Origin of the sequence: Rhodanobacter sp. C06 (assembly GCF_002001105.1) — a bacterium.
GTDB lineage: Bacteria > Pseudomonadota > Gammaproteobacteria > Xanthomonadales > Rhodanobacteraceae > Rhodanobacter_A.
In genome coordinates, this window is sequence record NZ_MUNP01000077.1 from 115344 (window position 1) to 172702 (window position 57359).

At 66.1% G+C, this 57359-nt stretch carries 49 protein-coding genes and 1 riboswitch (1 of these 50 only partly in view); of the genes, 30 read left to right on the forward strand and 19 right to left on the reverse strand.

Translation table 11 applies throughout. From position 1 onward, the window contains the following. From B0E52_RS17220 to B0E52_RS17265, 10 genes are all read left to right on the forward strand, one after another. Nucleotides 1-476, forward strand: partial view of an FtsX-like permease family protein gene (locus tag B0E52_RS17220; RefSeq protein ID WP_077485803.1) — the final stretch only. 760 nt of this gene lie to the left of the window's left edge; 476 of the gene's 1236 nt are visible here — the last part of the coding sequence; its start codon lies off the left edge, out of view; the stop codon is at nt 474-476. A gap of 168 nt (nt 477-644) precedes the next feature. After that, a complete protein-coding gene (locus B0E52_RS17225) occupies nt 645-1955 on the forward strand; it encodes an ABC transporter permease (RefSeq protein WP_077485801.1) in 1311 nt (436 codons plus the stop codon). Next, nucleotides 1952-3172 carry an FtsX-like permease family protein gene (locus B0E52_RS17230; protein ID WP_077485799.1) on the forward strand — a complete coding sequence of 407 codons (1221 nt, stop codon included), beginning with the start codon at nt 1952-1954 and terminating at the stop codon, nt 3170-3172. Before B0E52_RS17225 ends, B0E52_RS17230 begins: the two co-directional genes overlap by 4 nt. A gap of 88 nt (nt 3173-3260) precedes the next feature. Continuing rightward, a complete protein-coding gene (locus B0E52_RS17235; RefSeq protein WP_077485797.1) occupies nt 3261-4601 on the forward strand; it encodes a sigma-54 dependent transcriptional regulator in 1341 nt (446 codons plus the stop codon). A 75-nt stretch (nt 4602-4676) separates the two neighbouring features. After that, entirely contained in the window at nt 4677-4991 is a 315-nt protein-coding gene (locus B0E52_RS17240; RefSeq protein ID WP_077485795.1) for a hypothetical protein, read from the forward strand. Between the two features lie 31 nt (nt 4992-5022). Then, a complete protein-coding gene (locus B0E52_RS17245; protein WP_077485856.1) occupies nt 5023-6408 on the forward strand; it encodes an ATP-binding protein in 1386 nt (461 codons plus the stop codon). A gap of 146 nt (nt 6409-6554) precedes the next feature. Then, entirely contained in the window at nt 6555-7499 is a 945-nt protein-coding gene (locus B0E52_RS17250) for an SPFH domain-containing protein (RefSeq protein WP_077485854.1), read from the forward strand. Between the two features lie 125 nt (nt 7500-7624). After that, nucleotides 7625-8005 (forward strand): endonuclease domain-containing protein, encoded by a 381-nt coding sequence (locus B0E52_RS17255; protein ID WP_077485793.1) that lies wholly within the window; start codon nt 7625-7627, stop codon nt 8003-8005. A 12-nt stretch (nt 8006-8017) separates the two neighbouring features. Then, nucleotides 8018-8467 carry an NfeD family protein gene (locus B0E52_RS17260; protein WP_077485791.1) on the forward strand — a complete coding sequence of 150 codons (450 nt, stop codon included), beginning with the start codon at nt 8018-8020 and terminating at the stop codon, nt 8465-8467. A gap of 298 nt (nt 8468-8765) precedes the next feature. After that, entirely contained in the window at nt 8766-10010 is a 1245-nt protein-coding gene (locus B0E52_RS17265) for a threonine/serine exporter family protein (RefSeq protein ID WP_077485789.1), read from the forward strand. A 314-nt stretch (nt 10011-10324) separates the two neighbouring features. Here B0E52_RS17265 and B0E52_RS17270 read toward each other — a convergent pair whose 3' ends face one another. The 3 genes from B0E52_RS17270 to B0E52_RS17280 all read right to left on the reverse strand — a co-directional run bounded on the left by B0E52_RS17270 (nt 10325) and on the right by B0E52_RS17280 (nt 13177). After that, entirely contained in the window at nt 10325-10645 is a 321-nt protein-coding gene (locus B0E52_RS17270) for an H-NS histone family protein (RefSeq protein ID WP_077485787.1), read from the reverse strand. A gap of 249 nt (nt 10646-10894) precedes the next feature. Continuing rightward, entirely contained in the window at nt 10895-12592 is a 1698-nt protein-coding gene (locus tag B0E52_RS17275; protein WP_077485785.1) for a proline--tRNA ligase, read from the reverse strand. A 153-nt stretch (nt 12593-12745) separates the two neighbouring features. Beyond that, nucleotides 12746-13177 carry a DUF4124 domain-containing protein gene (locus tag B0E52_RS17280; RefSeq protein WP_077485783.1) on the reverse strand — a complete coding sequence of 144 codons (432 nt, stop codon included), beginning with the start codon at nt 13175-13177 and terminating at the stop codon, nt 12746-12748. Nucleotides 13178-13309: 132 nt separating this feature from the next. On the opposite strand from B0E52_RS17280, the gene B0E52_RS17285 reads away from it, so the two are divergent. The 3 genes from B0E52_RS17285 to rimI are packed head-to-tail and all read left to right on the forward strand — an operon-like array spanning nt 13310 to nt 15071. After that, the gene (locus B0E52_RS17285; protein ID WP_077485781.1) at nt 13310-14095 is read left to right on the forward strand and encodes a phosphatidylcholine/phosphatidylserine synthase; all 786 of its coding nucleotides are present in this window, start codon (nt 13310-13312) and stop codon (nt 14093-14095) included. Further along, the gene (locus tag B0E52_RS17290; protein WP_077485779.1) at nt 14092-14583 is read left to right on the forward strand and encodes a hypothetical protein; all 492 of its coding nucleotides are present in this window, start codon (nt 14092-14094) and stop codon (nt 14581-14583) included. Before B0E52_RS17285 ends, B0E52_RS17290 begins: the two co-directional genes overlap by 4 nt. 5 nt (nt 14584-14588) lie before the next feature. Continuing rightward, nucleotides 14589-15071 (forward strand): ribosomal protein S18-alanine N-acetyltransferase, encoded by a 483-nt coding sequence (gene rimI / locus B0E52_RS17295; RefSeq protein WP_077485777.1) that lies wholly within the window; start codon nt 14589-14591, stop codon nt 15069-15071. A gap of 80 nt (nt 15072-15151) precedes the next feature. Here rimI and B0E52_RS17300 read toward each other — a convergent pair whose 3' ends face one another. From B0E52_RS17300 to pyrF, 4 genes are all read right to left on the reverse strand, one after another. Then, the gene (locus B0E52_RS17300; protein WP_077485843.1) at nt 15152-17983 is read right to left on the reverse strand and encodes a valine--tRNA ligase; all 2832 of its coding nucleotides are present in this window, start codon (nt 17981-17983) and stop codon (nt 15152-15154) included. A 130-nt stretch (nt 17984-18113) separates the two neighbouring features. Further along, entirely contained in the window at nt 18114-18530 is a 417-nt protein-coding gene (locus tag B0E52_RS17305; protein ID WP_077485774.1) for a VOC family protein, read from the reverse strand. A 71-nt stretch (nt 18531-18601) separates the two neighbouring features. Beyond that, complete coding sequence (locus B0E52_RS17310; protein WP_077485772.1) at nt 18602-19114, reverse strand: TrmH family RNA methyltransferase; 513 nt, start codon at nt 19112-19114, stop codon at nt 18602-18604. 109 nt (nt 19115-19223) lie between these two features. Then, nucleotides 19224-20048, reverse strand: coding sequence for an orotidine-5'-phosphate decarboxylase (gene pyrF, locus B0E52_RS17315; RefSeq protein ID WP_077485770.1), 825 nt, complete (start codon nt 20046-20048; stop codon nt 19224-19226). Between the two features lie 215 nt (nt 20049-20263). Between pyrF and B0E52_RS17320 the strand changes: the two genes are divergently transcribed. From B0E52_RS17320 to B0E52_RS17330, 3 genes are all read left to right on the forward strand, one after another. Continuing rightward, the gene (locus tag B0E52_RS17320) at nt 20264-22513 is read left to right on the forward strand and encodes a glutaminase family protein (protein ID WP_077485768.1); all 2250 of its coding nucleotides are present in this window, start codon (nt 20264-20266) and stop codon (nt 22511-22513) included. Nucleotides 22514-23151: 638 nt separating this feature from the next. Continuing rightward, nucleotides 23152-26340, forward strand: a complete 3189-nt coding sequence (locus B0E52_RS17325) for a TonB-dependent receptor (RefSeq protein ID WP_077485766.1) — start codon at nt 23152-23154, stop codon at nt 26338-26340. A gap of 226 nt (nt 26341-26566) precedes the next feature. Next, complete coding sequence (locus B0E52_RS17330; RefSeq protein WP_254426855.1) at nt 26567-28864, forward strand: GH92 family glycosyl hydrolase; 2298 nt, start codon at nt 26567-26569, stop codon at nt 28862-28864. Between the two features lie 136 nt (nt 28865-29000). On the opposite strand, the gene ettA is transcribed toward B0E52_RS17330, so the two are convergent. Further along, nucleotides 29001-30662, reverse strand: coding sequence for an energy-dependent translational throttle protein EttA (ettA, locus tag B0E52_RS17335; RefSeq protein WP_077485762.1), 1662 nt, complete (start codon nt 30660-30662; stop codon nt 29001-29003). A 182-nt stretch (nt 30663-30844) separates the two neighbouring features. Here ettA and B0E52_RS17340 point away from each other — a divergent pair, with 182 nt between their 5' ends. Further along, nucleotides 30845-31702: a DUF817 domain-containing protein gene (locus tag B0E52_RS17340; protein WP_254426854.1), complete on the forward strand. Its 858-nt coding sequence runs from the start codon at nt 30845-30847 to the stop codon at nt 31700-31702. Between the two features lie 16 nt (nt 31703-31718). Here B0E52_RS17340 and B0E52_RS17345 read toward each other — a convergent pair whose 3' ends face one another. Continuing rightward, nucleotides 31719-32792, reverse strand: a complete 1074-nt coding sequence (locus B0E52_RS17345) for a hypothetical protein (protein WP_139351738.1) — start codon at nt 32790-32792, stop codon at nt 31719-31721. 133 nt (nt 32793-32925) lie between these two features. On the opposite strand from B0E52_RS17345, the gene glyA reads away from it, so the two are divergent. The 5 genes from glyA to B0E52_RS17370 all read left to right on the forward strand — a co-directional run bounded on the left by glyA (nt 32926) and on the right by B0E52_RS17370 (nt 37312). Beyond that, on the forward strand, nt 32926-34194 hold the full coding sequence (glyA, locus tag B0E52_RS17350) for a serine hydroxymethyltransferase (protein WP_077485756.1): 1269 nt from the start codon (nt 32926-32928) through the stop codon (nt 34192-34194). 95 nt (nt 34195-34289) lie between these two features. Then, the gene (gene nrdR, locus B0E52_RS17355) at nt 34290-34826 is read left to right on the forward strand and encodes a transcriptional regulator NrdR (protein WP_077485754.1); all 537 of its coding nucleotides are present in this window, start codon (nt 34290-34292) and stop codon (nt 34824-34826) included. 83 nt (nt 34827-34909) lie between these two features. Beyond that, nucleotides 34910-36088: a bifunctional diaminohydroxyphosphoribosylaminopyrimidine deaminase/5-amino-6-(5-phosphoribosylamino)uracil reductase RibD gene (gene ribD / locus B0E52_RS17360; RefSeq protein ID WP_254426853.1), complete on the forward strand. Its 1179-nt coding sequence runs from the start codon at nt 34910-34912 to the stop codon at nt 36086-36088. A 130-nt stretch (nt 36089-36218) separates the two neighbouring features. Further along, a complete protein-coding gene (locus B0E52_RS17365) occupies nt 36219-36614 on the forward strand; it encodes a MerR family transcriptional regulator (protein WP_168174222.1) in 396 nt (131 codons plus the stop codon). Beyond that, nucleotides 36596-37312, forward strand: a complete 717-nt coding sequence (locus tag B0E52_RS17370; protein WP_168174221.1) for an SDR family oxidoreductase — start codon at nt 36596-36598, stop codon at nt 37310-37312. The genes B0E52_RS17365 and B0E52_RS17370 overlap by 19 nt, the downstream gene beginning before the upstream one ends. A 77-nt stretch (nt 37313-37389) precedes the next feature. On the opposite strand, the gene B0E52_RS17375 is transcribed toward B0E52_RS17370, so the two are convergent. Next, on the reverse strand, nt 37390-38400 hold the full coding sequence (locus tag B0E52_RS17375; protein ID WP_077485748.1) for an NAD(P)-dependent alcohol dehydrogenase: 1011 nt from the start codon (nt 38398-38400) through the stop codon (nt 37390-37392). An 89-nt stretch (nt 38401-38489) separates the two neighbouring features. Between B0E52_RS17375 and B0E52_RS17380 the strand changes: the two genes are divergently transcribed. The 4 genes from B0E52_RS17380 to ldcA all read left to right on the forward strand — a co-directional run bounded on the left by B0E52_RS17380 (nt 38490) and on the right by ldcA (nt 42757). Further along, nucleotides 38490-39401, forward strand: coding sequence for a LysR family transcriptional regulator (locus B0E52_RS17380; protein ID WP_077485746.1), 912 nt, complete (start codon nt 38490-38492; stop codon nt 39399-39401). Nucleotides 39402-39448: 47 nt separating this feature from the next. Beyond that, nucleotides 39449-39623, forward strand: a riboswitch (FMN riboswitch). A 127-nt stretch (nt 39624-39750) separates the two neighbouring features. Further along, on the forward strand, nt 39751-40392 hold the full coding sequence (locus tag B0E52_RS17385; protein WP_077485744.1) for a riboflavin synthase: 642 nt from the start codon (nt 39751-39753) through the stop codon (nt 40390-40392). 195 nt (nt 40393-40587) lie between these two features. Next, the gene (ribB, locus tag B0E52_RS17390; protein ID WP_077485742.1) at nt 40588-41682 is read left to right on the forward strand and encodes a 3,4-dihydroxy-2-butanone-4-phosphate synthase; all 1095 of its coding nucleotides are present in this window, start codon (nt 40588-40590) and stop codon (nt 41680-41682) included. A 154-nt stretch (nt 41683-41836) separates the two neighbouring features. Then, nucleotides 41837-42757, forward strand: a complete 921-nt coding sequence (gene ldcA, locus B0E52_RS17395) for a muramoyltetrapeptide carboxypeptidase (protein WP_077485740.1) — start codon at nt 41837-41839, stop codon at nt 42755-42757. 138 nt (nt 42758-42895) lie between these two features. On the opposite strand, the gene coaE is transcribed toward ldcA, so the two are convergent. The 4 genes from coaE to pilB all read right to left on the reverse strand — a co-directional run bounded on the left by coaE (nt 42896) and on the right by pilB (nt 47640). Further along, the gene (gene coaE / locus B0E52_RS17400) at nt 42896-43504 is read right to left on the reverse strand and encodes a dephospho-CoA kinase (RefSeq protein WP_077485738.1); all 609 of its coding nucleotides are present in this window, start codon (nt 43502-43504) and stop codon (nt 42896-42898) included. Beyond that, nucleotides 43501-44358, reverse strand: a complete 858-nt coding sequence (locus B0E52_RS17405; RefSeq protein WP_077485736.1) for an A24 family peptidase — start codon at nt 44356-44358, stop codon at nt 43501-43503. The genes coaE and B0E52_RS17405 overlap by 4 nt, the downstream gene beginning before the upstream one ends. A 136-nt stretch (nt 44359-44494) precedes the next feature. After that, entirely contained in the window at nt 44495-45769 is a 1275-nt protein-coding gene (locus B0E52_RS17410) for a type II secretion system F family protein (protein WP_077485734.1), read from the reverse strand. Between the two features lie 149 nt (nt 45770-45918). Then, nucleotides 45919-47640 carry a type IV-A pilus assembly ATPase PilB gene (pilB, locus tag B0E52_RS17415; RefSeq protein ID WP_077485732.1) on the reverse strand — a complete coding sequence of 574 codons (1722 nt, stop codon included), beginning with the start codon at nt 47638-47640 and terminating at the stop codon, nt 45919-45921. Nucleotides 47641-47953: 313 nt separating this feature from the next. Here pilB and B0E52_RS17420 point away from each other — a divergent pair, with 313 nt between their 5' ends. From B0E52_RS17420 to B0E52_RS17435, 4 genes are all read left to right on the forward strand, one after another. Beyond that, a complete protein-coding gene (locus B0E52_RS17420; protein WP_077485730.1) occupies nt 47954-48808 on the forward strand; it encodes a glycosyltransferase family 2 protein in 855 nt (284 codons plus the stop codon). A 73-nt stretch (nt 48809-48881) separates the two neighbouring features. Next, on the forward strand, nt 48882-49727 hold the full coding sequence (locus B0E52_RS17425) for a glycosyltransferase (protein WP_168174220.1): 846 nt from the start codon (nt 48882-48884) through the stop codon (nt 49725-49727). Then, nucleotides 49717-50886: a glycosyltransferase gene (locus B0E52_RS17430; RefSeq protein WP_168174219.1), complete on the forward strand. Its 1170-nt coding sequence runs from the start codon at nt 49717-49719 to the stop codon at nt 50884-50886. The genes B0E52_RS17425 and B0E52_RS17430 overlap by 11 nt, the downstream gene beginning before the upstream one ends. Then, complete coding sequence (locus B0E52_RS17435) at nt 50883-51743, forward strand: glycosyltransferase (RefSeq protein ID WP_077485724.1); 861 nt, start codon at nt 50883-50885, stop codon at nt 51741-51743. Before B0E52_RS17430 ends, B0E52_RS17435 begins: the two co-directional genes overlap by 4 nt. Here the strand turns inward: B0E52_RS17435 and B0E52_RS17440 are convergent. From B0E52_RS17440 to B0E52_RS17465, 5 genes are all read right to left on the reverse strand, one after another. Then, on the reverse strand, nt 51740-52294 hold the full coding sequence (locus B0E52_RS17440; RefSeq protein WP_168174218.1) for a class I SAM-dependent methyltransferase: 555 nt from the start codon (nt 52292-52294) through the stop codon (nt 51740-51742). The two genes, B0E52_RS17435 and B0E52_RS17440, sit on opposite strands and share 4 nt — an antisense overlap. A 237-nt stretch (nt 52295-52531) precedes the next feature. Beyond that, nucleotides 52532-53539, reverse strand: a complete 1008-nt coding sequence (locus B0E52_RS17445; RefSeq protein WP_168174217.1) for a glycosyltransferase — start codon at nt 53537-53539, stop codon at nt 52532-52534. Then, a complete protein-coding gene (locus tag B0E52_RS17450; protein ID WP_139351736.1) occupies nt 53536-55095 on the reverse strand; it encodes a lipopolysaccharide biosynthesis protein in 1560 nt (519 codons plus the stop codon). The genes B0E52_RS17445 and B0E52_RS17450 overlap by 4 nt, the downstream gene beginning before the upstream one ends. A gap of 95 nt (nt 55096-55190) precedes the next feature. Continuing rightward, entirely contained in the window at nt 55191-55808 is a 618-nt protein-coding gene (locus tag B0E52_RS17455) for an acyltransferase (protein ID WP_077485718.1), read from the reverse strand. Nucleotides 55809-56136: 328 nt separating this feature from the next. Next, a complete protein-coding gene (locus B0E52_RS17465; protein ID WP_077485846.1) occupies nt 56137-57321 on the reverse strand; it encodes an aminotransferase class I/II-fold pyridoxal phosphate-dependent enzyme in 1185 nt (394 codons plus the stop codon). Nucleotides 57322-57359 lie beyond the last annotated feature (38 nt).

Below are 57359 nucleotides of genomic sequence, written 5' to 3' on the forward strand. Positions count from 1 at the left end.
TGCTGTTCAAGGTCGATCCCACCCGCGTCATCGACCCGGATCAGGTGCAGACGTACTCGCAGATTCGCGATGCTTATTTCCAGCGCGACACCACCATGATCGGCCTGCTGATCGCCTCGGCGCTGGGCCTGCTGTTCGTCACCGCGCTGGGCATCGCGGGGCTGGCGAATTTCTGGGTGCAGCAGCGCACGCGCAGCATCGGCATTCGTCGTGCCATCGGCGCCACCCGTGGCGACATCCTGCGCTATTTCCAGACCGAGAACTTGCTGATCGTCACGGTGGGCATCGTGCTGGGCGTGCTGCTGGCCGTGCTGATGAATCTCCTGCTGATGACGCACTACGAACTGCCGCGCCTGCCGCTGTGGTATCTGCCAATCGGCGCAGCGGTGCTGTGGGCGCTGGGGCAACTCTCGGTGCTGTCGCCGGCGCTGCGCGCCGCGCAGGTGCCGCCGGTGGTGGCGACACGGAGCGTGTGATCTTCCCCTCCCCCGCCGGGGGAGGGTGCCCAACGGGCGGGAGAGGGTACGGTCGGAGCGCGGCATTGCGCACTGGCCGAACCCTCTCCCCCAGCCTCTCTCCCAGCGGGAGAGGGGAGATATGCAAGACCTCCTCGAAGGAAGGGGAGTTCAACAAGGAGAAGTGGAGTGTTCGGTTATTACCTTGATCTGGCGCTGCGCAGCCTGAAGCGCACGCCCATACTCGCCGGTCTGATGATGCTGGCGATCGCGCTGGGCATCGGCGCATCGGTCACCATGCTGGCGGTGTTGCACAACCTGTCGGGCAACCCGCTGCCGGGGCGCAGCGACATGCTGTTCCATCCGCAGGTGGATCCGCGGCCGGCGGATCTGCCGGGTGCGACGGAGGAGCCGCCGGACGATCTCACCTATGTCGATGCGGTGAACCTGTACCAGCTCGGCATTGCGCCGCGCCGCGCGGTGATGAGTAGCAACTGGCTGCCGGTGCGCAAGGATGCGCCGGACAGCCCGCTGGCGATGTTCACCGATCGCGCCACCACCGCCGATTTCTTCGCGATGTTCGGCGTGCCCTTCCTCTACGGTTCGGCCTGGTCGGCGCAGGACGATGCGAACCACGCGCAGGTGGTGGTGCTGTCGCGGGCGATGAACCAGAAGCTGTTCGGCGGCGAGAACAGCGTGGGCAAGACCCTGGTGATCGCCACCAAGACCTTCCGCGTGGCGGGCGTGATCGACGACTGGAACCCGCAGCCGCGCTTCTACGACATCAACGACGGTCCCTTCGCGAAGGCTGAGCAGATGTACCTGCCGTTCTTTACCTGGCTCGATCTGCCGCAGGACTACGGCTACGGTCCCATGCGCTGCTGGGGCAACGACCCGGGCGCGGGGCTGCATGACCCCAAGGCCAAGCAATGCACCTGGGCGCAGTTCTGGGTGCAACTGGATACGCCCGCGCAGGTGGCCGAGTACCGCGCGGTGCTCACCCAGTACAGCGCGCAGCAGCATCAGCTGGGCCGCTACCAGCGCGAACCCAACGTGCGCCTGCGTGGCCTGCTCGATTGGCTGGACGTCAAGCACGTGATCCCGGTGACCGTGCGCATGCAGACCTGGATCGCCTTCGGTGTGCTCTTGATCTGCATGGTCAACACCGTGGGCCTGATGGTGGCGAAGTTCCTGCGCAAGTCGGGCGAGATCGGCGTGCGTCGCGCGCTGGGCGCCTCGCGCCGCGCGGTGTTCCTGCAATGCCTGGTGGAGGCCGGCGTGGTGGGCGTGGCCGGCGGCCTGCTCGGCCTGCCGCTGGCGTGGCTGGGCCTGTGGATGGTGCGCCAGCAGCCGGTGAGCTTTGCCGCGTCCGCGCATTTCGATCCTTCCATGCTGGGCATCGCGCTGGCGCTGGCCGTGTTGTCGGCACTCGCCGCCGGCGTGTGGCCCGCCTTGCGCGCCTCGCGCGTGGCTCCCGCCCTGCAGGTGAAATCGCTATGAGAATCTTCTTCCAGATTCGCCCCATCTTCGCCGCGCTGCGCAGCCACAAGACCGCGGTGCTGTTGCTGGTGCTGGAGATCGCGCTGACCATGGCGGTGCTCGGCAACCTGGTGTTCATCGTGTACGGCACCATGCAGCGCTCGCATACGCCGACAGGTGTGGCGGAGAGCCAGATCGGCCTGATCCAGAGCATCGGTGTGATCGGCGAAGACAATCCCGGCACCGTCGCGGGCAATCTCGCCACGATGCGCGCCGCGCCCGGCGTGGCGGATGCCGCTTACGGCTTTCTGCCCCTGTGGCACGCGGATCGCGGCCCACTCTTTCTCGATGCCTCGCGGCAGCACCCCGCCGTGCATGCCTACGAGTTCGTGGGCAGCCAGGGCTTGAACCGTACGCTGGGGCTGCACGTCGTGCGTGGGCGCGACTTCACGGATACCGAGCTTCCCGATGTCATGGACGTCCTCATGGGCAAGATTGCCGCGCCTGTTCAGGCGCTGCTGACGGAGTCGCTCGCCCAACGCCTGTATCCGGACGGGAACGCGCTGGGCAGCATCCTTTACGACGGAACCAAAAGCCTGCGGGTGATCGGCATCGTGGATCACCTGCGCGGCGAGATCACCGGCAGTGCGAGCGACGATGATTCGCTGGTGTACGAATTCCGCGTCGGTACACAGAACATGGGCGGCGGCTACCTCGTGCGCAGCCAGCCAGGTCGCCTGCCGGAAGCGCTGCGTGCCGCCGCGGCAGCCCTGCAGAAAGCCAATCCGGGCCATGTGGAGAGCAAGGTGCTCACCATGGCCGAGCTGCGCGAAAACTATTTCGAGAGCGACCTCGCCGCCGGCCGCATGCTGGTGGCGATCATGCTGATCCTGCTGATCGTCACCGCGCTGGGCGTGAGCGGCCTGGCCAGCTTCTGGGTGCAGCAGCGGAGAAGGCAGATCGGCATGCGCCGCGCGCTCGGCGCCACGCGCCGGGACATCCTGCACTACTTCCAGATGGAAAACCTGCTCATCGTCAGCGGCGGCGTGCTGCTGGGTGCGCTGTTCGCCTATGCGCTGAACCTGTTCCTGATGCACCGCTTCGAGCTGGCGCATTTGCCGTCGCACTACCTTGCGGTCGGTGCGCTGGCACTGTGGCTGCTCGGCCAGCTTGCCGTGCTCGGTCCCGCGCTCCGCGCGGCGGCGGTGCCGCCGGTGGTGGCGACGCGGAGCGTGTAATGCGCGGAAATTTTCATGTACGTAGGCCAGTGGTCATGGCAACCTTTTCAACCGGAGCCGCATCCATGCGGACATGTGCAGGAAATCCATGCGTACCGTACTGATCGTCGACGACAACCCCGCCGTGGGCGAGGCGCTGTCGCTGCTGCTGTCGCTGCACGATATCCGCCCGCTGGTGGCCCTGAACCAGGCCGAGGGGCTGGCCACGCTGGAGCGCGAGCGGGTGGACGTGGTGATCCAGGACATGAACTTCACCGCCGACACCACCTCGGGCGAGGAGGGCGTGGAGCTGTTCCGCGCGATCCGCGAGAGCCACCCCGACTTGCCGGTGATCCTGCTGACCGCGTGGACCCACCTGGAGACGGCGGTGGAGCTGGTGAAGGCCGGCGCCGCGGATTATCTCGCCAAGCCCTGGGACGACCACAAGCTGCTGGCCACGGTGGAGAACCTCTTGGAACTCTCCGAATCCACTCGCGAGGTGAGCCGCGCGCGGCGCGAGCGCCGCCGCCGCCGCGAAGTGCTGCAGAGCACCTACGACCTGGACAGCCTGGTGTTCGCCTCCGAGGCGATGGCGCGCACGCTGGAGCTGGCCTGCCAAGTGGCGCGCGCCGAGGTGCCGATCCTGATCACCGGGCCGAATGGTGCGGGCAAGGAGCGCATCGCGGCGATCGTGCATGCGAACTCGCTGGTGAAGAAGGGCCCGTTCGTGGCGGTGAACTGCGGCGCGCTGCCGGGCGAGCTGATCGAGGCCGAGCTGTTCGGCGCCGACGCTGGCGCCTATACCGGCGCGAACAAGGCGCGCGAGGGCCGCTTCGAGCTGGCCGACGGCGGCACGCTGTTCCTCGACGAGATCGGCAACCTGCCGCTGCCGGGCCAGATGAAGCTGCTGCGCGTGCTGGAAACCGGCCAGTTCGAGCGGCTGGGCTCGGGCAAGACGCGCCAAGCCAAGGTGCGCGTGCTGTCGGCGACGAACGCCGACCTCAAGGCGATGATCCGCGCCGGCACCTTCCGCGAGGACCTGTACTACCGCCTCAACGTGATCGAGGTGAACCTGCCGCCGCTGGCCGAGCGCATCGACGACATCCTGCCGCTGGCCGAGCATTTCCTGGCCGACCGCGCCATGCTGGGCGACGCCGCGCGCGAGGCGCTGCTGGCCTATCCGTGGCCGGGCAACGTGCGCGAGCTGAAGAACGCGATCGAGCGCGCGGCGCTGCTGGCTGGCGGCAAGCCGATCACGCCGGAGCTGCTCAACCTGCCGCAAGTCGCACCGGCCGCCGTGCGCAACCTCGACGAACCCAGCCGCGAGGCGGTGGAGGGCGCGCTGCACCAGGCCGAGGGCGTGGTGAGCCGCGCCGCGCAGGTGCTGGGCTTGTCGCGACAGGCGCTGTACCGGCGCATGGAGCGTTACGGGCTGACGGCGTCGGCGTGACGTATGTCCCTTGCCGTCATCATGGCGGCATGGAAAGCTGCCGCAGCGTTCATGCTTCCGGATCCGGGGATTGCCATGCGTACCAGAAACCTCGTTGTCCTGCCGCTGTGCCTGCTGGCCTTCGCGGTCACGGCACAGACGGCGCCCGACCAGTGGGCGCGCGTCGCGCCTTCCGCCAGTGTCGCCGCTCCGCGCGACTACGCCGTGCACGCCGACAAGGCCAAGCCCTCGCCGTTCAAGTTCAAGGAATCGCGCAAGACCTGGGAGAAGGAGCCGCCGGCGCCGCGCGCGAACGACCAGAACGCGGTGATGGGCACCGGGCGCGCCTGGCAGAACGGCCAGCCGCCGGTGAGCTGCGCGCAGACGCCGCACGATCCGGCATGCCGTTGAGCCTCGCCACGCCCAAGCAGGGTTGCCGCTGATGTGGCGCCGCCTGAATTCGTTGCAGTTCCGGCTGACCCTGCTGCTCGCGGTGGCCGCGGTGGCTGGCGCGCTGGTCTACGTGGGCCTGACCCAGTGGCCGCTGCCGCAACTGTTCGACTGGCTGCACAAGGATTTGTCGGTGTCGCTGCGCACGCCGGCGCAACTGGGCATGTACGGTGGCCTCGTGGTCAGTGCGCTGGTGCTGCTGCCGCTGGCCTGGTGGCTGGCATATCTGGTGATGTCGCCGCTGAGCCGGCTGCTGCGCGCGCTGGAAGGCGCGGTGGCGAGCTACCGCGACGGCGATTTCAGCTTCTCCATCGCGGCACGCCGCAGCGACGAACTGGGCGAACTGATCCGCATGCACAACGCGCTGGGCCAGACCCTGCGCGAGCAGCGCCAGCACCTGGTGCAGCGCGAGCTGCTGCTGGAGACGGTGGTGCAGAACACGCCGGTGGCGCTGGTGCTCACCGACGGCAACGGCCGCGTGGTCTATTCCAACATCGCCTCGCGCCACCTGTTCAACGAGGGCAAGAGCCTCAACGGGCTGGATTTCACCGAGTTGCTGACCGAGGCGCCGGAGGCCTTGTCGCGCGCAGTGCAGGGCGGCGAGGACGCGCTGCTCAGCGTGGAGATGGACGGCAGCGAGGAAACCTTCCACCTGTCACAGCGCGCGTTCCGCCTGCAGGGGCGGCCGCACCGACTGCACCTGTTCCGGCGCATGACGCGCGAGCTGTCGCGGCAGGAAGTGGCGACCTGGAAGCGGGTGATCCGGGTGATCAGCCACGAGCTCAACAACTCGCTGGCGCCGATCTCCTCGCTGGCGCACTCCGGTGCCGAACTGGCACGCCGCGGCAACCTGGAGCGCCTGCCCGGCGTGTTCGCCACCATCGGCGAGCGCGCCAAGCACCTGCACGGCTTCATCGCCGGCTACGCCAGTTTCGCCAAGCTGCCGGCGCCGCAGCCGCAGACGGTGGAGTGGGAGCCGTTCCTCGCCTCGCTGGCGTTGCACTGCCATTACCGGCTTGCCGCGCCGGCACCTGCGCATCCCGGCCGCTTCGATCCGGTGCAGATCGAGCAGGTGCTGATCAACCTGATCAAGAACGCGCACGAATCCGGCGGCGCGGAGGATGAGGTCAGCCTGACCATCCTCGATGCCGGCAGCGAGCTGCGCATCGAGGTGGCCGATCGCGGCCCGGGCATGAGCGAAACCGTGCTGGCGCAGGCGTTGCTGCCGTTCTATTCCACCAAGCGCTCCGGTACCGGCCTCGGCCTTGCGTTGGCGCGCGAGATCGCCGAGGCGCATGGCGGACGGGTGCTGCTGGCCAACCGCGAAGGCGGGGGCCTGCGCGTGAGCCTGCGCCTGCCGCAGATCGGTTCGCGCTAGATGCGATTGCGGGGACGGCCGCAGGAGCGGCTGCAGGAGCGACTTCAGCCGCGATCTCCCGCCACGCCGGTCGCGGCTGAAGCCGCTCCTACGACAACCGATGTGCTCGCCTATACTGCAGCTCTCACTGGGGAATGGAGCAGGTCATGGGACAGTTTCTTGCGCTGGTCATCGTGGTGCTGGTGGTGGTCACCCTGCTCAAGATGGTGCGCATCGTGCCGCAAGGCTACGAATGGACGGTGGAGACCTTCGGCAAGTACACCCGCACGCTCACGCCGGGCCTGCATCTGCTGATCCCGGTCTACCAGGGCGTCGGCCGCAAGATGAACATGATGGAACAGGTGCTGGACGTGCCCTCGCAGGACGTCATCACCAAGGACAACGCCGTGGTGCGCGTGGACGGCGTGGTGTTCTATCAGGTGCTGGACGCGGCCAAGGCGGCCTACGAGGTGGCGCAGCTGGAGCAGGCCACGCTGGCGCTGATCATGACCAACATCCGTACCGTGCTCGGCTCGCTGGACCTGGACGAATCCCTGAGCCAGCGCGACGCGATCAACGCCAAGCTGCTGCGCGTGGTGGACGAGGCCACGCACCCCTGGGGCGTCAAGGTCAACCGCATCGAGATCAAGGACATCGCCCCGCCGCGCGACCTGGTGGACGCGATGGCGCGCCAGATGAAGGCCGAGCGCGAGAAGCGCGCGAACATCCTCGACGCCGAGGGCTTCCGCCAGGCGGCGATCCTCAAGGCCGAGGGCGAGAAGCAGTCGGTGATCCTCGCCGCCGAGGGCGAGAAGGAAGCCGCGTTCCGCGCCGCCGAGGCGCGCGAGCGTTCCGCTGCCGCCGAAGCCAAGGCCACCACCCTGGTGTCCGATGCGATTTCCAGCGGCAACGTCAACGCGTTGAACTACTTCGTCGCCAACAACTACGTGGATGCGCTGAAGGCGATGGCCGCCTCGCCGAACCAGAAGATGCTGCTGCTGCCGATCGAGGCCACCGGCGTGATCGGCGCGATGGCCGGCATCGCGGAGCTGGCCAAGGAGTCGCTGGGGCAGCAGCAGGCGGCCGCCAAGGCGGTGCCGCCACCGCGCTGACGGAAAGCCCCTCTCCCCCGGCCCCTCTCCCGCAAGCGGGCGAGGGGGCTGCGGGAGTTTCTCCCCTCTCCCGCTTGCGGGAGAGGGGCCGGGGGAGAGGGGGGCTTTTCACGGAGGAATCAGGCATGAGCAACCTGGATCACGCCAAATCCATGCGCTCGGCGCAGACCCTTGCCGAGGAGCGGCTTTGGTATTTTCTGCGTGCCCACCGCTTCCTCGGCCTCAAGTTCAAGCGCCAGAAACCGGTCGGCCCCTATATCGTCGACTTCATTTGCATGGAACGCGGCCTCGTGATCGAACTCGACGGCAGCCAACATGGCGATCAAGTCGCCTATGATCTTGAGCGTGATGCGTGGCTGGCGGGGCAGGGATTGACCGTACTGCGCTTCTGGAACCACGACGTGATGGATCGAACGGAAAACGTGCTGGAGCGCATCGGGCAATTCGTCGAAGCCGTGCCCTCTCCCCCAGCCCCTCTCCCGCAGGCGGGAGAGGGGAGCCAATAGCCAGGATTTCCCATGCTCGGACAGATCGCAACGCACTACCTGTGGTGGATCCTCGCCCTGCTGCTGATCGCGGGTGAGGTGATGGTGCCCGGCTATTTCCTGCTGTGGATCGGCATCGCCGCGGCCGCGATGGGCGTGCTGCTGTGGCTGATTCCCGGCCTGGGCCTGCTGGCGCAGGCGGTGTTGTTCGCGCTGCTGGCGCTGGCTGCCTGCTTCGCCTACGCGCGCTGGCTGCGGCCGCGGATCGAGCGGCGCGTGCCCGGCGGCGAACGGCTGAACCGCCGCGGCGAGCAGATGATCGGCCAGCGCTACGAGCTGATCGAGCCCATCGTCAACGGCCGTGGCAAGGTGCGCGTGGGCGATGGCCAGTGGCTGGTCAGCGGGCCGGACCTGCCGCTGGGCAGCACGGTGGAGGTGGTGGCGGTGGACGGCACCACGCTCAAGGTGCGCGCCGCTGCATGAATACACCAGCCGCGGGTTCCCGGCCAATCGCCACCGCGGCGTTGGAGCCTGCTCATGTTCTCCAGGCGCGCCGCGCCGGAGGCTGTTTGCCCGCAGGGCGAGGAAGAACGAGGAAGTGGACGTCCGTCCACGACCAAGTGATGACGTGGTCATGCGGGCAAACAGCCCCGGCCCTGCGGGTTGTCATCGAGTGGCCGCCATGCGGCAGCGCGCGGCTTGGCCTGACGGCCAGTCAGGCGCTGCGCCACGCACCACCACCTGACGACCGCTCGATGGCAACGCGGGGTATCTGGAGATCATGAGCAGGCTCCCAAACACGCGCATCGCCTTCCTGCTGGAACTGGCGCGGCGGTTGCACCAGTACGGCACCTCGGCGCCGCGACTGGAGATGGCGATCGACCTTTCGGCGCGGCGACTGGGCCTGCAGGCCGACGTGTGGTCCAGCCCCACCGCGATCATCATCTCGTTCTCCGACCTGGGGCAGGGCGACGAGGGCGTGGCGCAGACCACCCAGGTGATGCGTCTCGCCCCCGGCGACGTGAACCTGGCGCGACTGTGCGAGGCGGATGAGATCGCCGACCGGGTGATCGCGGGCGAGCTGGACCTGCGCGAAGGCTTCCGCCTGCTGCGCGCGCTGGGCGCGCCGGACACGCGCAAGGCCAGGATCACGACCGTTGCCAGCTACGGTCTGTCCGCCGCCAGCATCGCCGCGCTGTTCTTGCACAGCTCCTGGGTGGACCTGGTGGTGGCCGGGGTGATCGGCTCGCTGATCGGCGGCATCACCATCCTTTCCGCCACGCGGCCGCGATTGGCGGTAGCCAGCGACGCGATCAGCGCGATCGTGGCCACCGCGGTGGCGATCCTGGTCAGTGCCTTCGTGGTGCCGCTGGCGATCAAGTCGGTGGTGCTGGCGGCGCTGATCATCCTGGTGCCGGGCATGTCGCTCACCACCGCGGTGCGCGAGGTGTCCAGCGGGCACCTGGTGTCCGGCATGGCGCGCCTGGGCGGCGCCACGGCAACCCTGCTCAAGCTCACTTTCGGCACCGTGGCGGCCACCGAGGTCTGCGCCGCGTTCGGCATCCACGCGCGCGATTTCGCCCTGCCACCGCTACCGGGCTGGACCGACTGGCCGGCGCTGCTGGTGGCGGCGGTGGCGTTCGCCATGCTGTTCCGCGCGGCACGGCGCGACTGGCCGGCGGTGGTCGTGGCGGTGATCGCCGGCTACCTCGCCACGCGCTGGGGCGGCGAATTCTCCGGGCACCTGCCCAGCGCGCCGTTCGGCGTGTTCGTCGGTGGCCTGCTGGTCAGCGCGCTGGCCAACCTCTATGCGCGGCTGCGGCAGCGGCCGGGTGCGGTAATCCGCGAGCCGGGCATCCTGCTGCTGGTGCCGGGCAGCGTGGGTTTCCGCAGCGTGTCCTTCCTGCTCGAACGCGATACCACCCTGGGCATGGACACCGCCTTGCTGCTGCTCACCCTGCTGGTATCACTGGTGGCCGGCCTGCTGTTCGGCGAACTGCTGGTGTCACCCCGAAGATCTTTATGAAACAAAAACCGACCGAAACCGGCCAGCGTCCCGCTGCGAATGCCGCCACGATCGCGAACCCGCTCGGCCCGTTTGCCCCCCTCTCCCGCTTGCGGACGCGAAGAAGGGCCATGGATGGCCCTGTTCTGAGGAGCGAGGAAGAGGGTTGGGGAGAGGGCGCGCGCACGCGAATACCCGCTTGTGAATCCCCACAAAAAAACGCCGACCCGCAGGGCCGGCGTTTTCATGATGGGGTGTCTCGTGAAAAGTGCGGCCAAGAACGGCCGCCCATTTGATCCTCGCGATCATGGATGATCGCAAGGTACCGCACCCAATCAGATCAGCAGATCCTTTTCCTTCTTGCCGGCCTTCAGCGCCTCGTTGAACCAGCGCGGGCGCTTGCCGCGGCCGGACCAGGTCTGTTCCGCATTTGCCGGGTTGCGGTATTTCGGGGGCACGGTACCGCCACTGCGGCGCTTGCCGCGGGCGCCGCCGAAGATGTCGTCGAAGCTGTAACCCTCGGCCTTGATCAAGGCGTGGACCTTTTCGCGCAGCTTGACCACCTTTTCCTTGCGCAATTCATGCTGGCGCGATTGCGCCTTGGTGATCAGGTCATTGAGCTGATTGTGGTTGAGATTCTTGATATCGACGGCCATCGGAGACTCCCGGAACGATGAAATGGTGGTGGCTCGGATCAATGCAGGACAAATGGCATTGCCGGCGCGGTGGTCATTCTTGCGCAAATAAACCGTCTTTGCAAAGCGAGCGGTTTCACAAAAAAACCATGGTAGCGTGGCGGTATTGCGCGTGGCCATTAACCGGGATAATGGCCCGGAGAAACGCCCCGGCCGTGAAAACAAACGGCCGCGCATGGCGGCCGTTTGTCGTGGCATTGGCGACCGGTTTTAATCGAGCAGGCCGAGCAGTTCATCACGGGTCACGGCGCGGCTTTCCGCCTCGTGGCGGGCGCGGTATTCCAGCGTGCCGGCGGCGAGGCCGCGTTCGCTGACCACCACGCGGTGCGGGATGCCGATCAGTTCCATGTCGGCGAACATCGCGCCGGGGCGCAGGCCACGATTGTCCAGCACGGTCTCGATGCCGCGTGCGGCGAGCTCCTGGTAGAGCGATTCGGCGGCGGCGGCGATCTCCGGATTGCCCTTCGGATTGATCACGCAGACCGCCACGCGCCACGGCGCCATCGCCTCCGGCCAGACGATGCCGGCCTCGTCGTGGCGCTGCTCGATCGCGGCCGCCACGATGCGGCTGATGCCGATGCCGTAGCAGCCCATCAGCATCACCTGCGCCTTGCCCTGGTCGTCCAGCACGGTGGCGCCCAGTGCCTCGGCGTACTTGGGGCCGAGCTGGAACACGTGGCCTACTTCGATGCCGCGGGCGAGGTGTAGCGTGCCCTTGCCGTCGGGCGAGGGGTCGCCCTCGACCACCTGGCGGATGTCCTCGACGCGGGTGACGCGCGCATCGCGTTCCCAGTTGGCGCCGGTGTAGTGGGTGCCGTCCTGGTTGCCGCCACAGACGAAGTCGGCCAGCACGGCGGCGCTGCGGTCCACGATCACCGGGATGGCGTCTGGCAGGCCGGCCGGGCCGATGAAACCGGGGTGCGTGCCGGTGGCGGCGAGGATTTCCGCCTCGCTGGCGAGCGCGAATTCATCAGGCAATTCCGCCAGCTTGCCGGCCTTCACCTCGTTGAGTTCGTGGTCGCCGCGCAGGCACAGCGCCACCAGGCCGTCGCGGCCTTTCACCAGCAGGGTCTTCACGCATCGCGCGGGCACGACCTTGAGGAAGGCACTCACCTCGTCGATGGTTTTCTGGACGGGCGTATCCACTCGCTGCAGTTCGGCGGCAGGAGCGGGGCGGCTCGTCGCCGGCGCCAATGCCTCAGCCTTTTCCACATTCGCGGCGTAATCGGATCCATCGGAAAACACGATGGCATCCTCGCCCGAATCGGCCAGCACCTGGAATTCGTGGCTGGCATTGCCGCCGATCGCGCCGGTGTCGGCCTGCACCGCGCGGAATTTCAGGCCAAGGCGGGTGAAAATGCGCGCGTAGGCGTCGTACATCGCCTGGTAGGTTTCCGCCAGCGAATCCTGGCCGAGATGGAAGGAATAGGCGTCCTTCATCAGGAATTCGCGCGCGCGCATCACGCCGAAGCGCGGGCGGATCTCGTCGCGGAACTTGGTCTGGATCTGGTAGAAATTCACGGGCAGCTGCTTGTGGCTGTTGAGCTCGTTGCGCGCGTAATCGGTGATCACTTCCTCGGCAGTGGGCGCATAGCAGAATTCCTGCTCCTTGCGGTCCTTGATCTTCAACAGCTGGGGGCCGAATTTTTGCCAGCGGCCGGTTTCCTCCCACAGTTCCCGCGGCTGGATCGTGGGCATCAGCATTTCGACGGCGCCGGCGCGATTCATTTCCTCGCGCACCACGTTTTCCACCTTGCGCAGCACGCGCAGGCCCAGAGGCGACCAGGTATAGAGGCCGGAAGCGAGCTTGCGGATCATGCCGGCGCGCAGCATCAGCTGGTGGCTGGCGATCTCGGCGTCGGCGGGCACTTCCTTGACGGTGGCCAGATGGAATTGGCTGAGGCGCATGCAGGGCGATTCCGGACTGAAAGAAGCCGGATTATAGCCGCGCGGAACCGTCTCGACGGTTCCGCAGAGGCATGGCTTGCTCTGGCTCTGGTCGTCAAGCTAACGACTGAAGCTGTTCTTGCGCGAAACGAGCTACAGCCTCGAAACGCCCTGTTATTTTCCCGCGCAATACTGTTCGTATTGCGCTTGGGCGCTTTCGACCTGCTGCTTGCGCTGGGTGTCGTCCAGCAACGCGGGCTTGCCGTTCTCTTGCATCACCACCGGGCCGCTGCCCTGCAGGGTGGCGAGGTTGGATTTCAGCGTGGCGCACAGCTTGGCGCGGTTGTCCGGGGTGTCGGCCACCGGGCCTGCCGGGGCCGGTGCGCTGGCGGGCGCCGGCGCGGTTTCGGCGGCCGGTTGCGCGGCCGGGCTGGCAGGGGACTCCACGCCGCCGGCCAGCTTCACCTGCTGGAAACGGGTGCCCTCGGGCGGCGCCGATTGCGAGTAGTGCACCGTGCCCTTGGCGTCCGTCCACTTGTAGATTTGTTGGGCGACGGCCAGCGGGGCGACCAGCAGCAGCGCCACGACGATCAGCGAGCGGGACATGGAATTCTCCAGGGCAACGCGGAAATGGCCGGGGCTCCCCACCCCGGTGCATCGCATTAGTTAACCGCCCGCGTCGTCCGGACACAAGCGGGTGATGGTTTACACTGGGTCTATCCCGTCACGGATTGATCCATGAGCGACTTCCTGCCCGTGCGCCCGCCCCGGCATCGCGGCATCTACCTGCTGCCGAACCTGTTCACCACCGGGGCGATGGCGGCCGGTTTCTACGCGATCGTCGCCAGCATCGGCGGCCGTTATGGTGACGCGGCGGTGGCGGTGTTCATCGCAGCGCTGCTGGACGGCATGGATGGCCGCGTGGCGCGGCTTACCGGCACCCAGAGCGAATTCGGCGTGCAGTACGACTCGTTGTCCGACCTGGTCAGCTTCGGCCTGGCGCCGGCACTGGTGATGTACACGTGGTCGCTGTCCACGTTGCGCGACTTCGGCCCGCTGTGGGGCAAGCTGGGCTGGGCTGCGGCCTTCATCTACGCCGCCTGCGCCGCGCTGCGGCTGGCGCGCTTCAACACCCAGGTGGGCGTGGCGGACAAGCGCTATTTCCAGGGCCTGGCCAGTCCGGCCGCGGCGGCGGTGTGCATGTCCTTCGTGTGGAGCATGGACAAGTCGGATGTCACCGGTGCCGAGCTGTGCTTCATCACGCCGTGGATCGCGGCGATCACCGGCCTGCTGATGGTCAGCCGCTTCCGCTATTTCAGCTTCAAGTCGCTGCCGCTGGGCGACCGCCAGCTCGTGCCTTTCGTGTGGATCGTGGCGGCACTGCTGATCCTCGTGCTGCTCTACCTCGATCCGCCGCGCGTGTTGCTGGCCGGTTTCACGGTCTACCTGCTGTCCGGCCCGGTGCTGACCCTGTGGGGGCTGGCTGCGCACCGCCGTCGTGGACGGCGCGGGGGTGTGGCGTGAACGCGCAGGCTGTCGCGCCCGCCGGTGCCTCGCACCGTGCCCGCGTGCTGCGTGCGCTGGGCCTGACGCCATGGTTGCGTCGGCAGGTGGGGGCGGACGGCGTGATGCCGTCGCTGGACGACGAGCCGTCGCCGGCCAGCGCCAATGCCGATTGCGTGGTGCTGTTGCCGGCGACGTGCGGCACGCGCGAGCTGGATCTGCTGGGCCGTGCCCTGAACTCCGCCGGCGCCGCCCTGGCGCGCGCCGGACGCGTGCGGGTGCAGCCCGGTGAAGCGGAGATCGCCGTGCCGCAGGCGCGCGCCTACCTGGCCTGCGGCGAGGCGCAGGCGCATGCGCTGGGTCGCAGCCTGCCGATGCAGGCGACCGCGCAGGCGCAGATCGTGCTGGTGGACGAGCCAGGCCTCCTGCTGGGCGACGCGGCCGCCAAGCGGCGGTTGTGGATCGCCCTGCGCACCCTGCGCCGCAGCCTGGCCACGACGGGGCACTGAGCGCCATGGTCGCGGTCGCCCGGCCGGCCAGCCACATGCGCCTGATGCGCATGGACGACCTTGACGAGGTCGCGGCGGTGGAGCAGGCCTCCTATGACTTCCCGTGGACGCGCGGCATCTTCGCCGACTGCCTCAAGGCGGGTCATCCGTGCTGGGTGCTGTGCATCGACGACGATGTCGCCGGCTACGGCGTGTTGTCGGTGGGCGCGGGCGAGGCACACGTGCTCAACATCTGCATCGCCCCCGCGTACCGTGGCCAGGGCCTGGGGCGGCACCTGCTGGGTCGCTTGCTGGACGTAGCGCGCTGGAGCGGCGCGCAGCGCGTGTTCCTCGAAGTGCGGCCGTCGAATCCGCTGGCCAAGGCGCTGTACGAGTCGGTGGGCTTTCGCGAGATCGGCCGCAGGCCGCGCTATTACCCGGCGAAGGATGGGCGCGAGGATGCGATCGTGATGGCCCTCAATATCGCTGGAAGCGATATTGAGAAATAGGTAAAGGACGCTCTGGCTCTTCCTGCCAAGCACCCCTCCCCCAACTCCTCCCCCGCAAGCGGGGGAGGGGAGCAAGTTGCTCAGCCTTCCAGCTTTCCCGCCTGCTCGCGCATCGCTGCAAGCTGGGTATTCCAGTCCACGATGCGCTGCCGTTCCTGTGCCACCACTTCCGCGGGGGCATTGGCCACGAAGTTCGCGTTGCCGAGCTTGCCCTCGCACTTTTTGATCTCGCCTTCGACGCGGGCGATTTCCTTGGCGAGGCGCGCCTGTTCGGCGCCGAGGTCGATCAGCCCGGCCAGCGGAATCAGCACGCGCAGCGAGCCCACCACGGCGGCCGCGGCGGCCGGTTCCGCGGCGCCAGGGGCTATCCATTGCGGTGCCTCGGTGCGGGCGAGGAAGGCGATCTGCGCGGCGAACTTCGCGGCGCGGGCGCGATCCGTGGCCTCGCCGCCGGCGAGCAACAGCGGAATGGTCTTGCCCGGCGCGATGTTCATCTCCGAACGGATCCTGCGGATACCCGACAGCACCGCCTTGAACCATTCGATCTCGGCGGTTGCCGCGTCGTCGGAGGCGAAGTCTGCGGCGTGCGGGTAGGGGCGCGCATACACGCTGGATTCGGCCACGCCGAGACGTGGCGCCACTTCCTGGAAGATTTCTTCGGTGATGAACGGAATCACCGGGTGCAGCGCACGCAGCACGGCTTCCAGCACCACCAGCAGCGTGTGCCGCGTGGACGCCGCGGCGGCCGCGTCTTCGCCGTTGAGTGCCGGCTTCGACAGCTCAAGGAACCAGTCGCAGTACTCGTTCCACACGAACTCGTACAGCGCTTGCGCCAGATGATCGAAGCGGTACGAAACGAAGTGCTGTTCGACTTCGGCCAGCGTCTGGCCGAGGCGGGTCAAGATCCACCGCTCAGCCTCGGTCGCCGGTGTGCCGGCAGGGGTGGGAGCCTGTCCTTCGGGCAGATTCATCAGCACGAAGCGCGCCGCATTCCACAGCTTGTTGCAGAACGCCTTGTAGCCCTCGGCGCGCTTCAGGTCGAAGTTGATGGTGCGGCTGTAGCTGGCCAGCGCGGCGAAGGTGAAGCGCAGCGCGTCGGTGCCGATCGGCTTGATGCCGTCGGGGTATTCCTTGCGGATGCGCTTCTCCACCTTCTCGCGCACCTGCGGTATCAGCAGCGATTTGGTGGACTTCGCCACCAGCGGTTCCAGCTCGATGCCGTCGATCAGATCCAGCGGGTCCAGGGTGTTGCCCTTGGACTTGGACATCTTCTGGCCTTCGGCATCGCGCACGATGGCGTTGATGTAGACCTCGCGGAACGGCACCTGGCCGGTGAAGTATTTGGTCGCCATCACCATGCGGGCGACCCAGAAGAAGATGATGTCGAAGCCGGTGACCAGCACGGCGCTGGGCAGGTAGATGCGGTCGTGCGACCAGTCGGCGACGACGTTGCCGTTTGCGTCCTTCACCGGGCCATCCAGCGGCCAGCCCAAGGTGGAGAACGGCCACAGCGCGGAGCTGAACCAGGTGTCCAGCACGTCCTCGTCCTGCTTCAGCGCGCCCGCCGGCGCGACCTGCGCATGCGCGCGCGCGTCGGCCTCGTCCTCGCCCACGAAGATGTTGCCGGCGTCGTCGTACCACGCCGGGATGCGATGGCCCCACCACAGCTGGCGGCTGATGCACCAGTCCTGGATGTTGTCCAGCCACTGCGTGTAGGTGGTGCTCCAGTTCTCCGGCACGAACTTGATCTCGCCCGAGCGCACGGCATCGAGCGCGGGTTCGGTGATCGCCTTGCGGCCGCCCGGACGGCCATCCGTCTGGACGTCCGAGGTGAGATCGACGAACCACTGGTCGGTGAGCATCGGTTCGATCACCGCGTCCGAACGCTGGCTCACCGGCACCTGCAGCTTGTGCGACTTGGTCTCGACCAGCAGGCCGGCGGCTTCCAGGTCGGCCAACACGCGCTTGCGGGCGTCGTAGCGATCCAGCCCGCGATAGGTCTCGGGCGCGTTGTCGTTGACCTTGGCGTCCAGCGTGAAGATGGTGATCGGCGGCAGCTTGTGGCGCACGCCGATGGCGTAATCGTTGAAGTCGTGCGCCGGGGTGATCTTCACGCAGCCGGTGCCGAACTCGCGGTCCACATAGTCGTCGGCGATCACCGGGATCTGCCGGCCGCTGAGCGGCAGGGTGAGCGTCTTGCCGACCAGGTGGGCGTAGCGCTCGTCCTCCGGGTGCACGGCCACGGCCACGTCGCCCAGCATGGTTTCCGGACGGGTGGTGGCGACCACCAGCGATTCGTCGCTGCCGGCAACCGGATAGCGGATCGACCACATGTGCCCATCGCGCTCGACGTTGTTCACTTCGAGGTCGGACACGGCGGTGCCCAGCACCGGATCCCAGTTCACCAGCCGGTTGCCGCGGTAGATCAGGCCGGCGCGGTACCACTCCACGAACACCTTGCGCACCGCGGCGGACAGGCCTTCGTCCATGGTGAAGCGCTCGCGCGACCAGTCGGCGGCGGCGCCGATGCGGCGCATCTGGTTCGTGATGGTGGAGCCGGACTCCTCCTTCCACTGCCACACGCGCTCCACGAACGGTTCGCGGCCCAGGTCGTGGCGGGTCTTGCCCTCGGCGGCGAGCTGGTTCTCCACGATCTTCTGGGTGGCGATGCCCGCATGATCGGTGCCCACCTGCCACAGCACGTTCATGCCGCGCATGCGCTGGTAGCGCACCAGCATGTCCATCACGGTCTGCTGGAAGGCATGGCCCATGTGCAGCGTGCCGGTGACGTTCGGCGGCGGCAGCAGGATGCAGTAGGGCTCGCCCGAGCCCGTGGGCTTGAACGCGCCGCTGGCTTCCCAGCGGGCGTACCACGTCGACTCGATCTGGGCGGGTTCGAAACTCTTTTCCATGGGGGCTCGCGATGGCGCGCACCGGTCGGGTGCGGGATCTGGCGTCAAAGCTTGGAATTGTACGGCAGGGGCAGGGCTGACAAAACGCGGGCGCCCCCGGCAGCCCCGCTGCCGGGCGGCCACGGGCGGCTCAGGGTTCGACCAGCTCGCCGCCCCAGCTGGCGGGATCCGCATCGGCGACGGTCTGCGTGAACGTCCACAGGTGGCCGCCGGGATCCATCGCCGAATACTGGCGCTCGCCGTAGGGCCAACTGGCCGGCTCGCTGACGATGCGGGCTCCTGCCGCGAGGGCCTGCGCATGGTGCGCATCGGCGTCGTCCACCCGCACCATCACGGACTGCCGCGGCAAATGTTCGCCGTTTTCCGGACCGGCATCGCTGGCCACTACCGCGCCGTCGCCGTAGGCGAGCTGGACGCGGTGGTCGCCGATGCGCAGCCGTGGGCGGAACCCGAATGCCCGGCACAGCCAGTCGGCCGCCGCAGGCACATCGGCGTAGCCGAGCACGGGGATGATGGTGGCGTTCGGGATGGATCGATTGCTGCGCATGAGCGGATCTCCATGCCGCTGCCTGCCCGATGCAGGGTGCGGGCGGCGAGGCCCGATGCCCCGCCCGGGGATCATCCCAACTTCTGCGTGATCACGTAAGTGGCGATGGCGCAGGCGTTGGCGACATTCATCGACGAATTGTGGCCCCGCATCGGGATATGCACGGTGGCGTCCGTGGCGTCGAGCAGGGCCTGGCAGATGCCGACGCTCTCGTTGCCGAGCACCAGGCAGATCCGGTCGCCCGGAGCAATCCGCAGTTGCTCCAATGCGATGCTGGCCGAGCTGAGTTCGAGGCCGATGATGCGGTAGCCGACGGCCTTCAGCGCGGCCACCACGGGCAGGGGATCGCTGGCGTACTCCCAAGGCACGTGCTGCTCGGTGTGGCGCGCGGCGGTGTGCAGCTTGGGATGCGGCGGCGTGCAGGTCGTGCCGGCGAGGAAGAGCTTTTCCACGCCCAACGCATCCGCGAGGCGGAACAGGCTGCCCACGTTCGCCGGCCGCCGCACGTTCTGCGCAAGCAGGCAGAGCGGATACCTGCCTGTCGCCGGGCGGTGCGCGTGGTGGTCGAGCTGGGTGTCGGGCATGTCTGGATGCGTCCAGCATGTTTGTAGGAGCGCATCTTGTGCGCGATGGCCTTGGCCTTCGATCAGGGCGAAAAGCTTTCGCGCACAGGGTGCGCTCCTGCAAGCGGAATCAGGCCGCGTAGGTACGATGCTTGTTGATGGTGTCGCGCAGTTCCATTGCGGCGGCACGCGCGGCCTGCGCGAAATCCTCGCCGCTGCCGGCGTAGAGGATGGCGCGCGAGGAGCTGATCATCAGGCCGGTGCCATCGGCGGTGAGCCCGTGCCTGAGCACGGCGGCCACGTCGCCGCCCTGGGCGCCGATGCCGGGCACCAGCAGCGGCATGCCGCCCACCACGTCGCGCACCTGGCCCAGTTCCTCCGGCCAGGTGGCGCCGGTGACCAGGGCGCAGTTGCCGTGGGCGTTCCATTCGCGCGCGATGGTTTCGGCCACGCGCAGGTAGAGTGGAACGCCACCGCAGTCCAGCGCCTGGAAGTCCGCGCCGCCGGGGTTGGAGGTGCGGCAGAGCAGGACCACGCCCTTGTCGGCGCGGTCGAGGAAGGGTTGCGCCGAGTCGCGACCGAGGTAGGGGTTCAGCGTCACCGCATCGGCGCGGTAGCGTTCGAACGCCTCGCTGGCGTAGTGCTGCGCGGTGCTGCCGATGTCGCCGCGCTTGGCGTCGAGGATCACCGGCACGCCGGGATGTTTCTCGTGGATATGCGCGATCAGCCGCTCCAGCGCCTCTTCCGCGCGCAGCGCCGCGAAGTGCGCGATCTGCGGCTTGAACGCGCAGGCGAGGTCGGCGGTGGCGTCGACGATGGCGGCGCAGAACGCGAACACGGCGTCGGGCATGTCGCGCAGGTGCGCGGGGAATTTCGCCGGTTCCGGATCGAGGCCCACGCAGACCAGCGTGCCATGCTCGCGCCAGCGCCGCTGCAAGGTGTCGTGGAAGCGCATGGCAAGTGCCTCGGGCAAGGAAGTGGCTGCGTAGTCTAAGCGAAGCGCAGCGGGCACGCGGCATGGCGAACGGGTTGGCAGGATCGTGCCGATGGACATGTTTGGCTTTCCATTTGTGCCTGATCGGACCTAAGGTCCCAAGGAATGTGCCGAATCCATCGGGACATTCCCCGCATCTTTCGCCGATCGCGACGCACCTGACCAAGGGTTTCACCATGTCGAAAAAATGCACGCCTTCCGCCGATGCTTCCACCGTCGTCGACCCTTCGCGCCGCAACGTCCTGCGGCTCTCGGGCATCGCCGGCCTGGCACTCGCCGGTTCGGCATTGCTGCCCGCCGAAGCAAAGGCCGAGACAGGTACGGCATCCGTCGAACCGGTGGCGGCCGGGGCCGGCTTTGCTGTGCAGGCCGCCATCGCGACGCCGATCCGTCCGCCGGCCGTGCCCCTGGCGGTGCGCCAGCCCTACCTGAGCACCTGGCTGCCAGCAACGCTGTTGCCCGGCAATGCGCCGCAGTTCTGGCAGGGCAGTTCCACGGGGATGGTGGGTCTGGTCCGCATCGATGGCGTGGCCTGGCTGTTCATGGGCGACGGCAAGATCGTCCAGGCCATTCCCGACGGCAACCACGGCAAGCAGGCCACGGTCGAGGACTTCCCGCGCGCCATGCGACAGACCGCGTTGCGCGTCACGGCGACGCGCTCGTGCTTCACCCTGCAAGGCGGCGGCGTCGAGCTGGCGGTGGACTTTCTTTCGCCGGTGGAGCCGGGCGACAACCGCCGCCAGTCGATTCCGATGAGCTACGTGCGCGTGTCGGCGCGCAGCGCTGATGGCGCATCCCACACCGTGCAGGTCTACATGGAAATCACCGGCGACTGGGCCGGCGACGATGCCGCGCAGGAGCTGGTGGTCGCGCGCGGCGATTCACCGGCCGCCCGGACCTGGACGCTGGCACTCGCCAAACCGCAGCCGCTGGCGGAGCAGCACGAGTTCGCGGCCTGGGGCCGGGTGCTGTGGTCGACGCCGGCGCGCGACGGCGTCAGCCTGCAGGCGGGCGACCGACTGAAACTGCGGGCACGCTTCGCCGGACACGGTTCGCTCGACGGCAGCAACGAGGCAGCGCTCAGCACGGTCAAGGCACTGCCGGCGTTGGCGCTGGCGGTCGATCTCGGCCATTGCGGTGCTGCTGCAAGCGCGGCGGATTTCGTGGTCGGCCAGGTGCGCGAGCAGTGCATCAACTACCTGGGGCGGCCGTTGCGCGCGCTGTGGACGAAGCATTTCGGTGACTGGAAGGCGATGCTGGATTTCTTCCATGGCGATGCCGCGGCGGCACGGCAGCGGGCCGATACGCTCGATGTGCGCATCAGTCGCGACGCGCGTGCCTTCGGCGGGGAGCGCTACGAAGGGTTATGCGTGCTCGCGTTGCGACAAGCCTATGCCGGTACCGAACTGGTGCTGGGGCCGGACGGTACGCCGTGGGCGTTCCTGAAGGAGATTTCCAGCGACGGCAACGTGTCCACCGTGGACGTGCTTTACCCGGCCTCGCCCGTGTGGATGTACCTCGATCCCGACTATCTGCGCATGCTGCTGCTGCCCCTGCTCGATTATGCCGGGCATGGCGGATGGCCGAAGCCCTATGCCGAGCACGACCTCGGCTCCGCCTACCCGCAGGCGACCGGCCACAACGACGGCAAGGAAGAGGACATGCCGGTGGAGGAGAGCGGCGACATGCTGATCATGATCGCCACCTGGCTGCGCCGCGTGCCGCGCGCCGATGCACAGGCCTTCGCCAGCCGCCATTACCCGCTGCTGGAAAAGTGGGCGCAGTACCTGGAACGGAACCTGCCTGATCCGGGCTTCCAGAACCAGACGGATGACTTCGCCGGCTCGATCGCGCACAGCGTCAACCTGGCGCTGAAAGGCATCGTGGCCTTGGCCGCGATGGGGCAGGTGGCCGGGCTCGCCGGCCATGCCGACGATGCAGCGCACTACCGCGACCGGGCGCGCAAGGACATCACGTACTGGGCCGCGCGTGCGAAGGATCCGCAAGCCCCGCACCTGGACCTGACCTATCACGATGCGGGCGGGCAAGGTACGTGGGGGACGCTCTACAACGGCTTTGCGGACACCGTGCTGGGCACGGGCCTGATTCCAGCGGAAATCCGTGCCATGCAGGCGGCCTGGTATCGAGGGCAATGCAATGCCTTCGGGCTCCCGTTGCAGGTGCCGCACAGTTATGCCAAGTCGGACTGGGCGCTGTTCACGGCGGCATGGCTGGCCGACCAGCCGGTGGCGCAGGAGTTGATCGATCGCGTCTATGCCTACGCCGATGGCACACCCGACCGCGTGCCGTTCTGCGATCTCTACAACACCGTCACCGCTGCTCGTGTTGCTTTCCAGGCACGTCCGGTGCAAGGCGGCATCTTCGCGCCCCTCGCCGTACGAAGCATGCAGCAGCCTGCTCATTAGCCAGGCCGATGGGACTTGGCAGGAGACCAGTGGGCCAGCCTGCGCCCGCTCCTGCGCTGCGACTTCGTCATGGGATAGCGGGTCGACGGGGGCCGCCGACCGTTCGCGGCGCCATTTTTTGCGCCGCAGCGTGACTTATCGAGTTCGAGGTGTAGGTTTCGGCTGAAGCCTTAAGATCGATCCAAGTCATTGTGATCCACATCACGCCAGTGACACGAGGGGTGGATGCGGCTTCGGCCGCGTGACGATTGGGCAGGAGTGGGCTGCCCGGGATGTCACGGCTCCTGTCTGGCGGGTTGACGGGGTTTGAGAAATGCAACCACCGAAGCCATCGGTATTTCCCCTGTGACGTGCCTGCATGCACCAGGCATGTGCGGGTGCGTGGGCGGAATTCCTGTCCCAGCAGGTTCCGTGGCAACCGGCCGCTTTCGCGGCCTTCGATCCGGGCAATCGCAGTAACGCGTTCGGGATTTTGAAGTGTCGGTCGACGACGGGCATGCGCCCGTTGGCTGATGAAAATTTGGATCGATTCAGTGTTGGAGGGAGCAAGAAAGCGGCGACCACGCATCCGGTTCATGCGATCGAACGGAGCGCCTTGCGCCGATTCCAGTGAACGCATATCAACGGAGATACTGAAGATGACTTACCTGCCTCATGCCTTTGCCCGCAAGCCGCTCTACGCCGCGTTAGCCGCGGCGAGCCTGTCGCTCGGTGGTCTCGGAATCCCCGCGGCCGCCTTGGCCGCCCAGACGGCGACGCCCGTCGCGACCGCGACGCCACCGCCGGCACAAACATCCGGCGGCGCGCAATCATCCGACGACACGGCGGCAAAGACGGCAGGCAAGAAAAAGAGCGACAAGAACGGCAAGCCCATCCTCTTGCCCGGCGTGATCGTCACGAGCTACCGCCAGTCGATCGACCAGAACCTGCAGGACAAGCGCGATTCCAACGCCATCGTCGAGGTCATCAACGCGCAGAACATCGCGCAGTTCCCCGCCAAGAACATCGCCGACGCGCTGGCGCACGTGCCCGGCGTGGTCATCACCCGCGAATCCGGCGAAGGCAAGACAGTCAGCATCCGCGGCCTCGCGCCCGAGCTGACGCTGACGGAATTGAACGGCAACTACGTGGCCTCGGCCGATACCTCGGCCGGTCTGACGCGCTCGTTCAACTATTCGATGATGCCGGCCAACATGTTCTCGGACATCAAGCTCTACAAGAGCCTGGAAGCGCGCCTGGACGAGGGCGGCATCGGCGGCAACGTGGACCTGCGCACGCGCCGTCCGCTGGAGATGGCGGCGAACGACGGCTTCGTGTCCGTCAACGGCGCGGGTTCCGACAACAGCGGCAAGATCACGCCGCAGGTCTCGGCGTTGTGGTCGTGGAAGAACAAGGACCAGACCTTTGGCGTCCTGCTTGCGGGCACGTACCAGAAGCGCCGGGACATCGACTACACGGCCAATGCGTCGAGCTGGCACTGGTGGGCCGACAACTGCTCCGACCACGCAACGTGCACCCAGCCGCCCACGGATGTACACGGCAACCAGTACGACCCCGCCGTGGCCTCCAACATCGACCTGTGGGGCAACGGCGAGGTCGACCAATCCGGCAGGCAGTATTCGGGCTACTGGATGCCGCAGCAGTTCTCCACCAGCCGGAACCAGCTGGACCTGAAGACCAAGGGCGTCCAGGCCACCATGCAGTTCAAGCCCAGCGATCATTTCCTGCTGACGGGCAACTACTTCCGCTTCCAGCGGCAGCAGACCCAGATCACCAATACCCTGGAGGTTCCCGAGTGGGGCCTGCCCAGCAACAACAATTTTGACGACCAGCAGGGCCGGCTGCTCGCGCCCAATGGCCTGACGTTCGATCCCTCGCACACCGTCGTTACCGGTGCGAACTACGTGCTGCCGCCCCCGGGCCAGGGCTGCAATGCGACGACGAACCCCAGCACCGGCGCGCAGCGGCAGCCGGTGGACGTCTGCTCGACGGAGATCCCCTGGCTCAACGGCAACTACTCCGTGGAGAAGGCCACCTCGCAGACCCTCAACCTCGAAGGCGAATGGGACAACGGCGGCGACCTCAGCGGGACGTTCAACGTCGGCCGTACCTGGGCGACGGGCGGCCCGTCGATCGAGCTGGGCATGGCGGCCAAGCCGCGCAACTTCGTCAACGGCCAGTGGGTGGACGGCAGCAACGGGGCCGCGTGGACGCTGAACGGCAAGCCGACCATCACGGCGGCGCCTGACGTGCTGCAGAACATGCTGGCCGGCGAGGGCCAGGTGGACCTCGGTTCGACCGGCTCCAACATGGTCAATACCCGCACCTCGCAGAATTTCGCCCAGGCGGACTTCACCTGGGCCTTCGACAACGGCTGGCTGCAATCGCTGCAGTTCGGTGCGAAGTACCGCGACAACCGCGCCGAGCAGCAGAACAACGAACTGCGCTGGTACTGCAAGGGCACCACGCTGCAGTTCCAGACCTGCGACCCGAACGCCGGCCAGCTGCCGGCGGGCTTCCTCGAACCGAGCATGCTCGACGGCAACACCGAGGCCTACAACGACAGCATCTTCCCGGCGATCAACTTCCCGGCCTACTACAGCCACCTCAACTCCACCTACGACCGGGTGGTCTACAACCATCCCGAAGACAAGTCCACGGTCCGGGAAAAGATCTCGGCGGCCTACGTGCAGGCGAACTTCGACACGGGCACGCTGCGCGGCAACGTGGGCCTGCGCTTCGTCAGCACGCAGCAGGACCTCACCGTCGCCGACCAGATCACCACCAACAACGCGGTGTACTACCACGACGCGAGCGGCAACATCCTGATCTGCCCGGCCAGCGGCGTGAACGCCGGCGGCGGCCCGTGCGCGCCGGGCGATTTCCAGTACCTGCCGCGCGAGCAGTCGGTGGTGCAGACCTACTCCAACGCCACCACCTCCAAGCGCTACAACAAGCTGCTGCCCAGCTTCAACGTCGCGTGGACCGTTGCAGACAACTTCGTGCTGCGCGCCGCCGGTTCGCAGGCGATGGCCCGTGCCAACTACACCGACCTGGCCGAGCTGGGCAGCCTCACCAACAACACGCAGGCGTACTACAACGACCGCAAGCAGTTCGGCGCGCCCCCGCCGGGCTGGTACGGCAGCGGCGCCAACGCCGACCTCAAGCCGTTCACGGCCACCCAGTTCGACCTGGCAGGCGAGTGGTACTACGCGCCCGAGTCGGTCGTCGGCCTGGACCTGTTCGACAAGAAGGTGAAGAACTTCGTCGTGCCGGTCACCGTCAACAACATCAACGTGGATGTCGGCGGCACCCAGGAGAACTTCCTGCAGTACAGCACCAACGCCAACGGCCGTTCGGGCACATCCAAGGGCGTGGAGCTCTACACGCAGCACACCTTCCAGTCGGGCTTCGGCTACATCGCCAACTACACGCTCAACAAGACCAACGAAACCGCGGTTTCGCTCGGCGACACCCAGGTGGGCAAGTCGGAACTGATCGGCAGCGCCAAGTACGCGGCGAACGTGTCGCTGTTCTACGAGAAGCACGGGCTGCTGCTGCGTGCCACCAGCAACTGGACGGGCCGCACCATGCAAGGGCTTGCCGCCGGTCTGCCCGTCTACACGGAGCCTTACCACCAGGTCGATCTGAACGGCGACTACAAGTTCAACAAGCACCTGATGGTGACCGCGTCGATCATCAACCTGACGAAGGCCAAGCCGCGCTCGTACCTGGGAAGCGACACGACGGCGCGGCTGAATCAGCTCGAATACGCCGGACGCCAGTACTACATGGGCGTCACGTACAAGTTCGGCTCCGGCGATTGAGCACGACGGGCGGGTTCAATCTTGGCCTGCCCATGAGCTTTGCTCCCTCTCCCCGTCAGGGAGAGGGAGCAAAGCGCCGCCGGCGTGACGGGTGACGCGCCTCCATTCATTGCACGCACCGGAACGGACCATGCATCCATTTCCCGTACTCTCTTGCCGCCCCGCTTCGTCGATCTGCAGGCACGTTGCACAGGTCTTCGCGATGGCAGCCCTCGCGCTTGGAACCATGGGCGCGGTCCATGCCCAAGGCGACAACGCGTCGCAGCATGCGACGCAGGCCGTCGACGAAGCGAACCCGCTGGTCGGTACCGCGCCGCTGGACCGGCAGTCGCTGATCGGCAACGCGCCGCCGCCGGGCGAGCCGTTGTATTCGGGCATGACCTCGCCGGGTGCGAGCCTGCCGCAAAGCTCGACCGAGGCGACGCCGGTCAACCTCAATGTCGATCTCAGCTATCCCGCGGGCGTCGGCATGTCGTACTACTACCCCAATCCGACGATGATCGGATTCACCGGCGGCGGCTCGACCTATGGCGGCCAGGCCTCGCCGATGATCATGCCGGTGGTGGGCGACTGGACCGTGCCGCCCGACTACGCGCGGTCGTATTACGACAAGGCGAGCGAGAAGGCGTCGCCGGGCTACTACACGGTCGATCTCGCCACGTTCCACACCAGGGTCGAGCTCACCGCGACGCAGCGCACCAGCCTGATGCGCTTCACCTTCCCGGCGAGCCACCGATCGAATGTCGTCATCAACCTGCGCCGCTCCGGCGGCAACGTGGAGGTGGTCGACGACCGCACCATCCGCGGCGTCTCCACGGGCGGGCGCCCGGAACGCGATTCGGATGGCGCCTGGTTCGTCGCCGAGTTCTCGCGGCCGTTCGCGGGCTTCGGCACCTTCCGCGCGGACCACGATCACGAGGGCTACGGCATCGGCGATGCGGACGTGCAATCGGGCCGGCGTGCGGTGTCCGGCAGTTACGCGGGCGCCTACGTCACTTTCGACACCAGGGCCGGCGAGCAGGTGCTGGTGAAGATCGCCCACGGCCACAGTGCCGAAGAAGCCGAACAGCGGTTGCGCGACGAAGAACCGGGCTGGGATTTCGAGCGCGTGCATGCCCAGGCGCGTGCGGCGTGGGCGCGATTGCTCGACCGTGTCGAAGTCAGCGGCGGCACGCCGAAGCAGCGCATGCTGTTCTACTCGACGCTGTACCACTCCTTCGCCAGCCCGCGGCGGCTGGCGCGCAAGGGCGAGCGCTTCACCGGTGCGGACGGCAAGGTCCACGTCGCCAGCTACGACCGCTACAGCCCGGTCCCGTTCTGGGATACCGGCCGCAACCAGATCGTGCTGCTGATGCTGCTCGAACCGAAGATCGTGCAGGACATCATGCGCTCCGAGCTGGATCGCGCGCGCGAACGCGGTTACATGGACACCTCGTTCCATGGCGACCACGCCGTGCTGCTCTACGATGGCGCCTGGCAGCGCGGCATCCCGTTCGATTACGCCGCTGCCTACGAGTACCTGCGCAAGAACGCGACCGATCCCAAGGGGCCGCGCGGCTATCTCGCCGAATACATGAAGAACGGCTGGATTTCCGACATCGTGCCGCCGGGCAATCCCAGTCCGCCGTATGCGGGCGGCAAGGCGGGCGTGGCCACCACGCTGGAATACGCCTGGGACGATCATGCACTGGCCGACGTCGCGCGCCGGCTCGGCAAGACGGACGACGCGCAGATGTTCCTGCGCCGCGCCGCGAATTACCGCAACGTGTTCGACCCGTCGACCGGCTTCATGCGCGGCAGGACCGCGGACGGCAAGTGGATCTCGCCGTTCGACCCGGGCGAACCGTACTACAACTTCATGATGAAGGAGGCCTCGGGCTGGTCCACGCTGTGGCTGGTGCCGCAGGACGTGCAGGGCCTGATCGACCTGCTCGGCGGCCGCGCCGCGTTCAACGCCAAGCTCGATGCGTTCTTCTCCACGCCCTACACGGCCAAGGGCATCTGCCGCGACTGCACCGGCCTGATCGGGCAATACGTGCAGGGCAACCAGCCGGACCAGCAGGCGGCCTACCTCTACGCCTGGAGCGGTCAGCCGTGGAAGACGCAGGCGCTGGCGCGGCGCATCCTTGCCGAGATGTACGGCAGCGACGCCAGCGGCTACGGTTTCCCCGGCATGGACGACCAGGGTTCGACTTCGTCCTGGTACGTCCTGAGCGCGATGGGCTTCTACCCGGTCGATCCGTCCATGCCGGATTACATCCTCGGCAGCCCGATCTTCGACCGCGTCCGCCTGGACATGGGCAACGGCAAGATCTTCGAGATCGTCGCGCGCAACAATTCGGCGAAGAATCAGTACATCCAGTCCGCCACGCTCAACGGCAAGCCATGGAACAAGCCCTGGTTCAGCCAGGCGGACATCGCGAACGGCGCCACCCTGGTGCTCACGATGGGGCCCGCGCCGAACAAGGCCTGGGGTGCCGATCCGGCCGATGCGCCGCCGTCGATGTCGGCGCATGGGCAGTGATCTTTCCCCTTGACCCTGAGAGGAAGGTCGAGGGCGAGGGGCAGTCTTGCCGGGCGTTCCGGCTGCTGGCCTGATCGCAAGCCTGGCTTCTCTCCCCCCATCCCCCTCCCCGGAGGGGAGAGGGAGCAAGGCTTGATCAGGCCAGCTTCTTGTACTTCACCCGATGCGGGCGCGCGCCTTCGTCGCCCAGGCGGCGCTTCTTGTCGGCCTCGTACTCGTTGTAGTTGCCCGGGAAGAACTCCACGTGCGAGTCGCCTTCGAAGGCGATGATGTGGGTGGCGATGCGGTCGAGGAACCAGCGGTCATGCGAGATCACGATCGCCGCGCCGGGGAATTCCAGCAGCGCGTCTTCCAGCGCGCGCAGGGTTTCCACGTCGAGGTCGTTGGACGGTTCGTCGAGCAGCAGCACGTTGCCGCCCTGCAGCAGGGTCTTGGCCATGTGCAGGCGGCCGCGCTCGCCGCCGGACAGGCTGCCGACGATCTTCTGCTGGTCGGTGCCCTTGAAGTTGAAGCGGCCGATGTAGGCGCGCGACTGGATCTCGAAGTTGCCGATGGTGAGGATGTCCGAACCGCCGGAGACTTCCTGCCACACGTTGTTCTTCGGGTCGAGCGCGTCGCGCGACTGGTCGACGTAGGCCAGCTTGGTGGTGTGGCCCAGCTTCACCTCGCCCGAGTCCGGCGTCTCCTTGCCCATGATCATCTTCATCAGGGTGGATTTGCCGGCGCCGTTGGGGCCGATTACGCCGATGATCGCGCCCGGCGGCACCTTGAACGACAAGTCCTCGATCAGCAGGCGGTCGCCGAACGACTTGGTGACGTTCTTGAACTCGATCACTTCCTGGCCCAGGCGCTCGCCCGGCGGAATGAAGATCTCGTTGGTCTCGTTGCGGCGCTGGTAGTCGACCGAGTTCAGCTCCTCGAAGCGGGCCAGGCGCGCCTTGCCCTTGGACTGGCGGCCCTTGGCGGCCGAGCGCACCCATTCCAGTTCCTTCTCGATCGCCTTCTGGCGCGACTTCTCCTGGTTGGCTTCCTGCTTCAGGCGCGCGTCCTTCTGCTCCAGCCATTCGGTGTAGTTGCCCTTCCACGGGATGCCGCGGCCGCGGTCGAGTTCGAGGATCCACTCGGCGGCGTTGTCCAGGAAGTAGCGGTCATGGGTGACCGCCACCACGGTGCCAGGGTAGTCGTGCAGGAACTGCTCCAGCCAGTCGACGGACTCGGCGTCGAGATGGTTGGTCGGTTCGTCCAGCAGCAGCATGTCGGGCTTGGACAGCAGCAGGCGGCACAGCGCCACGCGGCGCTTCTCGCCGCCGGACAGCGGGCCGATCACCGCATCCCACGCCGGCAGGCGCAGCGCGTCGGCGGCCACTTCGAGCTGGCGCTCCAGCGCGTGGGCGTCGTTCGCGGCGAGGATGCCTTCCAGTTGCTCCTGCTCCTTGGCCAGCGCGTCGAAGTCGGCGCCTTCCTCGGCGTAGGCGGCGTAGACCTCTTCCAGCCGCTTCTGCGCGTCGAGTATCACCGACACGCCTTCCTCGACCACTTCGCGCACGGTCTTTTCCGGGTTCAGATCCGGCTCCTGCGCCAGGTAACCGATCTTGGTGCCGGGTTGCGCACGCGCCTCGCCCTGGAAGTCGGTATCCACGCCGGCCATGATCTTCAGCACGGTGGACTTGCCCGCGCCATTGACGCCGAGCAGGCCGATCTTCGCGCCCGGGAAGAACGACAGCGAGATGTCCTTGATGATCTGGCGTTTCGGGGGGACGATCTTGCTCACCCCGTTCATGGTGTAGATGTATTGCATGCGTGCTCCCTGGCTGCGGTGCGCCGGCCACTGCTGGCGCGGCCCGGACGGGTAGGTGGGATAAAGACCGCCAATTATCGCCGATAGGTCGTTTTGCCGCCATGCCGGGCGCCTTCCGCGGCCCGATTCCCCGTGCAAGCTTTCGCCGACGAGGCTGGGGTTGGGGCGGGCGAATGGATGGCATGGCATACGGAGCAAGGCGGGTGCTGACCCGGCTGGACCGGTGGGCCGCGCATCGGGCGCGCCCCCGCGGCCGGCTTGCCGTTGTCGCCCACGAATTCGTGGTGTTCGGCCTCAAGCAGGCCGCGGCCTGCCTGTTCGGTGGGCTGATGGTGGCACTGCTGCTGGCCAGCTGGCGCTGGTATCCGCGCGATGCGGGGTTGTCGCGCTACGACTTCCTGACCCTGGCGGCGCTGGCCATCCAGGGCGTGTTGCTGGCCACGAAGCTGGAGAGCCGCGAGGAGGCGAGGGTGATCCTGCTGTTCCATGTCGTGGGCACGGCGATGGAGCTGTTCAAGACGGCAGTGGGGTCGTGGAGCTACCCGGAGCCGTCCCTGCTGCGGCTGGGCGGCGTGCCGCTGTTCACCGGTTTCATGTACGCGGCAGTCGGCAGCTACATCGCCCGCGCGTGGCGCTTGTTCGACTTCCGCTTCACCCGGCATCCGCCGTTCGGCGCAACGGTGGCACTGGCCGCGGCCATTTACCTCAACTTCTTCACCCATCACTTCCTGCCGGACGCGCGGCCGCTGCTGTTCGTGGCGGTGGCGTGGCTGTTCGGGCCGTGCTGGATCCACTACCGCATCCGCCGCGTGCACCGGCACATGCCGCTGCTGCTGGGCTTCGTGCTGGTGGCGCTGTTCATCTGGCTGGCGGAGAACGTGGGCACTTTCAGCCACGCCTGGCTGTATCCGGCGCAGCGGCAGGGCTGGCACATGGTGCCGTTTGGCAAGCTGGGCGCGTGGCTGCTGCTGATGATCATCAGCTACGTGATGGTGTCCGCGCTGCACCGGCGGAATGCGCCGGCGAGGGTCCCCCGCTGAGGCCTGCCCGTGACTATCAGTGTCCGGCGCCGGTCAGCGTCTTGCGGAAGAACGCCAACGCGTCGGCATCGATCTGGCGATGCACGGCAACACGGTCCACGCCCGGCGGATCGAGGCAAATCTCCGGTACGTCCTTGGTGAGCTGCGGCGAGCATGGGCTCAGGAACACGTAGTGTCCGGCCTTGGGAATCATCTTGATGCCGGCCAGCGTCTTGATCAGCGGCGCGATGTGCAGGGCGTTGTATCGCGGCACCAGTACGCGGTCGTCCTGACCGTAGTAGAGGAACACGGGGCGGTCGATCGAGGCCAGGCCCGACTTGTCGAAGACGAGACTCTGCGGCGCCATCGCGAAAGCGGCCTTCACGCGCGGGTCGTGCGGATCGCCCCAACGGTGGAACTCGCCCTGCATCGCGGCCAGCATCTGTTCCGGCGTCTGGCCGTGTCGCGCGGCCTCCGCCTTGAAGGCGCCGAAGCCGCCGCACTGGTTCGAATCGTCCGGATGCGCCTTGCAGTAGTCCATGAACCGGGTGAAGCGCGGTACCGCACCGACCAGCAACAGGCTGGTGTAGCCGCCATTCGAGAAACCCGCCACGCCGATGCGTTGCGGATCTATCGAAGTTTTCCAACGCGGGTCGGCCAGCAGCATGTCGATGGCGGCCTTGACCTGGATCGGCCGGCCTATCTCGACTTCCGGGTGCCCGTCGCCGCTGGCATCGTGGAAATTGTCCCTGGGATGTTCCAGCGTGGCGACGATGAATCCGTGGCTGGCGAGATAGACCGCAAGATCGTGATGGCCGAGATCCGATCCACCGTGGCCGTGCGAAATCACCACGAGCGGCTTGGTGCCGGGGATGGCGGCTGCGTTCCTGGTCGCGTGGAGTTGGTAAGGCCCGACCCAGGTTGCCCCCTCGGCATGCGCCGCCGGGTAGAAGACATAGCCGGGCATGGCGCCGCCATTGACCGGGTCGTGGATGGTGATGGGTTGGAAACCCACGCCGGTGATGGATTGGGCGAACAGGGCCAGCGGCGCGCAGCACAATGCCAAGGCCAGCCAGCCACGTTTGAGGATGCGGGAGATTCCGGGGCGCATGGGCGCGGATCCGCCTGGTGTGAAGGCATCGAATGTAGCAGCTTCGTTGAGCCGGTCCGAAGGGCCCGAGCCGATGGACGGCCAAAACCGCTAGAATCCCCCAGTTGCCTTCAAGCCCAGCCAGAGGATCCCGATGTACAGCCACGAAATGCGGATTGCCGGTTACGACCCCGAACTGGCCAAGGCCATCGCCGACGAGGGCCGCCGCCAGGAAGACCATGTCGAGCTGATCGCCTCGGAGAACTATGCCAGTCCGCGGGTGATGGAAGCGCAGGGTTCCAAGCTCACCAACAAGTACGCGGAAGGTTATCCGGGCAAGCGCTACTACGGTGGCTGCGAGTACGTGGACGTGGCCGAGAAGCTGGCGATCGACCGCCTCAAGCAGTTGTTCGACGCCGACTACGCCAACGTGCAGCCGCACTCCGGTTCGCAGGCCAACCAGGCGGTGTATTTCGCGCTGCTGCAGCCGGGCGACACCATCCTCGGCATGTCGCTGGCGCACGGCGGCCACCTCACCCACGGCGCCAAGGTCAACCTGTCGGGCAAGATCCTCAACGCGGTGCAGTACGGCGTGGATGCCAATGGCATCGTGGACATGGCCGAGGTCGAGCGCCTCGCCGTCGAGCACAAGCCGAAGATGATCGTGGCGGGCTTCAGCGCCTATTCGCAGGTGATGGACTGGGCGCGCTTCCGCGCCATCGCCGACAAGGTCGGTGCGTATCTGTTCGTGGACATGGCCCATGTCGCCGGCCTGGTCGCCGCGGGCGTGTACCCCAGCCCGCTGCCGCACGCTCACGTGGTCACCTCGACCACGCACAAGACGCTGCGCGGCCCGCGCGGCGGCCTGATCGTGGCGAGCAAGCAGGGCATGGGCGCGTCGGCCGAGGAGATCGAGAAGAAGCTGCAGTCCATCGTGTTCCCCGGCATCCAGGGCGGCCCGCTGATGCACGTGATCGCCGCCAAGGCGGTGGCGTTCAAGGAAGCGCTGGAGCCGGCCTTCAAGGACTACCAGGCGCAGGTGGTGAAGAACGCCCAGGCGATGGCCAAGGCCATCATCGCGCGTGGCTACAAGATCGTTTCCGGCGGCACCGAGAACCACCTGATGCTGGTCGACATGATCGGCAAGCCGATCACCGGCAAGGACGCGGAGGCCGCGCTGGGCAAGGCGCACATCACGGTGAACAAGAACGCCGTGCCGAACGACCCGCAGAAGCCGTTCGTCACCTCCGGCCTGCGCGTGGGCACGCCCGCCGTCACCACCCGCGGCTATCTGGAAGCCGATTGTGTGGACCTGGCCAACTGGATCTGCGACGTGCTCGACGCGCCGAACGACGAGACGGTGATCGCCGCCGTGCGCGCCAAGGTCGAGGCGCAGTGCAAGAAATATCCGGTGTATGGCTGAGCGCGAGCAGTGAGTGGAAAGGGGTGAGAAGTGAGGGAAAGCCGACACGGATGCTTCCCTCTCGTTTCTCACTTCTCTACTCTCACTCCTGACTTATGCATTGCCCCTTCTGCCAGCACGAAGACACCCGCGTGATCGACTCGCGGCTCACCGAGGACGGCTCCACCGTGCGCCGGCGCCGCGAGTGTCCTGCCTGCGGCGAACGCTTCAACACCTTCGAGACGGCGGAACTGAAACTGCCGGCGATCGTGAAGAGCGGCGAGCGGCGCGAGGCGTTCGACGAGCGCAAGCTCAGGGTGAGTTTCGAGCGTGCGTTGCAGAAGCGGCCCGTGGCCAGTGACGCGGTGGATGCGGCGGTGCGCGAGATCGTCAACGACCTGCGCCGCAGCGGCGAGCGCGAGGTGCCGTCGCGCCAGGTCGGCGAGCTGGTGATGCGCGAGCTGAAGAAGCTCGACCAGGTGGCCTACGTGCGTTTCGCCTCGGTCTACCGCAAGTTCGAGGACGTGCAGGCCTTCCTCGAGGAAATCGCGAAGCTGGAGCACGACTTGCCGGAGCTGGAGAAACTGCAGCTGTCGCTGCTGGCCGGCGGCGAAGCCGCGGCTGCGGAGCCACGTCGCCCGCGCAAGGGTTGACGCTTTTCTCCCTCTCCCCGCCGGGAGAGGGTCGGGGCGAGGGTACGGCCTCGCCTCACCCTTCCTGGGAGTGGATGACCCGCATGAGCTTCACCTCCACCGACCACACCCACATGGCGCACGCCCTGCGCTTGGCCGAGCTTGGGCTTTGCACCACCCAGCCCAACCCGCGCGTGGGCTGCGTGATCGCGCACGGTGACGAGGTGGTCGGTGCCGGTTGGCACCGGCGCGCCGGCGGGCCGCATGCCGAGGTGTTCGCGCTGCGCGAGGCCGGCGAACGCGCCCGCGGCGCCACCGCCTACGTGACGCTGGAACCCTGCGCCCACCACGGTCGCACGCCGCCTTGCGCGGATGCGCTGGTTGCCGCCGGCGTGGCGCGCGTGGTGATTGCCGTGGAGGACCCGTTCCCGCAAGTAGCCGGGCGCGGCATCGAAAAACTGCGTGCTGCCGGCATTGCCGTGGACATCGGGCTGCTGCGCGACGAGGCGCGCGCATTGAACTGCGGCTTCTTCAGTCGCATCGAACGCGGTCGCCCCTTCGTGCGCGTGAAGCTGGCGATGAGCCTGGACGGCCGCACCGCGCTCGCCAACGGCGAGTCTAAGTGGATCACCGGCGAGGCCGCTCGCGCCGACGTGCAGCGCTGGCGCGCGCGCAGCAGCGCCATCCTCACCGGCAGCGGCACCGTGCTGGCGGACAATCCGCAGCTTACCGTGCGGCTTGGTGCGGGTAGCGCTGGCGGTGCAGGCGGCTCGCCTCGGGCGGGCCTTGACTCCCTCTCTCCCGGCTCAGCCGGGGGAGAGGGTCGGGGTGAGGGGGGGGCTTTTGCCCCACTGCGTGTGGTGCTGGACCGCCAACTGCGCACTCCCTCCGGCAGCCATGTGCTGGACGGCAGCGCACCCACGCTGGTGCTGCATGGCGCGGGTGCGTCGTGCGCCGACGATCGCTACGCGCGCGCCGGGCTCGCCGCGGTGGCGGAGCGCGGCGACGCGCTCGACCTCGCCGCCGTGCTAGCCGAACTCGCCGCGCGCGACGTCAACGAAGTGCACGTGGAAGCCGGCCCCACCCTGTGCGGCGCGCTGTTCGCCGCCGGCCTGGTGGACGAGCTGCTGCTCTACGTCGCCCCGCTGCTGCTGGGCGACGCCGCCCGTCCGCTGCTAAAACTGCCGACGCTCACCGACATGGCTGCGCGCTGGCGGCTGGCGGTATGCGACCAGCGCCTTGTCGGGAGCGACATGCGTTGGCGGCTTCGGCCGGAAGCCTGATCCGCCTCTGCGGCGCGCAAGGCCGGAAGCCGATATCGCCGAGTTCCGCGCGTTTGCGCAAGGCCTGGCTGCGCTTGACTTCGAGCGCGCTCGAAGTCCTAGACTCGAACGCATGAGCCAAGCAATTTCGATGAGCGAAGCCTGTCGGCGCACGGGCATCAGCAGCTACACGCTTCGCTATTACGAGAGCGTGGGCCTGATGAAGCGGGTCGGCCGATCCGAGGCCGGCCGTCGCATCTACCGCGAGCAGGACCTGCAATGGCTGGAGATGCTCAAGGTGTTGCGTGGCACCGGCATGTCGATCCGCCGCATCCGTCAGCTGGCGGCGATGGTGGAGCAGGGCGACGCATCGCTGGAGGCGCGGATCGCGTTTTTCGGCGATTGGCAGGCCGAGCTGACGCGGCAGATCGAAGTGCGGCAACAGGCGCTGGCGACCATCGGCAAGAAGATCGTGCGGCACGCCGCCATGCTCGCGGATTTCAAGGACCGAAAGAAAAGGGAACTTCCATGCATCACTCGACCGTAGTCGTCGTTGGCGCCAGTTCGGGCATGGGCCTGGCTGCGGCGCGCCGCTTCTGGGAGCGCGGCGCCACCGTGTGGATGGTGGCGCGTGATCCGGAGCGCTTGCGCGATGCCGCGGCCGGCATCGGCCACGAGCGCCTGCAAGCGCTTTCCGCGGACGTATCCGGCGAGGAAGGGCGCGCGCGCATCCTGGCCGCAGTGGATCGTCTCGACCATCTGGTGTTCACGGCGGCGGATCTGGTCTACAAGCCCTCGCGCGATCTGGACGATGCCGAGGTGATGCGCGCGGTGCGCTCCAAGGTGGTCGGGCCGTACCTGTTGAGCGGCGCGATAGCGGGCAGGATGCCGGCGGCAGGCAGCATCACCTTCGTGTCCGGCGTCGCCGCCGAGCGGCCGAGCCCCGGCGGCAGCGTGACCGGGATGGTCAACGGCGCGATCAACGCGATGGTGCATGGGCTGGCGCTGGAGCTGGCGCCGATCCGGGTGAACGCGGTGTCGCCGGGCTGGGTGGAAACGCCGTTCTGGAAGCGGGTCGCCAGCGACGAGCGCCGCGAGAGCCTGTTCGCGGCGATGCGCGAAAAAATCCCTGCGCGCCGGATAGTCACGGTCGAGGACGTGGCGCAGATGATCGAACTGGCTGCGACCAACCGCGGCGTCAGCGGCACCACGCTGTATGTCGATGGCGGCCAGCGGCTGGTCTGATCGGGCCGGTCGCGTCGCAGGCCCGAGGAGGCAGATGCGTCGCGCACGGGCCGCCGCCGCGCGGGCCGCCCGCAACCTCAGCGGTTGAAGTCAATGGTGAGCTTGCCGAAGTGGCGGCCGGCGACGAGGTGCTCGAAGGCCTCGCGCAACTGGCCGAAGCCGTAGACGTGGTCGATCACCGGCTCCAGGTGCGTGGCCTCGATGGCGGCCACCATCCGTTCGTGCTCTTCCAGCGGGGCAACCGAGATGCCCTGGATCCGCACGCGCTTGAGCACCACCTTGGACAGCGGCAGGGTGGCCTCCATCCCGCCGAGCCAGCCGAGCACGCCGATGAAGCCGTGCATGCGCACCGCCTCCAGCGACTGCGGCAGGGTGGCCGCGCCGACGGTCTCGATCACTGCATCCACGCCGATGCCGTCGCTGGCTTCGCGCACCAGCGCGCCCCACTGCGGGTGCTTCGCGTAGTTGATGCCGATGTCGGCGCCCAGCACCTTCGCGCGCGCCAGCTTGTCGTCGCTGGACGACAGCACGATCGCGCGGGCGCCGCGCAGCTTGGCGAACTGCAGCGCGAACAGGGAAACGCCGCCGGTGCCGAGCAGCAGCACGGTCCGGCCGGTGGTAATGCCGGCCAGCTCCAGTGCCTGCCAGGCGGTGAGTGCGGCGATCGGTAGCGTGGCGGCCTGCAGGCTGGTCAGATGCGCCGGCGCACGCGCCAGCGAATACTGATCGAAGCAGGCCAGCTCGCGCATCACGCCGGGCTCGGGGCCGCCGATCTCGGCGCCTTCCCATTCCGGTCGCATCGCGCCGGCGATCCAGCGCGACTTGTAGAACGTGGTGACGCGGTCGCCGGGCTTGAAGCGGGTCACCGCCGCGCCGACCCCCACCACCGTGCCGGCGCCGTCGGACACCGGCACGATGGGCAGCGACACGCCGCGATACAGCTGGCCGTCGACCAGCATCCAGTCGCGGAAGTTGAGCGAGGCGGCCTCCATGCGCACCAGCACCTCGTTCGAGCCGGGGCGCGGGGCGGGCAGGTCGACCTGCTGCAGGTGATCGAGGCCGAAGGCGGAAAGCTGGATGGCACGCATGACGGGACTCCGTGGTGGGGATGCGGGCATGGTCCCGCCATCGGAGGCTTGCGATAATCCACACGAATGGGTGATCTTTTGTTCACGTCATGAATCAATCCTTCGAGCTCACGCCCGCCCGTCTGCGCGAATTGCGCGCCTTTGCCGCCGCCGCGCGCCGGCTCAACTTCTCGCGCGCGGCGCTGGAGGTCGGCTGCACGGCGTCGGTGCTGAGCCGGCGCATCGCCACACTGGAAGAAGCCGTGGGCGCGCGGCTGTTCCTGCGTACCACCCGGCGCATGGCACTCACCGCGCGCGGCGAGCAGTTGCTGGCGCAGTGGCAGCGGATGGAGACGGTGATGACGGAACTGGCCGCCGGCCTGCGCCCGCCCGACGGTGCGCTGGCCGGACGGCTGTGCGTGCACCTGCCGGCCAGCTTCGGCCGTTACCGCATCGCGCCGTTGCTGGCCGGGTTCATGCGCGAGCACCCCGGGGTGCGCATCGAGGCGGTATACGACGACGCCTACGTCGACATGGTGGCCGGCAAGGTCGACCTGGCCGTGCGCCTGGGCCGGCTGGCCGACGTGCAAGTGGTGGCGCGCCGGGTGGGCACGGTGCGCGTGTTCCCCTGCGCTTCGCCCGATTACCTGGCCGCGATGCCGCCGCTGCGCGACCCGGCCGATCTCAAGGCGCACCGCTGCGTCGCTTTCAGCGGCTATCGCCGCGGCACGCTGTGGTCGTTCAGCCGACAGCGCCAGCGGCGCGCGGTGCGCATCGATCCGGTACTGGTCTGCAACGACTCGCAGGCCATCCGCGACGCGGTGCTGGCCGGCGTGGGCGTCGGCCTGCAGGGCGATTACATGGCCGACGGCTTGGTCGCCGAGGGGCGGCTGGTCGACTTGTTCCCGGACTGGCAGTTGCCGTCCTTCCCGGTCCACCTGCTGTGGCTGCCCGGCGCAGATCGCACACCGGCGTTGCGGCGGCTGATCGATTACCTGGCCGTGGCGCTGGCGCCGGCCTGAGGGGCATGGTGGTAAACTCGCGTCGCCGGTTTTCCGGCAGACAACCACGACGTCTTCAGGGCGGGGCGGAATTCCCCACCGGCGGTAGGCCTTTCGAGGCGAGCCCGCGAGCGCCTTCGCCACATGGCGAAGGGTCAGCAGATCCGGTCGAACGCCGGAGCCGACGGTCAGGTCAACCCGGTTTGCCGGGGCGGCTCACAGTCCGGATGAAAGAAGACGGTTCGACGCGCGGTCCTGCCACGCGCCGGCCTCATGCCTTGGGGCGTTCTCGCATGCCGACACGCGGAGAACGTTTCATGATTCCTTCCATTGCAAGCAAGACGGCTGCCTCCTGTCGGGAGGTGCGCTGATGTTCACCGGCATCATCCAGTCCGTGGGCCGCATCGCGCGGCTCGAACCGCGTGGCGGCGATTTGCGCCTGCATGTGGACACCGCCGGCCTCGACCTTGCCGACGTGCAGCTGGGCGATTCCATCGCGGTCTCCGGCGTTTGCCTGACCGCTGTGACGCTGGAAGCACGCGGCTTCAGCGCCGACGTCTCGAACGAAACGCTGTCGCTGACCACCTTGGGCGAACTCAAGGCCGGCGACCCGGTGAACCTTGAGAAGGCGCTGCGCCTCGCCGACCGGTTGGGCGGCCATCTGGTCTCCGGTCATGTCGACGGCCTGGGCAAGGTGGTGTCGATCACGCCCGACGGCCGCTCGCAGCGATGGACTTTCGAGGTGCCGGCGAACCTGGCCCGCTACATCGCCGCCAAGGGTTCGGTGTGCATCGACGGCACCAGTCTCACCGTCAACGAGGTGGCCAGCCACCGCTTCGGGGTCAACCTTATCCCCCACACGGTGGAACACACGGCGTTCCATGCAAAGCGCGCGGATGATGCGGTGAACATCGAGGTGGACGTGATCGCGCGTTACGTGGAACGGCTGATCGGCAGCGGCGAGGCGCCGAAGCTCGATGAGGCCTTCCTCAGGCAGCACGGCTTCGCGTGATCTTTCCGACCGTCATTCCGGCGAAAGCCGGGTTTTCAACAGACGAATGTCTGGTCATCCAGCGTCTTTAGTCCTTGCACTGCGTTCCTGTACGAAAAGCATGAAGGCACTGGATCCCGGCTTTCGCCGGGATGACGGAAAGGATGTCCAAGGCGCCACGATACTCACGACGACAAAAACGAACGGATATATCCCATGCCCTTCAACACCATCCCCGAAATCCTCGACGACCTCCGCGCCGGCCGCATGGTCGTGATCCTCGACGACGAGGATCGCGAGAACGAAGGCGACATCGTGATGGCCGCGCAGATGGTGCGGCCCGAAGACGTCAACTTCATGGTGCGCGAGGCGCGCGGCCTGCTCTGCCTCACGCTCACCGAACAGCGTACGCGCCAGCTCGGCCTGCGCCCCATGGTGAGTGACAACACCTCGCCATACCACACAAACTTCACCGTCTCCATCGAGGCGGCCGAGGGCGTCACCACCGGCATCTCGGCGCACGACCGCGCACGCACCATCCAGGTGGCGGTGAAGTCGGATGCGAAGCCGCAGGATCTCTCCCAGCCTGGCCACGTGTTCCCGCTCACCGCCCAGCCTGGCGGCGTGCTCACACGCGCGGGCCACACCGAGGCCGGCTGCGATCTCGCCGCGCTGGCGGGGCTGGAGCCGTCGTCGGTGCTGATCGAGATCCTGCACGAGGATGGCTCGATGGCGCGCCGCCCCGAGCTGGAGGTATTCGCGCACAAGCACGGCCTCAAGATCGGCAGCATCGCCGACCTGATCCGCTACCGGCTGGAAACCGAGAAGACCGTCCAGCGCGTGCACGAGGAAGAGGTCGAAACCGAGTTCGGCCCGTTCCGGCTGGTGGCGTACCGCGATGCGATTCGCCACGGCCTGCACTACGCGCTGGTGCGCGGCACGGTGGACGACGGCGCGCCGGTGCTGAGCCGCGTGCACGTGCGCAACACCTTGTCCGACGTGCTGCACCTCAAGCGCGACGACCTCGGCCTTACCGTCACCAGCGCGCTGCGGCGTATCGCCGACGAGGGCCGCGGCGTGCTGCTGGTGCTCTCCGGCGAGGACACGCCCGAAGCGCTGCTGGCGCGCCTGAAACGGCAGCCGGCGACGCTGGCACCCGAGGACGCGCAGCAGCAGGAATGGCGCCAGCTCGGACTGGGCGCGCAGATGCTGGCCGACCTCGGCGTGCGCAAGCTGCGCGTGCTGGGCACGCCGCGCAAGCTGGTGGGCCTCGCCGGCTTCGGCCTGGAAGTCGTCGAACACGTGGCGTGACGCGGCCTGCGTATCCGTAGGAGCGGCTTCAGCCGCGACTGACTGCACGAATCGCGGCTGAAGCCGCTCCTACGCCGCCCTGGTGAACATTTTCGTCATGCGTCGGCCAGATGCTTGCCCGCATAATCAGCTGTCCCAACCCTCGGCTGTTCCCATGCCCGCCACCCGCGTCCGCCTGATCGCCCCCTCCGGCTACCCGCATGATCGCGCCGCGATGGCGCGCGGCGTGACCCGCCTGCGCGAGGCCGGCTGCACGCTGGATGGCCTCGACGTGCTGGAACGCACCGAACTGCGCTACGCCGGCAGCGACGTCGAACGTGCCGCCGACCTCAACGCGCTCGCCGCGCTGGACGCGCTGCCCGACATCGCACTGGCGATCCGCGGCGGCTACGGTGCCACGCGCCTGCTGGAACACCTGCACTACGACGCATTGCGCGAGCGGCTGGCTGGCACGAATACGGTGCTGGTAGGTCACAGCGACTTCACCGCGATCCAGCTGGCGCTGCACGCGAAGTGCGGCCTCGTCAGCTTCGGCGGCCCCATGCTCGGGCCCGACTTCGGCGTCGAGACTTTGAGCGCACTGACCGTGCCGCATTTCTGGCGCATCGTGCGCGCGGCGCAGGGCAGTGCGGAGTGGACCAGCAGCGGCGAGCATGCACTGGACCTCGAAGGCCCGCTGTGGGGCGGCAATCTCGCGATGATCTGCAGCCTGCTCGGCACACCGTACTTCCCGCGCATCGACGGCGGCATCCTGTTCGTGGAGGACGTGGGCGAGCCGCCGTTCCGCATCGAGCGCCTGCTCTACCAGCTGCATCTGTCCGGCGTGCTGGGTCGCCAGCGCGCGCTGATCCTCGGCGATTTCACCGATTGCCGGCCCAGCACCTACGACAACGGCTACGGCCTGGCCGAAGGCTTCGCGCAGATCCGGCGCGTCGCCGGCATCCCGGTGCTGGACGGCCTGCCGTTCGGCCACGTGCCGGACAAGTTCACCCTGCCGTTCGGCGTGCCGGCGCGGCTGCGTGTGAAGGGCGCGGGGGCGCAGCTGGATTTCGCCGGCTACCCGCACCTCAAGTAATCCATCGCGCGAAGACTGGGCTGTTTCCCCCTCCCCTGCTTGCAGGGGAGGGCCGGGGTGGGGTGCTCTTGTGGCAAAAGCCTCACCCCCTCCCAGCCTCCCCCTGCGCGCAGGAGGAGGGGTGATTGGTGGCCGGTCTTACCGGTTCACAGCCAGTACCAGGTAACGTTGATGCAGCTTCGCGACAGCCGCATCCAGCGCCGCCTCGTCGCCGCTGTTGTCGATCACGTCGTGGGCCAGCGTCAGCCGCTGCTCGCGGCGGGCCTGCTGTGCAAGCATGCGCCGGGCCAGCGCCTCGTCGATGCCATCGCGGGCGATCAGCCTGGCCAGTTGCAGCTCCACCGGCGCATCGACCAGCAGCACGCGGTCGACCCAACGGTAGTGCCCGATGTTCTCGGCCAGCAAGGGGATCGCCAGCAGGCAGTAAGGCGTGGTGCCGGCCAGCGCACATTCGTGCAGCCACTGGCGCACGCGGGGATGGATGATGCCTTCCAGCGTGCGTCGCGCCGCCGGATCGGCGAACACGCGATGACGCATGGCCGGACGATCCAGCCGGCCTTCGGCATCCAGCACCTCGTCGCCGAAGGCGGAGACCACGGCGGCCAGGCCTTCGCTGCCAGGCACGACCACCTCACGTGCAGCGACGTCGGCGTCGTGCACCGGCACCCCCAGCGCGGCGAAACGGCGCGTCACCGCGCTCTTGCCGGCGGCAATGCCGCCGGTGAGGGCGACGACGTAGCTGTTCATCGCAGCCCGGTGAACTGCAGGTAGGCGTGCAGCAGGGCGTCGCCGGCGATGAACCACACCCAGCCGGCCATCGCGATGAACGGGCCGAACGGCATCGGCACGCCACGCTCATGGCGGGAGAGCGCGATCAGACTGCCGCCCACGATGGCGCCGATCAGCGAGGACAGCAGCACGATCGGCAGGATCGCCAGCGGCCCCATCCACGCGCCCAGCGCGGCCAGCAGCTTGAAGTCGCCGTGACCCATGCCTTCCTTGCCGGTCAGCAGCTTGAACAGCCAGTACACGCTCCACAGGCTGAGGTAGCCGATGGCCGCGCCGAGGATCGCGGTGGTGGGCTCCACGAACAGCGGCTTCAGCGCCAGCAGCAGGCCCAGCCACAGCAGGGGCAGGGTGAGTTGGTCAGGCAGCAGCTGGGTGCGGAAGTCGATGCCGGACAACGCGACCAGCGTCCAGGTCAGCACGAGCCCGGCCAGCGCGGGCCAGGTCGGACCCAGCTTCCACACCACGGCGGCGCTCAGCACGCCGCTCAGCAGCTCCACCAGCGGGTACTGGATCGAGATCCGCGCCTTGCAGTAGCGGCAACGTCCGGCCAGCAGCAGCCAGCCGAACAGCGGGATGTTGTCCGCGGCCGACAGGGGATGCTTGCAGTGCGGGCAGTGCGAAGACTCGCGCACGATGCCGGGCGGCAGGGCCTCGTCGCCAGCCTCCAGCTCCAGCACGTCGCGCGCCTCGCGCCGCCATTCGGCCGCCATGCGCTCGGGCAGGCGCAGGATCACCACGTTGAGGAAACTGCCCACCAGCAGGCCGAGCACGGCGGCGAGGGTGATCCAGGCGGTCAGGGGCAGATCGGGCATGTGGGTCGAGTGGTGGCTACAGGGCGCCCAAGCTTACGGACTTGCCGGTAGGAGCGCACCCTGTGCGCGAATGACCTCGCGCTTCGATCAAGGCCAAAAGCAATCGCGCACAGGGTGCGCTCCTACGGCAACGCGATCAGCCCACGGTGCCGGCGAGCTTGAAGATCGGCAGGTACAGCGCGATCACCATGCCACCCACCACTACACCCAGGATCACCATGATCATGGGTTCGAGCAGGGTGGACAGGGTATCGACCGCGTTCTCGACCTCTTCCTCGTAGAACTCGGCGACCTTGAACAGCATGGTGTCCAGCGCGCCGGATTCCTCGCCGATCGCGGTCATCTGCACCACCATGTTCGGGAACAGCCCGGTTTGCTTCATCGCCAACTGCAGCTGGTGACCGACCGAGATGTCGTCGCGCATCTGCTTCACGGCATCACCGTAAACCACGCTGCCGGTGGCGCCGGAGACCGCGTCCAGCGCCTCCACCAGCGGCACACCAGCATGGAAAGTCACGCCCAGGGTGCGGGCGAAGCGAGCGATCGCCGATTCACGCATGATCTTGCCGAACACCGGTAATTTCAGCGTCACGCGGTCCAGAAAATGAGCGAACTTCACTGAACGCCGCTTGCCTGCGATCAGGCCCACCACGCTGCCGATGATGATGAACAGCACCAGCCACCACCAGCTCTTCATGAACTCCGATGCGGCGACCACAAACTGCGTGGGGGCTGGCAGAGCGGCCCCGGCATTCTTGAAGGTCTCCGCGAACACCGGCACCACGAACAGCAGCATGACCATGCAGACCAGGAAGGCCACCGCCACCACCATGATCGGGTAGAACAGCGCCTTCTTGATCTTCTTCTTCAGCGCCTCGGTGCGCTCCTTGTAGGTGGCCACGGTGTCCAGCACGGTGTCCAGCACGCCGGAAGCCTCGCCGGCTTGCACCAGGTTACGGTACAGCTCGTCGAACTGCACCGGGTAGCGGCCAAGCGCCTCGTGCAGCGCCTGACCACCTTCCAGGCCCTGTTTCACATCCATCAGTATGTTCTTGAAGCGGACGTTCTTCTGGCCATCGGCGATGATGTCGAAGGACTGCACCAGTGGCACGCCGGACTTCATCATGGTGGCGATCTGGCGGCTGAACACCGCCACGTCGCGCGGCTTCACCGAGCTGCCGGTAGCGCCGAACAGCGGCTTGGCGCGCTCGCGCACGGTCTGCGGGTTCATGCCCTGGCGGCGCAGTTCGGCCTTCACCAGCGAGGCATTCTTCGCCGGCATGTCGCCCTTCATGCGCTTGCCGCGCTTGTCCAGCGCCACCCACTCGTAGACGGTGAGTTTGCTGACCGCGGAACGCTCGGCGCCGAGCGCGCGCGGGTCTCTCTTGGCAGTTGCGGAAGCCGTGGCCATGCGCTGTCCCCCTGATGGTGCGTTCCGGCGGGCCGTTCGGACCGCGGAACCATTCTGATACCGAAGCTTACGTCATTTTCCTGCCGTGAAACCGTGGCGGCGACCGCAGCTTCGCGGCATGACCCGTGCGCTCCTACCGGGTCGGAAGCTCAATCCTTGGTCACCCGGTCGATCTCGGTGAGGCTGGTGAGGCCCTGTTTCACCTTGAGCAGGGCGGAGGCGCGCAAGTCGTTGATGCCGGCCGCCTTGGCCACCTCGGCGATCTGCAGCGCATTGCCGCCTTGCAGGATGATCTTCTGGATTTCCTCCAGCATCGGCATCACCTGGTAAATGCCCACGCGACCCTTGTAACCCTCGTTGCACTCGTCGCAGCCCCCTGCTTCGTAAAGAGTCAGGCCGTCATCGATGTCTTTCTGGCTGAAGCCGGCGGCCAGCAGCACCTGCGGCGGAAGGCTCTGCGGCTTCTTGCAGCTGTGCAGGCGACGCGCCAGGCGCTGGGCGATGATCAGGGTGACCGAGGAGGTGATGTTGTACGGCGCGATGCCCATGTTCATCAGGCGCGCGACGGTCTGCGCCGCGTCGTTGGTGTGCAGGGTGGAGAGCACCATGTGGCCGGTCTGGGCAGCCTTGATCGCAATCTCGGCGGTTTCCAGGTCGCGGATCTCGCCCACCATGATCACGTCCGGGTCCTGGCGCAGGAAGGAGCGCAACGCGGCGGCGAAGGTCATGCCGCGCTTGACGTTCTGCTGCACCTGGTTGATGCCCTCGACGCGGATTTCCACCGGGTCTTCCACCGTGGAGATGTTGCGCTCGGCGGTGTTCAGCATGTTGAGGCCGGTATACAGCGACACTGTCTTGCCCGAACCTGTGGGTCCGGTGACCAGCACCATGCCGTAGGGCTTGTGGATGGCATCGACGTAGAGCTTCTGCTGGTTCGGCTCGTAACCGAGTTTCTCGATGCCGATCTTCGCCGCCGAGCCGTCCAGGATACGCAGCACGATCTTCTCGCCGAACAGCGTGGGCAGCGAGCTCACACGGAAGTCGATCGCGCGGGTCTTGCTGAGATTGAGCTTGATGCGACCGTCCTGCGGAACCCGCTTCTCGGCGATGTCCAACTGCGCCATCACCTTCAGGCGCGAGGAAATACGGCTGGCGAGCTTCAGCGGCGGACTGGCCACCGCTCGCAACATGCCGTCCATGCGCAGGCGCACGCGGTAATGACTCTCGAATGGTTCGAAATGGATGTCCGAGGCGCCGCGTTTGATCGCGTCCACCAGGATCTTGTTGACGAACTTCACCACTGGTGCGTCGTCGATGCCTGTAGCGTCTATACCGCCTGGCGCCTCATCGACATCGCCGCCCTCGGTGTCCAAGTCCTCCAGGTCGTCGCCACCCATGTCTGGCATCACGTCGTGCATGCTGCTGAGCGCGATGTCGATGGTGCGGTTGAGCTGGCTGCGCTCCACCAGGATCGGCTCCACCATGCAATTGGAGTGGAACTTGATCTCCTCCAACGCATCCAGCTGCATGGGGTCGGCGATGCCCACGAACAGGCGCTTGCCGCGCCGGAACAGCGGTAGCGCACGATGCTTGGTCAGCAGGGCCTCGCTGACCAGGTTGATCGGGAGTTGCGCCGGGTTCATTGCAGCCACGTCCAGCATCGGCATGCCGAATTCCAGCGAAGCCAGGCGCAGCAGGCGCAGGCCGTCCACCAGATTCTGGTCCAGCAGCCATGAGGTCAGGGTGACGCGTTGCTGGCCGCTTTCCACAACCGCGCGGCGTGCGTCGGCCTCAGGCAGCAGGCCTTCGGCTACCAGCCGCCGCGCAAGCCCGGTCAGCCCAGTGAGCGGCGTTTGCATTGCAGATGACATGAGTGACGATCCCCGGACCCTATTGGCGCCGAATCTACCCCAGTCGGGGCCGCGGGTCATCCGCGAAAAGCGTCTTGCAGGCCGCCCGAGTCTCCAAAGCAAGACGTTTGCCTCCCTTCCCAACCAACGGGGGGCGAGGCACTGGCGGGACTCCCTCCCCTGCGTGCAGGGGAGGGATGGGGTGTCTTTGGCTTTTGCATGGGCTACGCGCAAATCCCCAAGAGTGCCATCGGGAGGCTTCGAACATGTGCATGAGCCACGGTCGTGGTGCCAGCTTCACGTTATGATTCGCGGAGACTAGGGGAACACGCCGTTGAGCCACCTAAGCATCATCCTGCCCGCCAAGAACGAGGCCCCTGCGCTGGCCGACCTGTTGCCGCGGTTGCGCGCCGCCCATCCCGAGGCCGAGGTCATCGTGGTGGACGATGGCTCGACGGATGAGACGCGCCGGATCTGCACCGAAGCCGGGGTTGCCTGTCTCTCCTCGCCGTATTCGATGGGCAACGGCGCGGCGATCAAGCGTGGTGCCCGTGCCGCCAGCGGCGACCTCCTCGTCTTCATGGACGGTGACGGCCAGCATGATCCGGCCGACGTGGCGCGCTTGCTGGCGAGGCTCGACGAGGGCTACGACATGGTGGTCGGTGCCCGCGACTGGGGCAGCCAGGCCGGAGTGGGCCGCGGAGTAGCCAATACGCTTTACAACTGGCTGGCCACCCGCATGACAGGGCATGAGGTGGCCGATCTCACCTCCGGCTTCCGCGCCGTGCGCGCGGAAAAGTTCCGCGAATTCCTGCATCTGCTGCCCAACGGCTTCAGCTACCCCACCACCAGCACCATGGCGTTCTTCCGCAGCGCTTACCCGGTGGCCTACCTGCCGATCAAGGCCGCGCAGCGCGTGGGCAAGAGTCATATCAAACCGATCAAGGACGGCGTGCGTTTCCTGCTGATCATCTTCAAGATCGCCACGCTGTATTCGCCGCTCAAGCTGTTCGTGCCGGCGGCGGCGACATTCTTCCTGCTCGGTTGCGCGAACTACGCATGGACCTTCGCGCACGATGGGCGCCTCACCAACGGCAGCACCTTGCTATGGAGCGCAGCCGTGATCGTGTTCCTGATCGGGCTAGTGTCCGAGCAGATCACGGCGCTGACGTACAGGCGGCTGACCTGAGCCTCACATGTCGGGATCGAGTCCAACACATGGTGCGGAGCCGGATCCATGGCGAACAGTCCATCCTCCGACCTTGGACAGCATCTGCGCGATCGTGGTCACATTTCAGCCGGACGCGGAGTTTCCGGATCGATTGGATCGCTTGTCCACCGAATTTCGCCGTGTGTTCGTCATCGACAATGCTTCCAGTTCGTTGCGGATTCGGGAAGACGACAAGATCAGGGTTTTGCAAAACGACCACAACGTCGGGATTGCCGCCGCGCTGAACCGTGGCTTGCGGGATGCGCACGCGGCGGGCTATGCGTGGGCGGTAACCTTTGATCAGGATTCCGAGCCGGTGGAAGGCTTTGCTGAAGCCATGCTTGCCTCTGTGCGTGCGTTGAAAACATGCAGGCTTTTGCTGGGAGCAAACTACGTTGATGTCCATCGGAGGCGCTTGGCGCACCACGTGGGCTCGCAAAGATCCGCGCCAGTCCGCAGGACCACATTGATCACTTCCGGGATGTTGTTACCGGTGGGCTTCGCGCTCGCCATCGATGGGTTCCGCGAGGACTTTTTCATCGATTCGGTGGATCATGAATTCTGCCTGCGCGCAGCGGATCATGGTGCTGGTGTCTTCGTGACACGGGAACCGTTGATGCGTCATGCCATCGGAGCGCCTGTCGCTGGTGTTCGCTGGGCACGTGCGCTGTCTTCCGCCCACCCGGCCTCGCGGAAGTATTTCATCGCGCGAAATGCCCTCTGGACCGTGCGCCTGCATGCGTACCGTCATCCGCTGTGGTCGTTGCGGCAATTTGCACGCGTCATTGCGGAGGCTGTCGGAATACTGTTGTTCGAGACAGGCCGTTTCACCAAGATTGGCGCCTTCTTGCGCGGTATCAGGGATGGCGTGATGGTGGATGTGCGTCGTGCGCGCTGAATCAGCGGCGGCGAGTACGCTGCCAAAATTGGCCGTGATTGGCGTTCATACCGCAAGCGAAGCCTACCCGAACACGCTTCATTCGATGCAAGGACTTCGACGGCACTTCGACGTCAACGAAATCAACATCCCGCTGCTTCCTCGGGAAGGCGGCGCAATGCGCGCCCGTGGCGGCCTGCTGTCGAAGGCGTGGAAGTTTGTATCGGCTCATGCGCGCGTCATCGCAAAGGGGCTGGCAATGCGTCCTCGACCGGTGCGCGCATACGTGCCCTATCCTGCGCCGATACTGCTCTTCGCATGGTCGCTGGTGCCGCGCGGCTTGCGGCCACGGCGCATAGTGGCAGACGCATTCATCTCACTGTTCGATACGGTGGTAAATGATCGCGGCCTGCTTCGACCAGCCGATTGGCGGGCCAGGATTCTGTGGCGCATCGAACGACGGGCATATGGCATTGCAGATGCCGTGATAGTGGACACTGACCAGAATGCAGAATTCTACGCGTCGCTGTTTCGCCTTCCGCGCGAGCTGTTCATCGCTGTTCCGCTCGCGACCAACGAGCGCGAGTTCACGCTTTCGCCGCCACCTGTCCACCGTGGGGCATGCAACGTCCTGTTCGTCGGCACATTGGTACCGCTGCACGGAATCTCGACGATCGTCGATGCGGCCAAGCTCTTGGCGGGGCGGCAGGACATTCGGTTTACCATCGTTGGTACTGGGCAGCAGGCAGAAATCCTGGAGTCGGCTCTGCGTGCCGGAGCGGCCAACATGACATGGGAGCGGGAGTGGAAGACGCCGGCACAACTTGCGTTCTGCATCAGGCAAGCCGACATCTGCCTTGGCGTGTTCGGGGGCGGTCCAAAGACGCAGCGCGTGTGTCCATACAAGGTCTATGCCTATGCAAGCATGGGGCGCCCGATAATCACCGCACGAACCGCGTGGTTGGAGCGAGCCGCAGCAAGGTTCGGGCAGATGCCGTTCACGGCCGTCACGGCTGCAGATGCCGAAGCCCTTGCCGCCGAAATTGCCAGGCTCGCCGATGACGAGGCGCTGCGTGGCGTGATGGCCAGCCGTGCGAGCGAATTTTACGGTGCCGTGCTGGCCAACCGGATAACGTTCACCGCACTCCGCGCAAGCATCTTGGGTGAGGCCAATCCATGAGCAACGGTGTCATCGTCGGCTTGACCTTGCACTACCGTGATGCATCACGGACCTTCAACTGCTTGCGCTCTCTGCTTGAAGACGGGGTTTCGCACGTACTCGTCTGGGACAACAGCGCGGATGGCGAGGCGAGTGCCGCAGAACTCGAACGCTTGATGGGTAGCGAACGGCGATGCCGGATTGTCACGGCGAATAGGAATCTTGGCTTCGCCGCGGGCGTCAACCGGGGCCTGGAAACGCTGGCTGTTGAATTCCCGGACAGTCCAGTGCTGTTGATCAACAACGATGCAACCCTGCTGCCGGATGCGCTCCGAGTGTTCCGGGATGCGCTGGAGGCGAGTCCGAATGCCGAAGTCCTGTACCCTGACATCGATCATGGCGGCTGGGTACGCGGCACGGTCTACTACCATCGCTTGACTGGCCTGATCACGGACCGCCGTTTGCCTGGCTCCTTCCCCTATGCCAGTGGATGCTGCCTGCTGGTGAATCTTCCGAAGTCGGGGGCGACATTGTTCGACGAGGACTTCTTCATGTATGGGGAGGACATTGAGTTGGGTGCCAGATTGTCACGACGCAACGGCGCGATGGTGCATGTGCCAAAGCTGCTCGTGCATCACGAAGGCTCGGCCAGCAGCCGCATGGGTTCGCAGTTCTACGAGGCGCGTGTGGTGGCTGCGCAGTTGCTCATTGCGCGCAAGCTGTCGAACGGGTGGGCTGACCGTCTGTTGATCATTGTGCTGCATGTCATCTTGCTGGGTGTACGAGGCCTAGTGCGGAGTTTGCGTTTCCGCAGCCTGACGCCGCTGCGAGCGTTACGTGATGGGAGTGGGATCGCGAGGGAGCATGCGAGCTCCTAGAGTTTCTTACGGAAGAGAAAGAAGGGCTCGTCTTGATTGATGCCATGGGTGTCGGCGTCGGTGTCTGGAAGCAGTTCGGAGTGCAGGTACGCCAACGGCTCCAAGCCACTTGCAGCGAATCGCTTGAATATATCACTTCCGTACAACCGGACATGGTCGGCTTGCCCATAGGCTTGCAGCCGTGCCTTGTCGTCAGCGATACCTTGATCCTCCCAAGTAGCATGCAACTTTCGGGCGAATGGAGTTTGCAAGATTGCATGGCCTCCGGGCTTCAATACACGGTAGACCTCCTGCAGTGCGCGCCTGTCGTCGGCAACGTGTTCAAGTACATGGTTGGCAATCAGGAAGTCGAATGACCCTGGTTCTGCATCGATGGCCATCATATCGATGCGCCGCACAGCGGGGGATGTTGGCTCCAAATCGCAACGAACATAGGTAGATGGTTCCGCCGCAGCGATCCAGTGAGACAAGTTGCGCTCCGGTGCGAAGTGCAAAATTGCCTTGCCGCGCATTGTTTCCAGCAATCCAGACGACTGCAGGAACATCAGCATGTGGCGTTCGCGATCATGCCCGCGACAGTGGGGACAGGCAAAGCGATCCAAGTCGCTACCTACCACATGGAGCTCACGCATCAGTGGAGGCTGGTTTTTGGAGCCGCCACAATATGGCAGGAATTTCCAGGCCCTGCGACCGCACAGTACGCAGCGCCGGGGGCCTCCAGGCAACAGTGCGAGTGCAATACCTTGGGCAAATCGAAACAACTTCGTGATCATGTCTGAATCATACTGTCAGCGGTGATACAACACCCGGCCCTTGTCACCGCGCCAGATCATGCGTAGTCGGTGAATCGCCTCGGCGTAGATGATGCGGAGGAGCGATCCGACTGCCAGCAGGCAGGTACGCAAGCGGCCATAGGGTGATGCGGTGAATACCCGTGGCGCCCAAACACGGAGTAGATTCCAGCGTCCTTGGCGACGTGCCGTCCCGAATACTCGTCGAAGGAAATCTGCCAAGCCAGATGCCTGGTCGGCGGCGCCAAGCATGCCGGCAGGTACGCTGTTCATTGCTTCCCAGTACAACTCGCGTACCAGATCGCTTGAGGTTGTCGTCATGGATCCGACCGAGTTCAATCGGTAGGCCACAAGTGGCCTCCCTAGATGTGCCAGCGAGCCATGCCTGGCAAGCAACAGGTGCATGCGATAGTCGATGAAGGGGCGGTCGATCGAAAGCAACTCTTCTTTGAACATGGCCCGGTAGAGCATGGAGCTTGTGTTGAGGAAATTGCCGCGGCGATACAGGGACGCCAAGCTGTGGTGGCCGTCACCCGCGTCGTTGAATACGCCGATGCGCTCACCGTCTTCACGGATGGCTACGGCGTTGGCGTAAATTGCCGGGCATTCCGAGTGGGTGTCCAAGAACTCGATCTGGTGCTCCAACTTGCCAGGCAGCCAGTAATCGTCACCGTCGAGGTGTGCCAGATAGCATCCACTTGCGCGTCGCAGCAGGTCTTGAATATTCGCGCTTGCGCCTAGTCGTTGTGGCCGACGCAAGTGCACCACCCGCTGCGGATTTGCGGCGGCGTATTCGGCAATGATTTCGCTGGTGCCGTCGTCGGAGCAATCGTCGCCGACCAAGATTTCGAGCAGCCGGTCGGTCCGTTGTTGCAGGACGCTGTCCAAGCACTGCCGGATGTATGCGCGCTGGTTGCACGTAGCGATGCAAACGGATACGGATGAGGGCGGCATGCTGCGGCCTGTCTCGCGTCGGTCAGGGGGGGCGGGTACGTCGGATGTCATGGCTGCGTGTCTTTGTTGCCAGGCAAGCGCGACGCCAGCGCGGATCGAGACAGGTGCGTGAGCTCCGTAGCCGCAGGGTTGCGGAATATGGCCGCGCCGCCAAGGTAGACCACGGCTGCCGCCAGTATGCTTGTAAGCGTCGCGACGATGGTAGGCGCGCTCCAATGCAGGATGCCCCATCCGGCCACCGCGCTGGCGAGGCACAGCAGCAAGGTATGCTTCTGGTCGACGATCTGCTCCAGCACACCGTAGCTGAGCATGCGCTGCGAGTAGTACGTATTGACGGCGATGCTGAGCATGCTGCCCAGCAGTACGGCTGCCGCCACGGCGATAGGACCGAACGGCGCGGCCACCAGTACGAGCGCGATCGACACCGGCTTCTTGAACAGTTCGAGTCGCAGCAACAGGTCGGATCTGCCGCAGGCGGTGAGGGCGGCAAGGTTCAACACGTGCAAAGGCCATGGCGCCGCGGCCAGTGCGAGGAGGGTCAGCACCGGTGCCGCCGAAAGCCAACGTGCGCCGTAGACGAGTGCAATCAGCGGTTTTGCCGCCAGCGCCAGACCGATCATGCAGGGCAGGAACAGGAACAGCGAGACGCGCAACGACAGGCGCAGGGCCTGGCGAAGCCTCACGGGCTCGCCCGAGAGCTCCGAGAACACCGGCAAGCCAACGCGGCTGAGCACCGTTCCGACGAAGCCGACCGGCGCCTGCTGCGCGTTCTGCGCCAGCGTGTAGTAGCCAAGTGTCGCGGCGTCGAATAGCCGGCCGAGCAGTAGCGCTTGTGCGCGTACGTATACCGTGTCGAGCAACTGGGCCAGTAGCATGAAGCCGCCAAATCCGAACAGGCGACGGAACGAGGCGTGATTGACACGCCCGACGGGTTTCCAGCGGGCGTACAGCCACAGTAGGGTCGCCCGCAAGCCGATTGCGATGACGGACTGCCATGCGATGCTCCAGACACCGAACCCATTCAGCGCCAACGCAACGGCGACAAAGCCGGAAATGCCCGATGCGACGATTTCGGCGTGCGCACGCGCAGCGAAGTCTAGGCGCTTGGTGAGCAGGGCATCGGGCACAGCCGCCAGCGCACCCAGCGGCAGCACCCAGGCGACGAGTCGGGTCAAAGGGACCAGCTGCGGCTGGTGGTAGAACGCGGCGATGTGTGGCGCAGCGAACCAGAGCGCGAATCCCGCCGCAGCACCGATCGTCATGCTGTAGGCGAACACAGTGGTCTCGTCGTCGGCTGTGATGCCCTGCCGCTGGATCAGTGCGGTGCCGAAGCCGGAATCGACCAGCAACACGCCGACACTGGTGAACACGATCAGCATGGCGATCAGGCCGAAGTCGGTCGGTGTCAACAAACGTGCGAGCACGATCGTGACTGCGATCTGCACACCGTAACGCGCGAGGATTTCCAGCGCGCTCCACATGGTGGCGTGAGTGGCCTTGGCCGCTATTGATTGCATGCACTCACGTTGCGGCAGGGCGCGCTGGCTTACGTGGATCGGGATTGGTTCGCAAGATGAATTTACCTTCAGGATTTCAAGTGCCGTCACCGACAAATATCTCCAGGCTTTCGAAGACAAGCTCAACGAGCGTCCGAGAATGCGGTTAGGACTCCGTACACCGAGACAGGTTTTCGAGGCACCCTTCAACCGTCGTGCACCTCGGAGTTCAATTCACTGTCCAACTCTGCGAGCAGGGATTTTTCGAGTGAAAGCAGGTCCTTGGAGCGATCTCGTAGTCTCCGCGCTGGCATGCCAGCGTAGATTGACCATGCATCGAGGTCTTTTGTGATCAACGATAGCGCCCCAACAGAGACTCCTTCATTTGCTGTGACGCCTGGAAGAATCACGCTGCCGGTACCGACAATCACGTGCTTCATAAGTATAACTGGACCTGAAGTTACCCCCAGATATTTCTCCGGCACTGTGGGGTTGGTCAGGGTTCGTCCGGAGTAGTCGTCTGTGGCGGTGTAGATTCTCACTCCAGCGGACAGGCCAGAAAAGTCTTCAAGTACAATGCCGCTGCCTGCATAGAGTCCACAATAGCCGGCAATGTGGACAAACGATCCAATCTTTGTGAAGCCGTTGCCGGCGGCGATGATTGAGCAGTAGCCGTCAATACGAACGTTATCTCCTAGCTCAATGTTGTTCAGTCCAATGATTGTGCAGCTCCTGGCAATTCGCACATTTTTCCCGACTTTCTTGAACCCGAAGTCGACGAGCTGTTCGTCTGAGAAATAGCCAGGATCGAAAGGATTGTTCATGTAATCGAGTCTCTATAGATGGCCAAACGCTTGAGGTAACCGGTGCGAGCCCACGTAGCGGGTGAGCACTCGGTTAACCGACTAGTTGGGCACCGTGACCTGTGGCACGAAACTCCAAAGAGCTGCTAGCACCAGAAGCAGCCCGCCGAACACAACGGCGAGCTAGTTTAGCCACGACAGGTGCGTATTTTGGTATTCGGCGGATACGGTTGCGATTGACCCGGCCATGGTTGATGTACTGCACGTAGTCGAAGAACACGAAGGTATCTACGGCCTGCATAAGCTGAAAGTAGCCGATGTAGGGGGTACGGCTGCATCACCGCCGCGATCATGCGCCGTCGCTCATGCAGGCTCTGCAAACCGCCGCAATGGTCTCGATGTCGTCGGTGCCCAGCGACACGCCGGTCGGAAGTATCGCGACCCGATTGGCTATCGCCACACTGTGTTCGAGCAGCAGGCCTGCATGGGGAAACAGTTCCCGGTAGGGCAGCATGCCGTGGCAACCCGGCCAGAAGTATTTTCGTACAAGCACGTTTTCCGCATGCAATGCGGCGACGAGATCGTCGCGGCGCTTGCCGTCGCGCCCCGAATCGACTTCCACGACCACGTACTGGTAATTCGGGTTGGTGGCGGGGTCATAGTCGAGCAGCCGGAGGCCGTCGATGCCGGCCAGGGCGGCGGCGTAGGTTTCGTAATTGTGGCGATTGGCTTCGACGAAACCGGGCAAGGCGTCGAGGTTGACCAGTCCCATCGCCGCGTTGATCTCGGGCATCTTGCCGTTGGTGCCTGGGTGGATCACGTTGTCGTAGCCGACGAAGCCGAAGTTACGCATCAGACGCATGGTCTCGGCCAGATCGTCGTCGTCGGTGACCGCGGCGCCACCTTCGAAGGTGTTGAACACCTTGGTCGCGTGAAAGCTCAGCACCTCGCAGGCGCCGAAGCGACCGATGGTCTGGCCTCGATATGTGCAACCGAAAGCATGCGCGGCATCGAACATCAGCTTCAGGCCGTGCTCGTCTGCGACGGCCTGCAGTGCGTCGATGGGCGCGGGCCGTCCCCACAGGTGTACGCCGATGATGCCGCTAGTGCGAGGGGTGATCATGCGGCGCACGGCGTCAGGATCGAGATTGTGTGTCGCAGGGTCGATATCGGCGAAGACTGGCGTGATGCCCTGCCAGTGCAAGGCATGGGCCGTGGCAATAAAAGTCCACGACGGGACGATGACTTCGCCCGTTAGTCCCAGGGCACGAATGGCGATTTCCAGAGCAACAGTGCCGTTGCACATGGCAATGCAGTGCTTGACGCCCAGATGGTCGGCGATGCGTCGCTCGAGCTCCTGCACAATTGGACCGTTGTTGGTCAGCCACTTACTATCCAGGACTTGGGCGGCCCGCTGCAAAAATGCCTCGTGGTTGCCCAAGTTGGGGCGGCCGACATGCAACGGTTCGGCAAATGCGGGTGGCGCGCCGTTGATGGCGAGGTCGAATTTGTCGCGGATGACCTTGATCGGCATGGCTGATGTCGGTAGTGGCTTTGGTATGACGGGGTGGG

Bases quoted from the DNA above. Each gene is read 5' to 3' on its own strand.
- B0E52_RS17230 (WP_077485799.1), top strand. From the start codon at position 1,952: ATGAGAATCTTCTTCCAGATTCGCCCCATCTTCGCCGCGCTGCGCAGC.
- B0E52_RS17235 (WP_077485797.1), top strand. From the start codon at position 3,261: ATGCGTACCGTACTGATCGTCGACGACAACCCCGCCGTGGGCGAGGCG.
- B0E52_RS17240 (WP_077485795.1), top strand. From the start codon at position 4,677: ATGCGTACCAGAAACCTCGTTGTCCTGCCGCTGTGCCTGCTGGCCTTC.
- B0E52_RS17245 (WP_077485856.1), top strand. From the start codon at position 5,023: ATGTGGCGCCGCCTGAATTCGTTGCAGTTCCGGCTGACCCTGCTGCTC.
- B0E52_RS17250 (WP_077485854.1), top strand. From the start codon at position 6,555: ATGGGACAGTTTCTTGCGCTGGTCATCGTGGTGCTGGTGGTGGTCACC.
- B0E52_RS17255 (WP_077485793.1), top strand. From the start codon at position 7,625: ATGAGCAACCTGGATCACGCCAAATCCATGCGCTCGGCGCAGACCCTT.
- B0E52_RS17260 (WP_077485791.1), top strand. From the start codon at position 8,018: ATGCTCGGACAGATCGCAACGCACTACCTGTGGTGGATCCTCGCCCTG.
- B0E52_RS17265 (WP_077485789.1), top strand. From the start codon at position 8,766: ATGAGCAGGCTCCCAAACACGCGCATCGCCTTCCTGCTGGAACTGGCG.
- B0E52_RS17270 (WP_077485787.1), bottom strand. From the start codon at position 10,645: ATGGCCGTCGATATCAAGAATCTCAACCACAATCAGCTCAATGACCTG.
- B0E52_RS17275 (WP_077485785.1), bottom strand. From the start codon at position 12,592: ATGCGCCTCAGCCAATTCCATCTGGCCACCGTCAAGGAAGTGCCCGCC.
- B0E52_RS17280 (WP_077485783.1), bottom strand. From the start codon at position 13,177: ATGTCCCGCTCGCTGATCGTCGTGGCGCTGCTGCTGGTCGCCCCGCTG.
- B0E52_RS17285 (WP_077485781.1), top strand. From the start codon at position 13,310: ATGAGCGACTTCCTGCCCGTGCGCCCGCCCCGGCATCGCGGCATCTAC.
- rimI (WP_077485777.1), top strand. From the start codon at position 14,589: ATGGTCGCGGTCGCCCGGCCGGCCAGCCACATGCGCCTGATGCGCATG.
- B0E52_RS17300 (WP_077485843.1), bottom strand. From the start codon at position 17,983: ATGGAAAAGAGTTTCGAACCCGCCCAGATCGAGTCGACGTGGTACGCC.
- B0E52_RS17305 (WP_077485774.1), bottom strand. From the start codon at position 18,530: ATGCGCAGCAATCGATCCATCCCGAACGCCACCATCATCCCCGTGCTC.
- B0E52_RS17310 (WP_077485772.1), bottom strand. From the start codon at position 19,114: ATGCCCGACACCCAGCTCGACCACCACGCGCACCGCCCGGCGACAGGC.
- pyrF (WP_077485770.1), bottom strand. From the start codon at position 20,048: ATGCGCTTCCACGACACCTTGCAGCGGCGCTGGCGCGAGCATGGCACG.
- B0E52_RS17320 (WP_077485768.1), top strand. From the start codon at position 20,264: ATGTCGAAAAAATGCACGCCTTCCGCCGATGCTTCCACCGTCGTCGAC.
- B0E52_RS17325 (WP_077485766.1), top strand. From the start codon at position 23,152: ATGACTTACCTGCCTCATGCCTTTGCCCGCAAGCCGCTCTACGCCGCG.
- B0E52_RS17330 (WP_254426855.1), top strand. From the start codon at position 26,567: ATGGGCGCGGTCCATGCCCAAGGCGACAACGCGTCGCAGCATGCGACG.
- ettA (WP_077485762.1), bottom strand. From the start codon at position 30,662: ATGCAATACATCTACACCATGAACGGGGTGAGCAAGATCGTCCCCCCG.
- B0E52_RS17340 (WP_254426854.1), top strand. From the start codon at position 30,845: ATGGCATACGGAGCAAGGCGGGTGCTGACCCGGCTGGACCGGTGGGCC.
- B0E52_RS17345 (WP_139351738.1), bottom strand. From the start codon at position 32,792: ATGCGCCCCGGAATCTCCCGCATCCTCAAACGTGGCTGGCTGGCCTTG.
- glyA (WP_077485756.1), top strand. From the start codon at position 32,926: ATGTACAGCCACGAAATGCGGATTGCCGGTTACGACCCCGAACTGGCC.
- nrdR (WP_077485754.1), top strand. From the start codon at position 34,290: ATGCATTGCCCCTTCTGCCAGCACGAAGACACCCGCGTGATCGACTCG.
- ribD (WP_254426853.1), top strand. From the start codon at position 34,910: ATGAGCTTCACCTCCACCGACCACACCCACATGGCGCACGCCCTGCGC.
- B0E52_RS17365 (WP_168174222.1), top strand. From the start codon at position 36,219: ATGAGCGAAGCCTGTCGGCGCACGGGCATCAGCAGCTACACGCTTCGC.
- B0E52_RS17370 (WP_168174221.1), top strand. From the start codon at position 36,596: ATGCATCACTCGACCGTAGTCGTCGTTGGCGCCAGTTCGGGCATGGGC.
- B0E52_RS17375 (WP_077485748.1), bottom strand. From the start codon at position 38,400: ATGCGTGCCATCCAGCTTTCCGCCTTCGGCCTCGATCACCTGCAGCAG.
- B0E52_RS17380 (WP_077485746.1), top strand. From the start codon at position 38,490: ATGAATCAATCCTTCGAGCTCACGCCCGCCCGTCTGCGCGAATTGCGC.
- B0E52_RS17385 (WP_077485744.1), top strand. From the start codon at position 39,751: ATGTTCACCGGCATCATCCAGTCCGTGGGCCGCATCGCGCGGCTCGAA.
- ribB (WP_077485742.1), top strand. From the start codon at position 40,588: ATGCCCTTCAACACCATCCCCGAAATCCTCGACGACCTCCGCGCCGGC.
- ldcA (WP_077485740.1), top strand. From the start codon at position 41,837: ATGCCCGCCACCCGCGTCCGCCTGATCGCCCCCTCCGGCTACCCGCAT.
- coaE (WP_077485738.1), bottom strand. From the start codon at position 43,504: ATGAACAGCTACGTCGTCGCCCTCACCGGCGGCATTGCCGCCGGCAAG.
- B0E52_RS17405 (WP_077485736.1), bottom strand. From the start codon at position 44,358: ATGCCCGATCTGCCCCTGACCGCCTGGATCACCCTCGCCGCCGTGCTC.
- B0E52_RS17410 (WP_077485734.1), bottom strand. From the start codon at position 45,769: ATGGCCACGGCTTCCGCAACTGCCAAGAGAGACCCGCGCGCGCTCGGC.
- pilB (WP_077485732.1), bottom strand. From the start codon at position 47,640: ATGTCATCTGCAATGCAAACGCCGCTCACTGGGCTGACCGGGCTTGCG.
- B0E52_RS17435 (WP_077485724.1), top strand. From the start codon at position 50,883: ATGAGCAACGGTGTCATCGTCGGCTTGACCTTGCACTACCGTGATGCA.
- B0E52_RS17440 (WP_168174218.1), bottom strand. From the start codon at position 52,294: ATGCTGATGTTCCTGCAGTCGTCTGGATTGCTGGAAACAATGCGCGGC.
- B0E52_RS17445 (WP_168174217.1), bottom strand. From the start codon at position 53,539: ATGACATCCGACGTACCCGCCCCCCCTGACCGACGCGAGACAGGCCGC.
- B0E52_RS17455 (WP_077485718.1), bottom strand. From the start codon at position 55,808: ATGAACAATCCTTTCGATCCTGGCTATTTCTCAGACGAACAGCTCGTC.
- B0E52_RS17465 (WP_077485846.1), bottom strand. From the start codon at position 57,321: ATGCCGATCAAGGTCATCCGCGACAAATTCGACCTCGCCATCAACGGC.